We start from the raw sequence: 49,082 nt of genomic DNA, 5'->3' as shown, positions 1-49,082 counted from the left end.
TAGACCCGTTGATAAATAGAGAGCTGACTCAGCTCTTTCTGGGCATTTATCATCGGCCGCTGGTAAGGGGCAAAGCGGCTGATAGCGGCCGGGTCGCCCGCCTCCCGCGCGGCCCGCCAGTCGGTGTGATCCAGGGCATAGTCCAGATGCGTCAGTAACTGTTGCTGTAACGGGCGCTGGCCGTTAAACGCCTGGCTCCAGCGCGCCTGCATATAATGTTCGACCAGCGATTTATGGCGGCCGCTGCCGTCTTCCAGCATCCGCATGATACGCAGGACGGCCAGTTTTTCTTCGCTGCCTTTCGGCGCCCGGTTCAGGTCATCCAGCAGGCCGTTCATTAAGGCCGGCAGAAAGCGCTGAGACAACAGTTGCAGGTAGGTGTTTTCCACATACGGGCCGACCGCCGCGCCCTGATAAAGCCCCATATCCGCCAGCAGCCCTTTCTGATGGTAATCCCCGTAGGCCAGGGTGGCTTCGCGGATAGGATTGAGCAGGGGAAGCTGTAAATTGCCGAGACGGTCTTCGCCTTTGGGGGGCGGCACCGACAGGAAGGTTTTGGCCTGCGCCAGGACCTCGTCGCCGGCCCGGTAGTTCTTCTGATAGGCGGCGTGCCAGCCGGTCCACAGGGCCAGCGCCACCCCGGCGCCCACGGTGGAGAAGGTCAGCAGTGTGTGGCGGTGGCGGCTTAACCACAGGCGGTTTTCCGCCGCCAGATTCGGTTCGGCCAGCAGGACCTCTTCAAACAGCGCGTGGGTGAAGTAGGGCACGGTGTCCGCCACCGGCCAGGTGGGAAAAGCCTGCGGCCCCAGGTGATACTGCGCCGCGGCAGACTGGGTAAACAGGTCATCCATCTGGCCGATTTGTTGGGACGAGGTGAGGTAAACCCCCCGCAGGCCGGGCTGTGCCGGGCCGCCGTTGGCGAGGAGCCCCTCCAGCAGCGGCACCAGATAGCTGTGCAGCCCCTGTATCTGGCGGGTGAAGCTGAACAGCGGGCTGCGCTGACTGCTGTCGACTTTGTTGAGCATCATGTCCGGCATGGCCGCGTTGAGCTGCTGCATCCACTGGTGCCAGAACTGTGCCAGCTCCGCGCGCCAGCGCTGCTCGTCCTGCGCGTTCAGGCTAAAGGTGACGCCCAGGATCTGGGCGCGCTGCGGCCTGTCCAGTGACTGAAAGGCGGCACTGAAACCGTGCAGCTGATCGAGTTTGGTCAGCACCAGATAGCAGGGCAGATGATGATGCAGGGTTAACCGCAGATCTTGCAGGCGCAGGTGCAGCGCGGCAATCTCCCGTTCCCGCTGGGCTTTGCTGGCGGTCAGTAAGCGGTGAATGTCCACGGTCAGAATAATGCCGTTAAGGGGCTGGCGCTGACGGTTTTCGGTGAGCCAGGCGAGCAGGGCCTGCCACAGGCGGGCGGGCAGCTGGGGTTGGCCGGTGTCCGGCGGCGATAGCTGGTCGATAAGGAAGCCGTCCGGGTCAATGAGGACGGCTTTCTCCCCCAGCCAGCAGCGCAGATGCAGCGGCAGCGCGTCTTCCCCGCTCAGGGTGTCCGGGGCCGCAATGTCAGTCAGCCGGCAGCCGGCCTGAATCAGGGAGGTTTTGCCGCTGCCGGTGTTGCCCATCACCAGGTACCAGGGGCGCTGGTAGAGATAATCCCGGGTCCCCAGATGGCGTTGCAGCCGGGCTTGCCAGTGCTGGAGATACCTGTCCTGACGGGTGATGTCGGCCCGCGCCGGATCGACGGTGTTCAGTTCCACATCCAGTTTAAGCTTTTCAAGCTGGCGCAGGCGGCGCCAGATTTTTATCCCGACAACGCTCAGGGCCAGCAGGAGGATGATGACCGTCGCCAGCCAGCGGGCAGACAGGGTTTCCAGCGGGTGAGTCTGCTTAAACTGCCAGTCGGGTCCCCACCACCACAGCCAGAGGAGGGCCAGACAGGGCAGGAGGGCCAGTATCAGCGAGGCGGTGGCTTTCAGGGGCGGCAGACGCGGCATCGCCGGTTTTTTGATATTGTTGAGCAGTAGAGAAAGCCAGTTCATGGTTTAACGCTCCTGTTTGCGGTCGTCGCCTTGGCGGGGGCGGTCATCGGGGCTTTTTCGGCCAGCGCCGCCAGCAGGCCGGGTTCCCAGTCGGCGAGTGACAGGTGCTGTCCGGCCTGGCGCAGCTGGCGGTAATGTTGTTGTGCCAGCGCGCTCATGCCCGCCTGCTCCAGTAACTGTGCCGTCAGTAACTGACCGTAGAACTGATCCCGGGGTTCGGTCAGGTGTTGCTGATATTGTTCCGCCGCTTTTAGGGCGGCTTCCAGGCCGTGTTGCTGAAAACAGTGCCAGATGGCGTCCTGTTCCTGCGTGGTGCCGTGGCTGACGGTGGCGGTTGCCGGAGGATGCAGCCAGTTCAGCGTGGCGTCTGAGATAAAGGGGCTCATATCAGAGAAAGACAGGTTTTGCAGGACCGGCAGGCGGTCAAGAAAGGCCCGGAGTTCATCGCCGATAGCGTCAGCGACGGCGTGGTAACCCAGTTTCCCGGCGGCCTGCGCCGCGAGAGCGTGCCCGTCCAGCCAGTAAGGGGCCAGGGTCAGGCTCTGTTCTATCTGTTGCAGCAGGGCGTTATCCGCCGCCGGGAGTTTCGCCAGATAATCGGCGGTACGGTCTGCCGACGTCGGCGCCAGTGGTGTTTTGCCGGCGCTATCCGCCATCGGTGCCGTGGTCAGTGCGTGCCAGATGGCATAACGACGCAGACGGTAACCCACCGGGGCATCAGGCTGGCGTTCGCATAGCAGGTCGGCCACGGTCAGGAGCGTCTGTTTCCAGGCTTTTTCACCGGTACTGTCTACAGTGACATCCGGTATAGGGGGGGATGTCCGTGCTGACGTGTTTGCCGATTGTGCCGTTGTTTCTGCCGGTTCAGCCGGCGCGGCGACCGGTTTGGGCTGAGGTTTACGGGCGTAGCAGGGGCGTAACCGGTCGATCTCTTTAGCCAGTGCCGGTTCGTCGGTATGCCAGCATTGTGCCAGATGCGCCAGTGCGCCCTGTGCCTCTTCGCGCTGCGTCTCATCCGCCTGTTCGCAGAAGCCGGGTTGCGCAGCGTCAAAACGTTTAATCACCTGTTGGGCCAGGCGGCGCTTGAGCTGAGGTTTTTGTGGCCAGGCTGCCTGCCAGTAATGCGGGATGTAATCGGCCAACAGCTCCATTGCCAGGATGAGTTCAGCGGGGTGACTGCCGTGTTGCAGTGTCCGCAGTAAATGAACCATCAGTCTGAAATCTTTGCTTTTTTCGCTGAACAGTTGCAGCGCCTGACGCTGGATCTCTTCAATATTAAGGCTGGAATGGGTTAGCGATCCCAGCTTAACCATCTCCCCGTCGATATATTCCCAGGCGGGTTCGTTTTCATCCAGCGCCCGGCTGATGAGTTCATCCGGCAGGGGGGTCAGCAGGAGGCCCTGCCAGTCAAATTGTTTCCTGATATCCATTGAGATCACCAGCGACAGGCGGAGCGTAAAGGTTTCACCGCCTGTTCCAGTTGAGAAATGTTAAATGTCATTCGGTTTCCGTTGCCGGTTTTGATGGTCAGGGTTTTTCCTGTCATCAGTCGTTTGAGTTCTTCAATGCCCGGGAGTCCACGGCTGGATTCCAGCAGGTAGCCGTTTTCGCGTAAGAACCAGTCAGCACTGAATTGGGTGATTTCTGTCGAAATCATCACAGTGCCGCTATCTTGTGGTTTAGCCAGGGCAATTTGTATTCGGGTAATGCTATCGATACAACTCAGCATCAGTACTGGCCGTGGTGGTGGAACACCCATTGCGGGTGTGGTCAGTATGACGCGAGTCGGTATACTGTCAGATTGGGTGGTGATAAAGCCGGTTGAATGGTCAGTGCGTTTCATCTCCTGTTCCATTGCCTGTCGCCAAACAGGGCCAGTTTTTTCTAACGGGATAACGGCAATATTATCGACTTTATCCAATAGACGGTCGTAGCAATCGAGTCTAACCAACGGCGACGGTTCTGCCCGGCATTGCAGTAAAGCGGGTAGTGAAGGCGCTGTTGGGGTTTCCTGAGTTGGCTGAATATCAGGTTTGCCCGTCAGAGAGGCGATTAATGAACTGACAAGTAACAAGAAACTCATAATTTACACCTGTATTTTGCCAGTTTGTAAGTCAGTGTACGGGGTGCAATACCCAAGCTTGCGGCAATCTGTTTGGTGTTATTGCCGTAAATATGTTGGCGTTGTATCAGTACTGCGCATTCGAACTCTTCGAGTGCCTGAGATAAGTCGTCGATTTTGCTGTAATCGTGGGAGACGCTGGCTGATGTTTTGTTTTCTGCTGTGGTACTTAACGAAGCCAGCAATTCATCAAGCTGTTTTTCTTTCTGGCGTTGTGTCTGAAAAACCTGGCGGATCTGGCGTAATTGTTCACGCAGTTGTTCCAGTTCCTGTAATTTTTTCAATCGGTGTTGCATGACGAGGCAGTAGATGTAAAACATGTTGCTATCGTCAGCAAAACGACGAACATCTTTGGCGAAAACAGCAATCACGCCACACGCTTGCCCGTTGCAATTAAACAACGGGATAGCATGTAGGCCGCAGCGATGAGGGAGTTCTTCGACGAAAATGCGAAAGTTTCGATTGTCTATTCGTACTCCCTGATTGAGTGATTCCCAGGTCGTAGGGGTACCTTTGTACAGGATTTGTATCAGTGGATGGTTAATATCACCGATATTGACATCCAGTTGTAGCGCGCTTATTTGGTTTGGCGCCGGCAGCCGGTAGCATTCCAGACGGTTTTCATTCACGTTAAGCAGAGAGACCAGCAAGGCGTCAAAACGCTGGCGTTGGTGATTCACTTGAAGAAAGTGGTGAACCAGTTGCTCGATAGAGTCATTTTCCAATAACGCTAATGCGCTTTTCAGCCGTTGTTTCATGGTATCTCCTCAACCACCGCGTTGAATTGATGGTCGTTAACAGTGAGCTGGATAGCGCTGATCGGCTTTCCGGCCGCCATTTTTTGCAACAACAGCAGAGATAATGGCGGCAGCAAAGCGCCATCAATGATCGATTCCAGCATGCGCGCGCCATTTTCAGCCCGGGTTGCCCGTTGCAGTATCTCTTCAGCCACCTCATCACTCAGGGTGACTTCGGCATTGAAGCGTTGACGCAATAAGTTATCGAGGCGCGCCAGTTTGACCTGAATAATGGTTTTCAGGGTGTCGTGTCCTAACGGTAGATAAGGCACCACTTCCATTCGTGCCAGTAAGGCGGGTTTGAAGAAAGCCGCCAGTTCAGGATAAAGCCGGTCATTCATCTCTGCCGGTTTATCGGCATTGTCGACGATAGTTTGATAGCCCAAGTTGGACGTTAAAAAGAAGACCACATTTTTACAGTCAATCACTCGGCCTTCCCCATCGGCTAACTCACCTTTATCGAATGCCTGATAGAACAGGTTCAATACATCAGGATGCGCTTTTTCCACTTCATCGAGCAGGACGACGGAATAAGGTTTCTGGCGAATAGCTTCGGTGAGTACGCCGCCTTCCCCATAGCCAACATAGCCTGGAGGCGAACCCATCAGGCGGGAAACCGTGTGTTTTTCCTGAAACTCCGACATATTGATAGTGGTCAGATATTGACGTCCGCCAAACATCAATTCGGCAATCTGTAAAACGGTTTCAGTTTTACCGACGCCACTGGGCCCTACCAGCAAGAAGGCGCCCAATGGACGACCGGGACGGCGTAGGTCCGCCCTGGCAGTCAACAAATGTTGATGCAGGCATTTAATCGCGAGATCTTGTCCTTTGATGCTTTGTCCCAGATGCATTGGCAGTTCAGTCACCACGGAAAGTTCACTCTGTGACAGGCGATTAAGGGGGACGCCAGTCCATTCAGCGATAACCGCCGCAATCTGGGTCTTATCCACATGAGGCGAAACGCGCGTTTGTTGTTGTTGTAATTGTTCCAACTGTTCATTGCGTTCAGCCAATTGTGCAATCAACTCGTCAGTTGTTACCTCGGCGGCGGCTTCGCTCTCTTCTGCCTTATCGGTTAATAGTTGACGGCGTAGTTCAATAATTTGCTGAACTAATAGCTGTTGTTGCTGCCAACTGGCTTCCAATTCAGCCAATTTCTCCGTGGCTTCCTGCTGTTGTTGCCGCAGTTCATCCAGTCTATCCGTATGCTGGTTGAGTCCCATGCGCTGTTCCCTTGCCAGCACGTCTGATTCCATTTGTTGCTGATGCAGTTGGTTTTTCAGGGCAGAAATTTGGCGCGGCGGTGAAGTCAAGTTGATGGCAACGCGGGCGCAGGCGGTATCCAGCACATCAATGGCTTTGTCTGGCAACTGGCGTCCAGAGAGGTAACGGTCGCTTAATACCGCAGAGGCTTTTAGCGCTTCATCATCGATTAATACGCCATGAGATTGTTCATAGATTGCCCGCAGGCCACGCATAATAATGATGGCTTCTTCCGCAGTCGGTTCGGCCACTTTAACTAATTGAAAACGGCGGGAGAGGGCAGCCTCCTTTTCGAAATATTTTTTGTATTCGCCCCACGTGGTCGCAGCAATTGTTTTCAATTCGCCCCGTGCCAGAGCGGGCTTTAGCAGGTTGGAGATATCCAGTCCGCCTTGCTGATTACCGGCGCCAATCAGGGTATGAGCTTCATCGATGAACAGAATAATCGGTACGGATGACTGATTTATTTCATTCATAATGCCTTTGAAACGTTTTTCAAATTCCCCTTTTACCGCCGCACCCGCTTGTAGCGCTCCCAGATCCAGCGTCATCAATTCACTGTTACGCAGTTTTTCCGGCACTTGGTTGTCGATAATGCGCAAAGCCAACCCTTCGATGAGCGCACTTTTACCGACGCCTGCTTCACCCACCACAATCGGGTTGTTTTTACGGCGCCGGCAGAGAATATCGATCATTAGGTCGATTTCTCTGTCACGGCATAGAACAGGATCGAGTTTTCCCTGACGAGCTTGTTCTGTCATATTTTGAGTAAAACGGGCAAGCAAGCTATCACTGCCGGCGGCAGCCTTGCCTTGTCCGTTTTTATCGTTTTCCACAACCGGTTGTTCGGCAGAACCCGCGGTCCATTGGGTAAAATTCTGGCGTAACAATTCGCGGTTTATGCCCGATAAAAGACGTGAGGATTGTGGTGTCAGGTAACGTAACGGGCTGAACAGCAAGGTCATCAGCATGACACCACTGCGCAATTCCTGATGCTGCATCTCAGTTGATGCTAACAGCCAGCTATCCTGTAACCACTCCACCAGCATTGGAGAAAAGCTAGGATAGGCCTGAACCATTGCTTGATGGTGAGGGATCATCTGATCAAGTTGCTCTTTCAACAAATCGCTGTCTACTTCGGCTTGATTGAAGATCGCTCTGACATCACTAAGGGGCGTGTTGATCATTTGCAGTAGTAGCTGAGAAACCGTGATCTCAGGTTGCTGTTGGCTGACACACTGCGCCGCCGCCGCTTCCAGAGCGTGCCGAGTCATCGGATTTAAGCGATTAACTAATGTAGGTAGATCAATCTGAATCATCGGTTCTTTCCTAGCTCAGTAAGTTATTTAGCTGTTGTAAGATGTTCTGGGTTTGGTTGTGCAGACGGATAGCATAGAAGCCATAAACGATAGCGAGCAGCGTAATACCGCTCCAGAACAGATGTTTAATGGTCAGACGTTTACCCAAGCGATAGCGATCATTACGCTCATTGGCGTTACTGTGGAGAATGATGGAAGGAGCTTCGCCCCGCAACGCGTGCAGTTGTTGGTGTAATCGACGGAATAAACGTTCAAAGTCATCACTTTTCTGCGAAGCAACTTTATAGCGACCACGGTAACCGAGGCAGAAACAGAGATAGATAAACTCCAGCAGATGTTGATAGCGCTGCGGTTCACCCATCAAACGATCTAACAATTGAAAGACTTTTTCACCACCCCAAGTTTCGTTGTGGAATCGAACCAGTAGTGATTGTTGTAACCACTCATTCTTGCTATTCCAACCATGACCCAATGCGGTTTCATCAATGAAGGTACAGAGCGTATAGCGAAAAGAGATAATGGCGCCCGGCTCATAACCTTTGGTTTGTAGAAGTTGTTCAATTGCCTGAATATCAGTAACGACCTGCTGATAAAGCTGGTCCGGCAGTGGTTGCTCACCCATGTCTTTTAGACGCATGACCATGCCGAGCAGCGGTGTAGCGGCATCGATCATCGGGTTTAGGCTTTCTCCGCGTAGCGGTAACTGATACTGAAGATGCACAGTATTATCAGTGACTTCCTGCGTCGGAATAGGATTGTCATTTATGGTTTCAGTTTTCATTAATCAATCCCGTTACTGACTGCCCAGAGTTGCATATCTAATCCAGGGAATTCTCCTGAAACGTGGAAAGCGATGGAGTTGCCCTTCAAAATCTCTTGCCATGCCGGACCTTGTTGATCAAAACAGAAATAGGTGTAGCCGACGTGATAAGGCAATTGACGTGGAGCGGCGGAAAGCGCCTCTATAGCGACCCCGGGTAACTGGACGCTGACCATTTCGCGGATTTTTTCCTGCGATGCAACTTTGATCTGCTGAACGAACTGTCGGCGTAACTGCTCCTGTGGAATCTGCGCGCGAACGGCCAAGATGAGAGCTGCTTTGTGTAATAGATCGGGATCATGGATAGTTGCTACCCGGAAACCATTCCCCTGAATCTGTAGCGGTAGGGCGATTGCTCGTGGCATCAGAACGACATTCATTTCCCGGCGCATGTGACGCATGAGGTTCAGGAATGTGTCAGTCAGATTGCTATGATCATAATTTAGTACATTGCCGACCAAACGGGATTTATCCGTAAATGTTTTCAATTCAGCCCAAGTTTGGAGAACTTGGGTGAAGAAGTCCTGAGGGTGAAGAAGAGCTTGCTTAGAATAATGGGTAAACCAGGGATGAACTCGGTTAAGTAACTGGAGCATCATAAATTCAGACACATCAGCAACGCCTTGCTGACCAGGTGAACCAATCTGCTTCGCAAGAGTTTGAGCTCGTTCCGTTAGTGTATTTTCTATTTCACCCATATAGCGTTGCAGTTTTTCGGACACTTTGACAGCAGTACAAGTTGGGATGAAATCCTCATCAAGAGCGAGGGCTGCACCTTTAACCCCCTCTTTTATCCGGCATAGTGGCAGCAGGGAAAAAGCACTGAGGTCTTCTGATCCCTGTTTCAAAATCGGTGTCAGTTGTGCCAGAGTGACGGGGCTGACATCACCATCATCCGTATGCAAGTCACGGATATTATTTATATGTGCACGGTAACGTACAGCCCCAGCATGCCTGGATTCAGGATGGGAGATTTCATTAAAGGTATCGTTAGTTATGGGGAGTGCCAGGTAGATATTTTTGCTGCCAGGCCCGTTAATATCGATCACATTAAGCGGTTGGGGAGTGGCATCCTGATGGGGAATCGAGAATATAGTGCCATCCGGCATAATACCGCTGGCTTCGGTAATACTGATACGCCCAAGAGCAAGAAGATCTTTGTCGATAGTCAGGGAACTGAAACCGTAATAGTGTTCGATAAAGGTTGTCAGGCGGCTATGAGCCAGATAGTCATTATGTTTTTGTTGTTGCTGAAAGTGTTGTGGCTTGATGAATAATCCTTCGCGCCAAATCACCCGATTTTTACCTGACATAATTATTGCTCCTCTTTTCTAAGTTCAACTTCGTTCGCTCTGATATGCACCAGAATGTGGTATTGCTGTCCTGTGTCTTTCACACGGATGACCTTTTTCCATTCGGATTGATTAATATCGGCATAGCGAACGATAACGCCGATGTAACGGCTATTTTTTTCCAGCGGGATGACTGGCAGTGGTTTGTACTGCCCCGGCAATAAGGTGTAATCCTGATGGTCGATGTAATTTTTCCCCAGCGCTTTATCCAGTTTGTCACTCGCCAGTTGGTCATAATCAGCGGCAAGTAGACGGGAATCTTCACTGAGATAGAGCAGATGCATTTCAACCGGAGTGGCTTCTCCATTTTTATTGGGGTTGATATCAGGTTCTGCCAGCAAAGTTATCGCGACGGTGGAAGGTAAGTTCGCAGGTTGACCGACAGGAGTTGATGGGTCCCAGACTACCTGTCCGACTTTCTTCGTTGCTTGCCATGCACTGCTACAGCCGCTTAATATCAGCGCTGCCAGCAATATAAACCATACGGTATAGCTACCGGACCATGAGGTATTACCGCCGGAGCGCTTCATTACTGGCTATCCTCTAAACCTTGACGCAGAGCACGGTCATAAGCTTGCTCATAGACTTCACCGAACAGTTTTTCGAATCCCTGTTGGCGGCTGGAAGCCAGTTCGCGGTAGTAGCTGGTGTACATTTCCCATGCCCAGGTTGCATTTTTTTCCTGTATCTCATTGCTGCGGCGGTACTGGGCAAAACGGCTCAGTAGGTGTTCCGGTGAGAAAGCATCTAGCATGGTGTTCAAGGCGGCAGTGATCGCAATCCGGTTAGCCTGATAGTGCAATTGCAGGTTATGTAAGCTTTCAGCGACAGCGGAAGGGGCAGAGAGATGTACTGGGCTTTTTTGATCCGCAAACATCACCTGCATAGTGGTGTTGTAGTCCATGTTCAGCCGTAGCGGATTATCTTCGATAGGGCGCAATTGCTTATCGCGCAGCCCATGCTGTGTACGTTGCAGTACCAGTAGACCTTCAATTGCCGCTTTCATGGTCTTACCCATTTCTTCCAGAAAGTCGTTAGCCTGTTGGCTGTTATGCAAAGGCAATTGTGTGTTCAACCCTCGCATCAGTGGGGTGATAGCCACATGTTGCTGTTCCATGTCCTGGTACTCTTCACTTAAAGGTGAAGAGATATTCGGTAAATCAACAAAATCCCGATCCATAGCATTGCCTCTGTTATCTGAGAGGGGAGAGAAGAATAATGGAGCTTGGTAATGGCCCTGTTGTAGGCTTTGGGTTATGTCGTCATTCTCTAAGGTCTGGTCCAGTGTGGTTAGATTTTCACTATCGAGAACCTTAAGCGGATCGTGACTGAAATCGTGCTTAATCGTGGGTGCCAAAGAATCATGATCGGTGAACGCGGTATCCTGGACAGGTTTTTTTTCCATCATCGCGTCCAGTGGATTGCTATAGCTAGAGACCAGTGATTCCGGTGATACTGTCATGGGATCAATGCGATCTGCGTCGGAAAAACTGATATAACTTTTGATCACCAGTTTACCAATGGTAATTTCATCCGCTTGTTGCAGTCGGATGACGCTAACACCAGAGGTCAATGGTGATTGATTCACAGATAGAGGGCCAGCGATCATTTGTAGACAGAATGCGCCATCTCGCCACTGAATAGTAAATTGTGAAGGATCGATATTGCCTTGCAGATCCTGAATGGACCAAAGATGGCTCTTACTGCTGCCGACAGTGCCACCTTGAGTGGAGAATAGGCAACTGGCGGATTTACCGCTTTCCAGTTGATCACTATTGAGTACTCGTAATGAAAGGGTTGGCTGTTGTTTTTCCATCGTCTTTATCCACTCACTGAAATCGTGATAAAAGGTTTCTTTTCCGGCTCGCCGAGAAAGCTGGTCCACCCCAGGTTATTGTTTAATTTCGTGCCAAGCACCATGCCGCCTGCTTGGTTTTCAGCCAAGCCAAGACGCAGATCCCAAGCCAATTGATCACGCAGGACAAAACAGATAAACATCACCAGTGGTAGGAAATTTTTGCCGTCGGGAAGAAATGACAGGAAATGTTCACGGGATAGATCGTTGATGCATAACATAAACTTACTATTGTAGTTTTTTACCCATGATCCGATGGTGAAGTTTTCACCTAATACGGACATTTCCGTATTTTTCTCACCATCTATTGTCAGCGTTTCACCCAAACGGTTTTGTTGTGATGAGGGAATGGCGACTTTCCGTAATTGCCAGCCATGAACAGTAACATCTGGCAAATCAAAGCAATGTGAAACCAGGCTGCATATCACTTCTGGTGATCGGCCCGGGTTAGCTAACAGACCTGCATAGGCTAGCATTTTGCTATGGTTGATTTTTAAATGAGTACGGTTCACACGACTGCCAAGTCCTACTAGAGAGAACATACGCTGAGAAAAATCATCCTGCCCATTCTTGTCGAAACAGATGTAATAGCGATATTTCCGCCAGATCTGATGGAGCATAACGATTGAACGGTGATTGAAAACATTCAAAAAGTCTGTCAGTCGGTTTTCATCCTGGGCGTCTTCCCATGCCAGCGAATCAAGGTAGTAACCAGGTATGGGAGACTGGCTACCATGTAGCCCAAGGAAAGAGACTTCTACATGAAAACGACCTTGTTTGGTACGTTTTACAGAAACAATATCTCTAGTTGGAAAAGCCAGGCTGGCACTGGATGTAAAACAGATTGCTTCACGGTCAGGACGATTAGTTTGCCCAGTTTTTTCCCACGCTACCGCCAATTGGTTGAGTAATTCGACCAATTGATAAAAATCGTATTTTGATACATCCAACGAGCGTTTTGCTGACGAGTTGTTATCTGTTACATCAACGCATGTTGACCTATTTGTACCGGCCATTGATAGCATTCCTGATTATCTAGATTGATCACCTTCAACATGTGGAAGGAGTTAATGCTGGCATATAACGCAAGGAAGCGTGACAGTATGGTGCCGAACATATAGAGCTCTCCTTCAGAACAGAAAGCCTGTTGCCGGATATACAATGTTGATTCCGAACCACGTACCGGGAGACCTTTAAATAGTCGATCTATTTGCCTCGTTTCGATCCGTTCAATTGCATCTAGCCGTTTTTGTGATGATCGTGAGGATTGTCGGTTATATCGGCTGGGGAGATCGTAAGTACTCAGTACCTCCTTTAATGCATCTTTGTTCAATAGTGTCATATAGTTCAGTGACATATTGGAAATAAGCTCCCAGTGATACTTGCCGCTCAGCAGTGGATAGAGTGGAACGGATGGGCGGGTTATGTTATGAAATGGCGCAAATGAAGGGCTTCCCGCTGAGGTGTAATTAATATCACCTACCCGGAGTTGCAGGGGTAATTCGCGGTTAGTACAAGTTAGTCGGATAGAGATACTTTCACTACGCTCCAATTCCAGCAGCAATGACGCATCGCCACGTACGAAAGAGATATAGTGTTCAAGCCCGTTACGAAAGGGCGATTCTTTAACCTTAATACGGAAATAGCGCGTATTGAGTTCGCTTTCATGTTCGATCTGATGATGAAAGCTTTCAAATGGCACATAGATCCGCTCCACCCCTCGGCTGCGGTCAAATGTACCGTCATTATTGGTCAGATAGCTTTCCACTTTATCCACGGAGAAAATATCATAGCGATTAGGATGGCTATAGCTGGTTCTTAATGGATATTCGTCCTGACTACCATCCAATTGAATAACTTCACTATCCATTGGAAAGAGATTGATTGCCGGAACGCAATGCAACCGAAAAGTATCTTGGCGAATTTTGATTTCTGGTGGCAGTGCTTCTGAGAAATAGAGATCCAGCGTGAAATCTTGGGCTTTAAGATCCGCCGGTAATTTAGGGATGCCAGTAACATCGAAAAATAGAAAACCTTCGGAAAAACAGAAGTACTCTTGTAAGACGCGATAACCCATGTAAGCATTTTTCGGGTACGGCAATAGGGCGTCTTCCCGATTAAAACCCACTGGAACGAAGTCGAAATTCGGTAATGAAATGGTGGTATCGCCGACGACAAGTTTTGCGTCTTTAAGGTAGTAACTGAGCCAGAAATAGAGTTGTGTGCTGCTGTAATCATCGCCGCTTAGATAAAAACGCAGCTTATCAAGTTGCAGTTCTGGTAAGGTAAGCTCTGTTTTTGAGGTGAAATTTAGACTGATGACACCCTGCTCATTACTATTATTGACTGAAATGCCCCGGACAGACATCGGAAGCAGCCAAACATCACGGCATAAAGTGAAAGTACAGCGATGATTGTCTTGGCCTGTTTTTTGAGTCTTGGTATTGCTTAAGTAATTATCTTCATCCTCATCATTTTCGCTATCATCCGCCAGCGGACGGCTTTTGATTTGAGTTCCACGCGGGATCTGCGTCGCTTGTTTGATGGCATTATCATCAGGTGTATATTGGATAATGGTCATGCTAGGCGTTGGCCGCAGGTAATTGGGCCATAGCATATGCAACAATCCATGAGTGAGTTCAGGGAATTCATCATTAATTTTTGCCCGTAAGTTACCCGCGAGAAAGGCAAATCCTTCTAGCAGACGCTCAACATCCGGGTCAGAGCCTTGTTCAGACAAAAATGAGGCGAGGTGAGGATGTTCAATTGCAGCTTGTCGCCCCAATTGTCTGAGGTAATCCAGTTCCTCTCTAAAATATTTTTCAAGTGACATTTTATTGAGTCCTCTCTAGGCAATAACGCCGGTTGTTATCCAGTTGAATGTTAAATTCAACAACGTCATGAATATCATCCAGGGATACCTGGGCGCTGATGTGAAAACATAACAACAGCGGATCACTATCATCGTGGATTGCATTGACAGTGACTGACGATATTCTCGGTTCATAATTTCTGATGCAGTGCTCTATTGCCTGCTCAATACTCTGTTTAAAGTCAGTTGCCGTGGTTGTGGCGTCATTGAGATCAATGACGCCAAGATCAGTCGCACTCTGACAAGCACCCGGATGGGTATTGAGCACATGATTCAGGTGCCGTTTTATAGAGTTGAGCAGTTCACGCATTCTTGATTGGCGGGAAGAACCGGAGTTCTTCCCCTGAATACGCTCGAACAAGCTGGCAGAGCCTTCTCTATTCCAACTGTACAGCGCGGCCATCACTCATTACTCCTTATCCAAACGCCCTACTAGTGACAACTCAAAGCTGGCTCCCATATATTTAAAATGAGGGCGAACCTGCATTGCCACTTGATACCAGCCTGGATCTCCTTCCACATCCAAAACCTGAATTTGGGCAGAACGCAGAGGACGACGGCTACGGACATCCGTTGGTGGATTTTCCTGATCGGCAATGTACTGTTTCAGCCAAGTGTTCAGTTCACGCTCCAAATCCTGACGCTCTTTCCAGGAACCAATCTGCTCGCGCTGTAACACTTTGATGTAGTGTGCAAGGCGGTTGATGATGAACATATAGGGCAGTTGAGTACCCAGTTTGTAATTGGTTTCAGCCATTTTCCCTTCGCGAGTATTCGGGAAAACTTTTGGCTTCTGGACTGAGTTGGCAGAGAAAAATGCCGCATTATCACTACCCTTACGCATTGTCAGGGTGATAAAGCCCTCTTCCGCCAATTCAAACTCACGACGATCAGTAACCAAAACTTCTGTCGGGATCTTGGCCTGAATCTGCCCCATTGCTTCGAACAGGTGAACCGGTAGATCGCTGACAGTACCCCCGCTTTGTGGGCCGATAATATTCGGGCACCAGCGATATTTGGCGAAACTGTCAGTCAAACAGGTTGCCAGAAGATAAGCGGTATTACCCCACAGGAAATGCTCATGATCTTTGCTGACATCTTCCTGATAGTTAAAGTTTTTAATTGGGTTTTCGACGGTTGAATAAGGTAAACGCAACAAGAAACGTGGTGTAGTCAGACCAAGATAACGTGAATCCTCCGATTCGCGCAGCGCACGCCATTTGGTGTGTGCAGGACCTTCGAAGACAGATTTCAGATCTTTAATCGCTGGCAACTCGGTAAAACTACTGATACCAAAGAAATCAGGCGCAACGGAAGAGAGGAATGGCGCGTGAGCCATTGCGCCAACCGCACTGACATATTGCATCAGTTTGATATCGGGTGAGCTATTGCTGAACGCATAGTTACCGATGACCGCCGCAACCGGTTCACCACCAAACTGACCATAACCTGTCGAGTAAACATGTTTGTATAAACCTGATTGGATGATTTCTGGTGAAAATTCGAAATCTTCCAGTAACTCTTCTTTGGTCGCATGGATAATGTTGATTTTGATGTTTTCACGGAAATCGGTGCGATCAACCAGCAATTTCAGTGAACGCCATGATGATTCCAGCTCTTGGAATTCTTTGGCATGCATAATTTCATCAACTTGAGCGCTGAGTGTCTTATCAAGCTCAACAATCATTCTATCAACGACAAGTTTGTTGACAGGTTCTTCGTTAGCACCGGTATCCAAAATGCTGCTGATAAAAGCGGCAACACCCTGTTTCGCGATATGGTAGCCATCATTTTCCGGCGTCATTCTTGCTTGAGACATGATCTCGTCAAGCAAAGAAGTCGTGGACTCTGGGGTTAATGTTGTACTGCTCTCTTCATGCAAGGACATGTTAAAAACTCCTTTTCAGTCAATTACTTTTGATTGACGATTTCAAGTTCTTTTAGAAGTTGTTCGCGGACTTTTTCATCACCCAATAATTCCTGTAGGCGGGTGCGAAATGCCGGAATATTTCCTAGTGGCCCTTTTAGTGCGACGAGCGCCTCACGCAGTTCTAAAAGTTTATTTAATTCAGGCACTTTCTTCGCCACGTTATCGGGTGAAAAATCATTGAGTGATTTTATTTCCAGGTTAACTGGCAGGTCATCTCCGTTATTATCATTAAGACGATTGGGGACACTAAAAGTGAGATTGATGTTGGCCTCATTCATCACGGCATTAAAGTTATTCTTGTTCACAGAAACAGCTTGCCGTTCTTCAATTGGCGTATCTTCTTTTGTTCCTTTGAGGTCACCAACGATAAGTAGGTTAAGGGGTAATTCAATTTCGGCGACTTGATCACCGGTATTCGGAACGTATTTGATATTAATCCTTTCTTTCGGCGCTACGCTACCTGAACTATTTTTACTCATATTTAAATCCTTTGGGTAATACAATTAGTCAATTAGGAATTATCTGATAACAATATTGATGAGAGAATTGCCCTTGATACCTACCTATATGTGACGGAGAACATAAAATTTCCCCTGACTAAAAAACGGGAGATTCACTGCATTGAGTTGGATAGTAAGCTGACTTTTATGAGCATATAGATAAATACGGAATTCAGAATATTCTTACTCATCGAGCAATAGCATCAATATAGATGTGCTCTGCAAAGCAGAGTTTCGCATTTTGTTTTTTTATTGTAAAGCTAAAATATATGTAGATATACCTCTCTATTTGGCCTTTTGATGATTTTATTTTATTTAGCAATAAGTTACATCCTGATTCTTTCTTAACTAAGCCCTTGTTTTAAGTACTCCATAATAGGTATAGAACAGCATGCGTTTTTTATATTTATGACATTTTGTGATTTTTTGTTTCATTATGTAACAAAGTATTTCTAAGTGTATTTTTGTTTACATTTTGTAAGTTAATTTAATAATGGAAATATTATTCCCATTATTAACCAAGTGGAAAAGTTTAATTTTTTGATCCAGTTATCAATTTTTAATTGAACAAAATATAATTTAGACATAAATCATAAAAATACTTTAATTTCATATAGATATGAAATTATAGCTAACAATCAAACTGGCATTTATAGTTGATTACACTTAAAATAAAGACAATAATAGAATCATTACTTTAAAATGGCATTAATTATAATATTTTTATTTGTTGGTGATGGTTCAATGATTTTGCAATTTATATTTTATTTTGAAACGAGCGGGTTGGTATTTATTATCCGTTACAGCGTTCAATACATTCGCCAGTGATTTTTCCCAACATGAAATAATCACTGTTGAAATTAATATGATCGCTACCTTAATGTTGACACAATCTCTATAAAGGATATTTCTATGCCAACTCCATGTTATATTTCCATCAATGGAAAAACACAGGGCAATATTACTGCGGGTTCATTCACTGCTGAATCAGTAGGCAATATTTACGTTCAGGGCCACGAAGATGAAATGCTGGTTCAAGCATTTGATCATGTCGTCACCGTACCCACTGATCCTCAATCAGGTCAGCCTTCAGGTCAGCGTGCTCATAAACCATTCCGTTTTACAGTTGCATTAAATAAATCTGTTCCATTGCTTTATAACGCGTTGGCTTCGGGTGAAATGCTGACGAGTGTAGTATTGAAATGGTATCGCACTTCTGTTGAAGGGAAACAAGAGCATTTCTTCACGACGCAGTTGGAAGATGCCACTATTATCGACATTGATTGCCAAATGCCTCATTGTCAGGACCCAACAAAATCTGAATTTACTCAGCTGGTTCGTGTTTCTCTGTCTTATCGTAAGATTAATTGGGAGCATACAACCGCAGGTACTTCCGGCGCAGATGATTGGCGTGCACCTATTGTTGCCTGATAGGTAATATAATCATTCAGCCAATGAAATATCTCTTCATTGGCTGAAAAGCTTAATTTTTCTTTATTTTAAGTTGAAGATTTTTAATAACTGTCTTCAACTTCTTTCAGCTTTTTTGATTTTTTTTCTTTCTCTCCCTTTCATTTTTTACACGTACTATTTAACGATATTACTTAATGCTCTCGATAACATTTGGTCATTTTTTCTGGCTTTTCTTTTGATTATTTTTCCATATAGTGAGTGTTAACATTTTTCAATCTCTGTTCCTGATTGGTGATTTCGTGAACATCAACATAAGATCTTGTATATTTAATTGTTCGTTTAATGTCTTGTTTTTTTAATTACACAATTCTTGTTGTTTGTAATTACGTAAATACTACTTATGATTTTCAGTGAAAATGCAGATAACATTACTCATTAAATATCACATTAGGTCCGGGCAGAATTTTTCACTTATCCTAAATTTTAATTAATATGATTAAAGGGATCGCTATACCCTATGGATTTCAAGGTGCATCGCGACGGCAAGGGAGTGAATCCCCGGGAGCATAGGTAACTATGTGACCGGGGTGAGCGAGTGCAGCCAACAAAGAGGCAACTTGAAGGATAACGGGTATAGGAGTAAAGGTGAGGAGTCTGACATTTTTGTCGCTAATAGGGCTATAATAGGGCCTTATCATCTGTCCCATCTACTGGGATGGGTTTTTAGTTGTCAGGTATTCTATCTGGCAATCAACCTATTCTCTGCTCTGGGGTCTGAAATTAATGCTAAGTTATCGTCACAGTTTTCATGCTGGTAATCATGCTGATGTACTGAAACACACTGTACAAAGCTTGATCATTGAATCTCTTAAAGAAAAAGAGAAACCTTTTCTCTATCTGGATACGCATGCCGGTGCGGGCCGCTATCAACTCAGTAGTGAACATGCTGAACGTACCAGTGAATATCTGGAAGGGATTGCCCGCGTCTGGCAGCGTGAAGATTTACCGCAGGAGTTGAACGCTTATATGAGTGCAGTAGCTGCACTGAATCAGAGTGGCAACTTACGTTACTACCCAGGATCGCCTTTAATCGCCCGCCATTTGTTACGACAGAATGATAAGTTCAATCTGACAGAACTGCATCCGAGTGACTTTCCTCTAATACGTAATGAATTCTCCCGTGATAACCGCGCCAGGGTTGTGCGTGAAGATGGTTATCAGCAATTAAAATCACAATTGCCACCACTGAGTCGCCGCGGATTCATTCTTATTGATCCACCTTATGAACTGAAATCGGATTACCAAGCGGTCGTACAGGCTATTCAGGAAGGCTATAAACGTTTTGCAACCGGTGTTTATGCATTGTGGTATCCAGTGGTGTTACGCCAGCAAATCAAACGACTGGTTAAAGAGCTGGAAGCAACTGGCATTCGCCGTATTCTACAAATTGAGTTGGCTGTCCGGCCTGATAGCGATCAGCGAGGTATGACCGCCTCTGGCATGATAGTGATTAACCCACCTTGGAAACTGGAACAGCAGATGAAATCGGTGTTGCCGTGGTTACATCAGGTTCTGGTGCCGGAAGGAATGGGTCACACCTTGGTTAAATGGGTGGTGCCAGAATAGCTTTTAACAATGGCAGCGAGAGCTAAAACCATCACGACTGCTTGATATTTTTTGCCATAATAGGCTTTGGGTATTAACTCCCTTGAATTGATTAGATGGAAACAATCCGGATGAGCAAACATTACGACTATATAGCGATTGGTGGTGGCAGTGGTGGCATAGCGTCAATTAACCGTGCGGCTATGTACGGGCAGAAATGTGCCCTAATTGAAGCTAAGGCATTGGGTGGAACGTGTGTCAATGTGGGCTGTGTTCCGAAGAAAGTGATGTGGCATGCAGCGCAAGTTGCTGAATCTATCCACCAATATGGGCCAGATTATGGCTTTGATACGACAATCAACAGCTTTAACTGGAAGACACTCATTGCCAGTCGCACTGCTTATATCGATCGTATCCACCAGTCTTATGGACGTGGCTTGGGCAACAATAAAGTTGATGTGATCCAAGGGTTTGCCCATTTTGTTGATGCACATACGGTTGAAGTGAATGGTGAAAAAATCACCGCAGATCATATTCTGATTGCGACAGGTGGTCGCCCTGTGCGGCCTGATATACCAGGGTCAGAATATGGTATTGATTCTGATGGTTTTTTTGCATTGGAAGAGATGCCAAAGCGGGTTGCGGTTGTTGGCGCAGGCTATATCGCCGTAGAAATTGCTGGTGTATTGCATGCTCTTGGTAGTGAAACTCATCTATTTGTGCGTCAACATGCACCGTTGCGTTCTTTTGATCCGATGATTGTTGAAACACTCTTGGAAGTTATCAATACCGAAGGACCTACTTTGCATACAGAATCGGTGCCAAAATCAGTAAGTAAAAATACGGATGGTAGCTTGACCTTGCAACTGCAAAATGGCAAAGAACAAACCGTTGATACCCTAATCTGGGCTATTGGCCGTGAGCCCGCAACGGATAATCTGAATTTGTCTGTAGCTGGTGTTGAGTTGAATGAAAAAGGCTACATCAAAGTTGATGAATACCAGAACACGAATGTGAAAGGTATTTATGCAGTAGGTGATAACACCGGTGCTGTGGAATTAACCCCTGTAGCGGTTGCAGCAGGTCGTCGTTTGTCTGAGCGCTTGTTTAACAATAAACCAGAAGAACATCTGGATTACACCAATATTCCAACTGTCGTATTCAGCCATCCGCCTATTGGTACTGTGGGGCTGACTGAACCTCAGGCGAAAGCGCAATTTGGTGAAGAGCAGGTGAAAACTTATCAATCTTCTTTTACTGCAATGTATACCGCTGTCACGCAACATCGCCAGCCGTGCCGGATGAAATTGGTATGTGTCGGGCCGGAAGAGAAGATTGTTGGCATTCATGGTATCGGTTTCGGAATGGATGAAATGCTGCAAGGTTTCGCTGTTGCATTGAAGATGGGGGCAACGAAGAAAGACTTTGATAACACGGTTGCAATCCATCCCACTGCGGCGGAAGAGTTTGTAACGATGCGGTGATATTGTTGAGTCCTATCGATAACATTTTTCTAAAGGCCGATTTCATTCGGCCTTTCTCTTATTAATCTCTCTTATCAGAGGTAGGTGTAAGGATTTGTGCACAAACGAATGAAACACACGGAAGCGTATATTGTTTGTGTGGATTTAACATTATACCTGTTCATTACAGGATGATTGACGTGGTTGGCTAAATGCTACAATCATCTTGTCATTCAATGTCTAATTCTTTAGCAAAAACTGTCGTAACCCCTTGATAGGGTGGGAATCAGTCACATTCAGTGAGCTTTTTTGAGGATTCAAATAAGGACTTAAATGTGGAAAAAACTCAGCAGCAAAGCCGAAGAGCTTTTCTCAGCCAAACGGGTAAATTCACTACCGCTTGTGCGGCGATTTCCTTGACCGGGGGGATAGTGCAGGCTATACCATCAACCACTGCCGCTAATACATCATTGATGCAGACTACCCTTATTGATAGCCATTACTATCTGAGAGATGTGCTATTGGAGGATGGGTTTGAATATAATGGCGATATTGTGATTGGCACACGTACCGCATTATATACATTGGAAATCAAAGATGGTCGGATCGCTGCAATCCATGCTGCGAGTGTGCTACTAAATACGCATTTGCCATGCTATCAAGCGCAGGGACAGCTGTTGTTGCCTACTTTCCGTGATATGCACATCCATCTAGATAAGACTTTCTACGGTGGTCCGTGGCAGGCACCGTTACCCCGCCAGGGTAAAACCATTATGGATATGATCGCTCAGGAACAAACTCTGATCCCCAAACTACTGCCTACTTCACAGCAACGAGCGGAGGGTTTGATCGCTCTGTTGCAATCCAAGGGCAGTACGGTAGCCCGTAGCCATTGTAATATTGATCCGGTTAGTGGTTTGAAGAGCCTGGAGCATTTGCAGTATGCGTTAGATAATCACCGTGATGATTTCAGTTGTGAAATTGTTGCTTTTCCTCAGCACGGTTTGCTGCACTCCAAAGTGGAGGGACTGATGCGTGAGGCGATGCAAATGGGGGTACAGTATGTTGGTGGGTTGGACCCTACTAGCGTGGACGCTGCGATGGAAAAATCACTGGATACTATGTTCCAGATTGCACTCGATAATAACGCTGGTGTGGATATTCATCTGCATGAGATAAGCCCAGCGGGTGTTGTTGCTATCAACTATATGATTGATACGGTGGAGAAGATATCCGCTTTGCGTGGTAAGGTCACTATCAGCCACGCCTTCGCCCTGACCGCATTGGATGAGGGGAAACTAGCAGAAACCGCTTCCCGTTTGGCGGAGCAGCAAATCACGATAGCTTCCACAGTGCCTATTGGTAGCTTGATGATGCCGTTGCCGCAACTCATGGCTAAAGGGGTATTTATTATGACGGGTACTGATAGTGTGATTGATCACTGGTCGCCGTTTGGCACGGGTGATATGTTGGAAAAGGCGAATTTGTACGCGCAGTTGTACCGTGGCTCAGATGAATTTCATCTTTCCCGCGCTATGGCTATTGCTACTGGCGGTGTGTTACCGCTTAATGACCAGGGGCAGCGTATTTGGCCGCGGGTAGGTGATAAGGCGGAATTTGTCTTGGTGGCAGCGAGTTGTTCTGCTGAGGCCGTGGCACGTTTGCCTGCCCGTCAGGCGACGTTCCATCAGGGGCGTTTGGTGGCTGGTGTTGTAATCAGGTCTTGATCCAAAAGAAGTACAATCGGTTAATTATTCCCTTATCAATAGTTGTTTTTGGTCTTCTGCCTGTGTTTCGGGAGTTTTCACATGACTGGGCGCAGGCGGAAGTGACTTAACGTTCCATATTCAGCCATTCGACAATAAAATCAGCTACCTGTTCAGGTTGATTGATATTCAATTGTGGCAAAATAGTCTCCAATTTTTCATCACTGGCAACAGCAATCACATGTTGATCAAGAAGATCGCTTAATCGGTGGTTAAGAGTGTTGCGGTATAGAACGATCTTGTTGATTGGCTCATCTTTAAAACCTTCCACTAGAATCAAATCCAGTAAATTTAGATCAAAACGGCTGGCAAGATAGTTCAAATCTACTTTCATCAAATCTGGCGTTTCTGTCATTAACGCCCAGCGTTGTTGGTTGGCAACCAGAGTTTGTTCTGCACCGGCTTTGCGCAGTTCATAACTGTCTTTGCCCGGTTTATCCACATCCATATCGTGATGAGTGTGTTTTATCAGACCAACCCGGATTTGCCGTTGACGTAATAGTGGAATCACTTGTTTGAGAAGTGTGGTTTTTCCTGTTCCGCTATAGGCTGTAATACCTAGTAGCGGAAGCGGTTTGGTACTCATTTTTTGATCTCCTGTATATGCTCCCAATGTTGGCAATCTTCCGGTGTATTCAGATTAGTAAAGACGATGGGATTATCATCAAATTGAACGGCGATCGCTCTGATCTTATGCATAAACAGTATTAATTTGCGATCACCGTTAGCCAAATAATTTTCTAATTGAGAAGTCAGACTGCGGTGTAGTAAAGCGATGGTAGGGTGAGCCCGGTTGCCATCATTTACATAGGCTGCCAATGCTTGCTGTTTTCCCTGCCATAAGCGAATGACTAAATCAGTAGGGAGATTTGGTACATCACAAGGAACAAATATAACCCAATCGTAACTAGCTGATTTTAGGGCTGTCAGTATGCCTGAAAGGGGGCCAGAGAAGTCTGGTGTTAAATCTGGAACAATTTGATAACCACTTTGTCGGTAAATATCCAGATTGCGGTTCGCGTTGATAATTAATTCATCTACTTGTGGAAATAGCTTATCCGCAATATGTTGGTACAGTGGTTTTTTATTTAAAAAAATTAACCCTTTATCATTGCCGCCCATACGGGTGGCGCGACCTCCAGCAAGGATTGCGCCGCTTATTTTTGGTTGCATAATGTTCAAGTTATCAACTGAGGTAGTTATTACCACTAATAATAACTGCTTTTCAGCTTGATTATTTGGGTTTAACTGAGCATTTTTAAAATAAGCTCACCAGATAACGTGCTGATAAAAGGGTCATCTTTACGCTTATTGACAGAGCAATCCTTTCTCTATGTGGTCATCCCTGTTAATTTGTATATAACCCTATGGATTTCAAGATGCATCGCGACGGCAAAGGAGCGAATCCCCGGGAGCATAGGTAACTATGTGACCGGGGTGAGTGAGTGCAGCCAACAAAGAGGCAACTTGAAAGATGACGGGTATAGCCGTTATTACAGATTAATCAAGAGAATAGAATGTGCTAACAAACCAGTCTGCTTTTAATTTCCGGGAATTAACACCGGATTTGATTATGGATGCATTGGTGCAGACCGGGCTGTATGTCGATTCCGGGCTGACAGAGTTAAACAGTTATGAGAACCGTGTTTATCAGTTTATAGATGAAGATCGTAAACGTTATGTTGTGAAGTTTTACCGGCCACTACGTTGGGATCAGCAGCAGATTCAGGAAGAGCATGATTTTGCTTTGGCGATACAACAAGCTGATTTACCTGTTGCGGCACCTTTGGTATTTAATAAGCAAACTTTACTGACTTTTAAAGATTTCTTTTTTGCTGTTTTTCCAAGCATTGGAGGGCGTCAGTATGAATCCGATAATCTCTTTCAATTAGAAGATGTAGGGCGTTTGCTAGGGAGAATTCATCAGATTGGCCGCCGGCAGAAATTCACTTCTCGCCCAACTATCGGGTTAAATGAGTATCTGCATCAACCACGACAGGATTTGGCTGCATGTGAATTGGTTCCTGCGGGGCAGAGAAGGCAATTTTTGGCGGTATTGGATGATTTGATAAATGTCGTAGTATCAAATTGGCGCGATGATTGGCAAATATTGAGGCTTCATGGTGACTGCCATCCGGGTAATATCTTGTGGCGTGACGAAGCTTGGTTTGTTGACCTTGATGATGCGCGTAACGGCCCAGCAATTCAGGATTTATGGATGTTGCTTCATGGCTCTCGTCAGGAACAGCTATTGCAGTTAGATACACTGTTGGAAGCCTATAGTGAATTTGCAGATTTTGATCCGAAGGAATTGCCATTGATAGAACCATTGCGTGCTATGCGGATGATCTATTATTTGGCATGGGTTACCCGACGTTGGCAGGATCCTGCTTTCCCCAAAGCATTTCCTTGGATGACAGATACCGATTTTTGGTTAAAACAGACGTCACTTTTTTCTGAGCAGATTAAGTTGCTACAGGGCTCACCTTTGCAGCTTAACCCGATGTATTAATGTTTATCATGGAGATAGTTATGAAGAAGTTGTGGTTAGCTTTAGTCGGAATGGTGATGGCATTTAGCGCATCTGCCGCCAATTTTACCGAAGGAAAACAGTATGTTGAATTGAAATCTCCGGTGGCGGATCAACCACCGGTGCTAGAATTCTTCTCTTTCTATTGCCCCCATTGTTATCAGTTTGAAGAGATTTTTAAAGTTCCTCAGACGGTGAAGCAGCATTTACCGGAAGGGACAAAACTTGTTCGTTATCATGTGGATTTTTTAGGGCCACTGGGTAAAGAATTGACTACTGCTTGGGCTGCGGCAATGGCAATGGGTGTTGAAGACAAAGTGACCCCGGTACTGTTTGAGGGTATTCAGAAAACACTGGCTATTAAGACTCCGAATGATATTCGCAATGCTTTTATCAAAGCCGGGGTGACGGCTGAGGATTATGATGCTGCCATGAGTAGTTTTGTGGTGAAATCCTTAGTTGTTAAGCAGCAAAAAGCCGCTCAAGATTTGCAACTGCGAGGTGTACCGGCAATGTTTGTTAACGGCAAGTATATGGTGAAAAATGACGGCATTGATGCCACTTCTGCTGATAACTATGCGAAATCCTATTCAGACGTTGTTAACTTCTTGTTAAACCAGAAGTAATACTTTGACATCTGAGAGGGTATCTCCTCCACCTTCGCACTTCGCACTTCGCACTTCGTGACTCGGGAGGGGGGGATTCCCCTTAGTGGGCGACAGTCTGATTGCTCAGGTGCCAATTTTCTGCTTTTGCCAGTTTTCGTCACAAAATACAGGCGGAAAATATTCAGTGAAGTGATTTGGAGTTACTCATTAGGTAACATTCGGCTAATGATAGCTTGGAATGTATTCCCCTCCCTATTATCAATCAATTCAATATCTGGGTATGCTTTGATTGCACGTTTAATACCACTTCCCAAGCCTCTGTATGGCAATACCTTAGAAGCAAATGAAGCCAAGATTGGGTTGCGAATATTTGAGTTCCCCATCTTGATGTTCTCAATGGTTAAATTATTGGATAAATGGCCGAGGCTAATAATTTCAATTCGATCTGCAAAAACCAGCACTTTAACGGGGGCTGACACAAAGTAATCGCGATGAATAAGCGCATTGGAAATCAGTTCTTCTAAAACAATCCTCGGGATTTCAGGCTCGCCAAGTGAGTTAAAGCTTTGCTTATTTTGAATATGTCGGATATTTGCCAATACAAACCCCAGCACCTTTTGGAACACATCCGACAGCTTGCCATTGATATCTTGACTATCAATATAGTGCTCATCTTCAATATCCACGCCGGGGAAGGCAACAGCCTTTACGATAAAAACAGGAAGGCGAATCTGAGGCCGCGATGCAAACAACAAAGTACCACAAATATTCAACTGACCATTTTTAGCCAAATTCATATTCTCTAAAAGCTGAGAGCGAGATACACCTTGTTCCTCAACCCTCTCGCCGTATTCCCCCTCAAAAAAAGAATCAAAGAACTCCTGATCGATGTCGGCTACTGACGTACCACTTACCGGTGTCTCATCTGCATGAATCAGTGCCGCCTCTTGAAACATTCGCTGCAACTCTTCGCGAGCGGTCACCCTTCGCTTATCAGAACCATTTTTCACCCAAACATAGCCCTGAGTATCCATATAAGGTTTACTGATGCCTTGCTCTATATGTACTGCAATGACCAAGCCATCGGGGAGTTGAATGTTTTCCGTAACAGGATTTATTGGGGGGCGAACATTATTTGTAGCAGCATTCGCTATGACTTGATTAATTCGACCGATATCTTCTCTCGTCAATCCAGATCGAGACCCATCGCCATTGTTAACACCAATGAGAATTAAGCCTCCAGTACCATTGGAAAACGCTACCATTTCGGCACCCAACGAAGATGCATTGTTGACGTCTGCTTTAAATTGATGACGGCTATCTTCATCACGTGCAATTATTGCTAAGAGCTCTTGGGTTTCCATGCTTCATATACCTGTTTACGTTTCTCGAAGGCTTCTGCACCGCCTTCCATAATACCGACTATACGCTGCTGAACATCCGCGCAGTCAATGCTGCCACTGACAATATCAATATGATCATCCTGATATTCACAGGCGATGACCTGCTCAGCATCGCCTAACACTGGAATGTTGGCGTTATGAGTGGCAAAGACGAACTGCGTTTTTGGCTTTAACTCACGAATGAGCTTGATAACATCGTCATAGATAGTCTGGTTATCCAAGTCGTCTTCTGGCTGATCGATGATCACAACATCATTTTCTTGTTGGCTTAGAACAAACAGTATTAATGCAGATGCGCGCTGCCCTAATGAATGATGAGCCAGAGCCTTACCATGGTATTCAATGGTGAAAATATTTGGCACCTGCCAAGTCAGCAAAGCGTCTAGATTATCTTCAAAATACTGCCAGAAGGTATCGAATGAACCACCAACCAGCAATTTCAACTTATCCTTTTTTCTCCATGCCGCACCAAAATCGCTGAACTCGTCCACCACTGTTTGCAATGTAGCTTCTCGAATACGGCTACCGCGGTACAAATCTTGAATATGCTTGAGCATGGCCGCTTTGTTATCTTTAAATTTCGGCACAATTTTTAACGGCGAATCCACTCGATTGATTTTATTCAGCACTTGCTCAATAGCGCAGTATTCTTCAAACCAAAGGCTATTCAGTTGAACCAATTCCCGTTCAACTCCTTGATTCAATTCCGCATATTGCTGCTCACTCTTGGCCAATACAGCCAGCATTTGCTCAGCCTGATCGAGCAGACTTTTAAGCTGCTTAAACTCTTGCGGACTGATTGCTTGTGCACCCGCTTGTTGAAATTTACTGGCTAACTTGCGCTCGATTTCTGCAAATTCTTCTTTCAGCGCTTGTTTTTGTTGTTGAAAGCTCGCCAACTTTTGCTGCAATTGCTGAACTGTCGCTTGGTCACTTCCAACCACTTGCTTAATTCCATCAAAGCCAGTGAACAACTGTTGATAGACCGCAAAAAAGTCATCAAAAAAAGGCTGATTCTGTGCTGACTTATACAGAATTTGGTTTTTCAGTTCATCTTCAAAACTGGCAATAAAGCTGTTTAGCTCAGTCAGATAATGCTGTGCCCCTTGGATCACCTTCTGCGCTTTGCGCTCATCCCGATCAAAATCAATCTGCTTTTGCAGTTTGGCTTCTACGCCGTGTTGTTGGTAAAACCTTAACTTAAATTCGACATCCTGCTTTTTTTGCAGCCACTCTTGTTTCTGCAAGGCATCACGGGTTAAACGTTTAATTTGATCAATAGCATCCACTACGCGCTGACGGCCTTGCTCTATCTTTTGGCGAACAGGAATTAAAGCTTCCCCAACCAGCTTTTCAATGAGGTCTTTTTCAAACCCAGCGCCAGTGCTCGACAGGTCTTTTTGACCAAAGTAAATGGGTTGATGTAGGACGGTTTCTCGAATCGACACACCCGGCTGTAATTGCCCGTTAACATATACATCAGGACGTTCACCTAATATACGACGTATTTGGTAAAGCTGGCCTCGCCGGTCAATCGCGTCGATAGTGATCTTTCCGCCACTGCATAGCAGATGCTTTACTAAACCTTCTTTGTATTCAACATCAGAGGACTTATCGCCAAACGGGATATTCAGGGCATAGCGAATGCCTTCCAATACGGAAGATTTGCCACTGCCACGAATACCAATCAGAGTATTCAGTTCCGGTGATAGACAGATTTCAGTGCCACCCAAGGTGCCCACACCTTCAAAACTGATTTTACGAATAAACGAATGGCGATAGATAGGTGGCTCAGCTTGTACACGGGATCTCTTATCCCGCAAGGCAAATTTTACAGCCTCAAAGCTGAACGCGCCGAGTTTGAGATAACTGCTTTCCTTTCTGGCCGACATATCGGCAAGGTTCTTGGCGTCGCAACCTTCCACTTCGGCAGGATATAAGTCACCCAGTGCTTGCTGGATCTTAGAGCGCTCATCTCGGGTGCGAACCTTTTGGAATGCCAAAGCTCTGCATCGAACAGAAGCATTGTCGAAAAGTTCTTTTATCCGGCCTGGCGTTAAACTACCCCATAAACCGTTGGGTGCTTCCACATGAGCAAAAACTAAAAAGTAGTCTTTGTGATAACCATCCAAAGTTTTAATGGTTTCGAGAATATCGTGATTCGAACACTCATTTTCCTGCTTAAAATTAGCTTGCTTGGCAAAGGTCACATTGAGAAAGTCCTGGATATAATTTTTTTGCTCCTTGTTACTTATCCACTCATCGGAAAACACCACTAGGGTATGTACACCCGCTTTCCCATCTTTTACCGAGAGTTCAATACCGGGCAGTAAACCAATGCCGGATTTTTGGGCCTTTTTGCGCAGACTCTTAAATTCAGGCATATCGAATTTGTTATGGTTGGTAATCACACCAAGGCCAATACCGGCATCTTTTAGCGAATGTACGTATTGATTTACGTAGTCGTTATCTGCACCCGTGTATTTGAACTCTTTATCCGCACAGGTATGGAGGTGAAAATCCGTCTTGAGCCACCGGCTGCCATATTCAAAAGTATCGTCACCCATTAATACCCCCTTCCAAAAATATTTTGTTAAAGAAGATTCGTGTCAAGACCAGCAGCTTTAAGATGAGGGGTCAAATTACGCATTTTACTAAACTCCGCGCCGAAGCTTGGGTGAAGACTTACACCTTCACAAAGCTCCCTCGCTGTAATGTGTTTTAATTCGTCGGCATGCTTGAGCATTTGCAAATGTAACTCAACCGTAAACTGGTTTCTTGGCGCTTTGTCAAAAGCAAGCTTTATGCGTCTGTAAATCTCGTTTTCATTCATATTTAACACTACTAATGTGCTTATATAAAGGACATAAAAAAGCAAGAATTGACATTGAAATCGAATAACTTCTGGTAAGACAAAAGTAAGTTACATCACAAACGGCCTACCCACCAACTATTACACAAATGAGCATAGAAACTGAAATCATAAGATACCGTCTTTCCAACCTCAGGTTGAGTTATCAAAACCAGGCCGATTGTAGTGGAATGATCATTCCGGGCGTCAGCAGAAACGAAAACGAGAAAGCACACTGGCCATTCTGGCGGGCTTATCACTGTTGCTAAACACATTACAACTATCGGCGGGAATACCCCTTCTCTTGGAGGAAAAGATGACACTGAAATAGAATGACATAAGCATGTGCCGGAGTGAGAACCTTTGGCACAATGCGTGTCAGAAAGACTTTTTTGTAAGACAAACTCGGGTTATATCCACAACTCTGTGATCTATAAGGAAATATGACAGTTTAATGACTAAGATTATAAGTCATTGATTTTTTACCTGAGGTTGATAAGTTTTTTTTATCAACTATCGATACCTAAATAAAACTTGTAATATCTATGCACAAAGTTATCCACAGAATTTATAGCAGGATGTGAATATCTGAATCGGGTTTCAGTAAAGAAAATTCACATAAAATTCGTTTCCTACTTCTTGCTGTGGCATCCTATTTCCTTATACACCCGTAACAGATACAGATAATAAAGAATATTTATGGCTCAGATAGCAGACAATCCCCTGATTTTGGTTGATGGCTCCTCATACCTTTATCGTGCTTATCATGCTTTCCCTCCGCTGACAAATAGCGCAGGAGAGCCGACCGGAGCAATGTATGGTGTATTGAATATGCTACGCAGCTTGATAATGCAGTACAAACCAAGCCATGTCGCGGTGATATTTGATGCTAAAGGCAAAACTTTTCGTGATGAGTTGTTCGCTGAGTATAAGTCTCATCGTCCTCCTATGCCGGATGATCTGCGTACTCAAATAGAACCGCTACATCAGATGGTCGAAGCTATGGGATTACCATTGCTGGTGGTGCCAGGAGTAGAAGCTGATGATGTTATCGGGACTTTGGCGTTACAGGCAGAAAAAGAGGGGCGTGCAGTACTTATCAGCACTGGCGATAAAGATATGGCGCAACTGGTCACTCCAAATATCACGCTTATCAATACCATGAATAACACCATTTTGGGGCCGGAAGACGTCGTTGAAAAGTATGGTGTGCCGCCAGATCTGATTATCGATTTTCTGGCATTGATGGGAGACTCTTCTGACAATATTCCTGGCGTACCTGGGGTGGGAGAAAAAACCGCACTGGGATTACTGCAAGGGATTGGTGGCATGGATGATATCTTTGCCAATTTGGATAAAATTGCCGGGCTCAGTTTCCGTGGGGCGAAAACGCTGGCGGATAAGATGGTGCAGCATAAAGATGTCGCTTATCTCTCCTATAAACTGGCAACTATCAAAACAGATGTTGAGTTGGATAAAACCTGTGTTGCTTTGTCAGTCAAAGAGCCTGATACGGAGAAACTGCATCAGTTGTTTTCTCGTTATGAGTTCAAACGCTGGTTAAGTGATGTGGCAAACGGCGATTGGCTGGCAGAGAAAGGCAAAAAACCGGTATCCACTGGTAATGATGAATCATCTCCGACGGAAGATAAATCTGTTGCGGCCACACTCTCTTCTGATAATTATCAGACTATTCTTGATCAGCAACGCTTTGATGAGTGGATTGAGAAGTTGAAAAAAGCGCCTGTTTTTGCTTTTGATACTGAAACTGACAGCCTTGATACTTTGACTGCTAATCTGGTGGGGGTGTCATTTGCAATTTCTGCCGGCGATGCGGCTTATCTACCGCTAGGCCATGACTATCTGGGGGCGCCTGAACAACTTGACAGAGAAGTTGTGTTGGCTGCATTAAAACCGCTACTTGAAGATAGTAGCCTGCTGAAAATTGGTCAGAATATTAAGTTTGATCGTGGTGTGTTGGCGCGTTACGGCATTGAACTGCAAGGCATTGCTTACGATACCATGCTGGAATCTTACATACTTAATAGTGTTGCAGGTATGGGTCGGCATGATATGGATAGTTTGGCTGAACGTCATCTGAATCATAAGACCACGACTTTTGAAGAGATTGCTGGTAAAGGTAAAAATCAGCTCACTTTTAATCAGGTCCCGGTAGAGCAGGCCGCAATGTACGCCGCAGAAGATGCAGATGTCACTTTATTGCTGCATCAGGTTATGTGGCCGCAATTGGAGAAAGCGCCGACGCTAGAAAAGGTATTTCTGAATACAGAAATGCCATTGGTCATGGTGCTTTCCCGTATGGAACGTACAGGTGTGCTAATTGATGCAAATATTTTGGCTGAGCATTCAAAAGAGATCACCGTCCGTCTGGATGAGTTGGAAAAAGAAGCACATGAATTGGCAGGTGAGGTTTTCAATCTGGCTTCGCCAAAACAGTTACAGACGATATTGTTTGAAAAATTGCAATTGCCGGTGGTAAAGAAAACGCCAAATGGTGCGCCATCCACTAATGAAAAAGTATTGGAAGAGTTGGCAGATACCCATGCATTGCCGAAAGTGATCTTAGAGCATCGTGGGTTGGCAAAATTGAAATCTACTTACACCGATAAATTACCACAGATGGTCCATCCGCTGACCAAACGGGTGCATACTTCTTACCACCAAGCGGTAACGGCAACTGGGCGTCTTTCTTCACGTGATCCTAATTTGCAAAATATTCCTGTCCGTAATGAAGAGGGCCGCCGCATTCGTCAGGCATTTGTGGCACCTGAAAGTTACCGGATTATGGCCGCTGACTATTCTCAGATTGAGTTGCGGATAATGGCCCATTTATCTCAAGATCAAGGGTTGTTGAAAGCTTTTGCTGAGGGGAAAGACATTCACCGGGCAACGGCGGCGGAAGTCTTTGGTTTGCCACTGGAACAGGTAACTAGTGAGCAGCGCCGTAGTGCTAAGGCGATTAACTTTGGTTTGATCTATGGCATGAGTGCATTTGGTCTTTCCCGTCAGTTAGGTATTCCTCGCGGTGAAGCGCAACGCTATATGGATCTCTATTTTGAGCGCTATCCGGGGGTATTGGCGTATATGGAGCGTACTCGTAAACAAGCGGAAGAGCAGGGTTACGTTGAAACGCTGGATGGCCGTCGTCTTTATCTGTCAGATATCAAATCTCGCAATGCCATGCGCCGTAAGGCAGCAGAGCGTGAAGCTATTAATGCGCCAATGCAGGGAACTGCGGCGGATATCATCAAAAAAGCGATGATTGCGGTAGATGACTGGATTATCAATGAAGAACCGAAAGTTCGTATGATTATGCAGGTTCACGATGAGCTGGTATTCGAAGTCCATGAGTCACAACTTGAATATGCAGAACAGAAAATTCGTGAATTGATGGAGAAGAGTATGGTGCTTGATGTTCCACTGAAAGTAGATGTAGGTATCGGTGACAATTGGGATCAGGCGCACTAATATGCCAGTTTGATAAGTGATAGGCTGAGCTAATACAGTTAAGAATATCAGCAACTGCGTTGGGACATTGGTTCTTCCTGATGCCAACGCAGTATGTTAAGTTTTTCCTCTCTTTGACGATCTAACATGTTAAGTGATTATAAGCCATGTGCAATAATGCATTAGTCATATTCACCATGCGCTACAAAATCTCCGCCTCCCCAGCCGACTCTCTTGCCGTTTGCTCGCAAGGCTGAAAAAATAGACGTTTTCTTCCCATTCTAATGGAGAGTTATTATTGTGATTTGTACCTGATGAAGCACTATCTTAGATCCAGATCGCATAAATATGTAATTAAACTACATTTAATGTTGTCAAAATGAGCAAAATTCTGGGCTGAATCGAGATAATTTCTGAAAATAAATTACAAAAAGGCTTTTTCTAATAAATAAAATAGGGTAGAGTTATTGGCGTAGGGTACAGAGGTAAGATGTTCTATCTTTCAGACCTTTTACTTCACGTAATCGGATTTAGCTGAATATTAGCTGCCCCAGTCAATTTCGACTGGGGCATTTTTTTCATCTGCATTTAATTGGTGGGAATGAAAAAGACTGTATTAACTATGGTTTTCAACTAACTATGGTTTTCAACTTGAACGGCTTTCTGGCTGAACCATATATCCAGCTTCTGTTGTAGTTTATCGATACCGATTTTTTTCGGGGCTGAGAAATATTCCACTTGAATATCCCCATTCAGCGCGAGTAAGGTGTCACGAACCTTATTCAGTTGACTTTTACGGGCGCCAGATGCCAGTTTGTCGGCTTTAGTCAATAACACCATAACCGGTACTTGCATTGCGACTGCCCATTGGATCATCTGCTGATCAAGATCTTTCAATGGGTGACGGATATCCATCAGTACGACCAGCCCGATCAGGCATTCACGTTTTTGCAGATATTCACCCAATGCTTTTTGCCATTTGCGTTTCATCTCTTCTGGTACTTCGGCATAGCCATAACCCGGTAAGTCAACCAGGCTAATACCTTCTTCTACTTCGAATAAATTGATGAGTTGAGTTCGGCCAGGCGTTTTACTGGTACGGGCGAGGCTTTTCTGTTTCGTCAGAGCATTCAGAGCGCTAGATTTACCTGCATTTGAGCGACCGGCAAACGCGACTTCAATGCCCATATCTTGAGGCAGATGGCGAATATCAGGTGCGCTCGTGATAAAACGGGTCATATGATAGTTGTGGTTTTTGATGGTCAAAATGATTATCTCCCTGAGAAATGCGCCGAATATATGGCAAAGAAGATTATACCGATAGCCACTGTTGGTTGACAGGATTAAAAATAATGACATATTTCTGATGGGTTGAACCAAGCTTGCTATTTTGTTACTGATGACGCTCGGTTTATGAAATAAAATCTAACCTGTTATTGAAAAGATACATTTTTCTTCAAAGTACCTATCGATTGATAGCGTAAATGTAGGTAAATATTAAGCACGATGTTGAAGAGATTATTAGAATTGATTCAGTTTGTGTTGTTGACCTTAATAATATAGGAACCCAGAATGTTTAAACGTATTTTAGTAGCACTTGTAACTGCATGCTCTCTGAGCGCAATGGCGCCTCTGGCTTTGGCGGTGGGAGAAATCCACGTGAAGCTGACAACAACGGAGGGTAATATTGAACTGGAATTAAATAATCAGAAAGCTCCAATTACAACGAAAAACTTTATTGAATACGTCAATGAGGGTTATTACAACAATACAATCTTCCATCGGGTAATCCCTGGATTTATGGTGCAAGGTGGTGGTTTTACCAAAGATTTGCAGCAAAAAGCGACTAAAGCTGCTATTAAAAATGAGGCAGATAATGGACTGCGTAATTTACGCGGAACTATCTCTATGGCACGTACCGCTGATAAAGACAGCGCCACCAGCCAATTTTTTATTAATGTAGCGGATAATGCTTTCCTTGATCATGGTCAGCGTGACTTTGGTTATGCAGTATTTGGTAAGGTTGTAAAAGGCATGGATGTTGTGGATAAAATTTCTCAAGTCAAAACGGAAAACGTTGGTCCATATCAGAATGTACCGGTTAAACCTGTTGTTATTCTGTCGGCGGAGATTATTCCTTAATTTTTTCCTCTCACTTTGGCTGTGGCAGTTTCTGGTCTTCCGGTTAACTCTCATCAGATTAACAAACTGGCCTGCATTAAATGAAGGCCAGTTTCGCCATTATTCATATATCTTTTGGGTAAATTCTTTATTTACTTCGGTTCGTGGATAATATCTGTCTTTGTAACATTTTTTCTCTTTACTCTCACAGTGTACCCCATTACTTAAAGTGTAAGATGAAAAATCAATATATTGCCCATCACCAAACTCTTTTTTCAGGCGTCCTGCGGCTCTTTTCCCTAAATACCTTTCGGTTAATTTTAGCGATAGCCCTTGTTGATCAGCGCAATATTTTCCTTTTTTATCACAAACCACCCCTTTTTCCGGGAAGAAAATGTTAGCAGTTTTAGTAACAGCCAGCGTGGAGAAGGACAGTGAAAAAAGAGATGCTATAATCAGTTTTGTCTTCATAACAATTACCTTTACTTATTGAATATCAAAATAGAGCATATGTTTTGTAGGGTATGAGAGATAAGTTGATTAAGGAAAAAACAGCCATTGATTTTGTTGTACTATGCTACAAATATTGATGTGCTATGATAGCCGCCCCGTTGTCGCGAGGCCGTTTTACCTGGAGCCAGTTGTGCAGGATAAACAAATTGCAGGAGTGGCAGGGCAACAAATACAGCGATAAAAATGAGTAGGATAGACTCCTATGTTACTAATAATAGATAACTATGATTCTTTTACATATAACTTATATCAATATTTTTGTGAATTGGGTATGGATGTTTTAGTTAAGCGTAATGATGAACTGCAACTTGAAGATATTGAGAGATTGATGCCCACTCATCTGGTGATTTCCCCAGGCCCTTGTACCCCAAATGAAGCTGGCATTTCTCTGGCTGCGATTTCTCATTTTTCGGATAAGTTGCCGATTCTTGGTGTTTGTCTTGGACATCAGGCAATTGGGCAGGCGTTTGGTGCCAGCGTGGTAAAAGCCAGGGAAGTGATGCACGGGAAAACTTCTGCTATTCACCATAATCAGCAAGGTGTGTTCAAAGGGCTTAACCGGCCATTAACCGCGACTCGTTACCATTCATTGGTCATTGCCGCAGAGACATTACCAGCCTCATTTGAAGTCACCGCATGGAGCCAGCATAACGGCAATGTCGATGAAATTATGGGCATTCGTCATCGCACTCTACCGCTGGAAGGGGTGCAGTTCCACCCTGAAAGTATTCTCAGTGAGCAAGGTCACCAGTTGCTGAGCAACTTTCTGAGATATTAACCAGATACCGATAATTTCTTCATTTATCCATCTTTTTCATTTGCCCATCTTTGATTTTTTATGCATATTTAGTGATTATAATTTCACTTTTGAATGGCGTATATAGAAAACGGGTGGGAAAATGAAGGAGCATACCGCAGTAGATAGAAACGCATACGATCAAGTTATGTTGCCAATTTATTCACCAGCGCAGTTTATTCCGGTGAGAGGGCAGGGTAGTCGTGTATGGGATCAGCAAGGGAAAGAGTATATTGATTTTGCGGGAGGGATTGCTGTTGTGGCTTTGGGCCATTGTCATCCTGCGTTAGTGGATGTTTTGAAGCAGCAAGGGGAGAAACTTTGGCATATCAGTAACATTTTTACCAATGAACCGGCTTTGATTCTGGCGCAGAAACTAATTGATGCGACTTTTGCTGAGCGGGTATTTTTTGCCAACTCAGGAGCAGAAGCGAATGAAGCGGCATTTAAACTGGCTCGCCACTATGCTATTACGCGTCACAGTCCCTATAAAACCAAAATTATCGCATTTCATCAGGGTTTTCATGGTCGCACCTTATTTACTGTTTCCGTGGGTGGTCAGCCAAAATATGCTGATGGTTTTGGGCCAAAACCCGCGGATATTATTCATGTGCCTTTTAATGATTTAGATGCAGTGAAGGCCGTCGTAGATGACCATACTTGTGCTGTTGTATTGGAGCCTGTACAGGGAGAAGGGGGAGTCACGCCGGCAGCACCGGCATTTATTCGTGGGTTGCGTGAGCTTTGCGATAAACATCAGGTGCTGTTGGTGTTTGATGAAGTGCAAAGTGGGATGGGACGTACCGGTAAGCTATTTTCTTATATGTATTATGATGTTACGCCGGACATCATTACCACAGCAAAAGCATTGGGAAATGGCTTCCCTATTAGCGCTATGCTGACGACAGAGAATATTGCTTCAGCGATGACGCCGGGAGCTCACGGTACAACTTACGGCGGTAATCCGTTGGCTTGTGCAGTTGCAAATGCGGCTTTTGATATTATTAATACACCAACAGTTCTGGAAGGAGTTGAAAAACGCCATAATTTGATGGTGAATTTTCTGAATGATATCAATCAGAAACATGCGATATTTGGTGAAATCCGAGGAAAGGGTTTGCTGATTGGTGCGGAACTCAAAGCACCGTATCAGGGAAAAGCCAAAGATATTCTACAACTGGCGGCTGAAAATGGCTTAATGTTGTTGAGTGCGGGGGGTGATGTACTGCGTTTCACGCCTTCGTTGATTATTAGTGAGGAAGAGATTGCTCAAGGAATGGCGCGGTTAGAGCAGGCAATTAACCCGTTGGTGTAATTAAATACAAGAGAAATCAGCGCAGGATTATGCGCTGATTAATCAGGCATTAACGTGTACCGTAAACAACAATAGTTTTACCGTGTGCGGAGATCAAGTTTTGATCTTCTAGCATTTTCAGAATGCGACCAACCGTTTCGCGGGAACAGCCAACAATCTGACCAATTTCCTGACGCGTTATTTTGATTTGCATTCCATCCGGGTGGGTCATTGCATCTGGTTGTTTCGCCAGATTCAATAAAGTTTGGGCAATCCGGCCGGTAACATCCAGGAAAGCCAGATTACCGACTTTCTCAGAAGTTGTTTGCAAACGGTTTGCCATTTGGGCAGATAAACGCATCAAAATATCCGGGTTTACCTGAATCAGTTGACGGAATTTTTTATAGGAGATTTCAGCTACTTCACAGGCGCTTTTGGCCCGTACCCAGGCTGTACGCTCTTGCCCCTCTTCAAATAATCCAAGTTCACCAATGAAATCCCCCTGATTTAAATAGGAGAGGATCATCTCTTTGCCTTCTTCATCTTTAATCAAAACCGCAACAGAGCCTTTTACGATGTAGTAAAGCGTCTCTGCTTTTTCGCCTTGATGAATAAGCGTACTTTTAGATGGATATTTATGAATATGGCAGTGTGACAAAAACCATTCAAGAGTGGGGTCTGTTTGTGGTTTGCCGAGAACCATTCGTTTCATCCTCTGTTGTTATCGCTGCCTAAATAACACGAGAATCTAAAAGTTTCTCGTCAGGCTGGCTTATAAAGACACTAGCTTAACATATTAGTTTGTTGAAAAACCGACAGGTAAGGGTTTTATATAGGTTATCTGAAATTTGAACACTAGGGTATTGATCTTAACCTATATATACCTGGCGCACTTCTGTTTTTAACACAGGAAAAGGCTTCTGTCTTGTCTTGTATTGTTTCAGCATAATAAATCGCTCATTAGATTGCTAGCTTAATACTGAAAGAGTAGGCTTGGATGCAAAGAACGACTTAAGAGGTATTTATGCAAGCGCGGGTAAAATGGGTTGAAGGATTGTCTCTTTTGGGGGAGTCATCTTCCGGTCATCAGATCATGATGGATGGTAATGCCGGCGATAAGGCACCGAGTCCAATGGAAATGGTATTAATAGCAGCCGGTGGTTGCAGTACGGTTGATGTCGTTTCTATTTTGCAGAAAGGCAGATATGACATCAGAGATTGTGAAGTAAAATTAACTTCCCGCCGTCGTGAAGAAGCGCCACGCTTGTTCACCCATATTAATCTGCATTTTATTGTTACGGGTAAGGATTTAATAGATAAAGCGGTTGAACGTGCAGTCATGCTTTCCGCGGAAAAATATTGCTCTGTTTCGTTGATGTTGGGGAAATCAGTTGAAATTACCCACAGTTTTGAAATTCAAGAGATAGATTGAGAAATTATTTTTGATTAAAAAATAACAACAGGTAACTAATTATCTCAGTTACCTGTTTTTTTAACTGAATAATATAAGATGCAAATTTTAAGTGCCGGATTTGCTAAATTGACCTCAGGCGCTGATTAACAAATCTTTTCCCCTTCCAGTAATCGCTGTACCAATGGCGTCATAATTAATTCCATTGCTAATCCCATTTTTCCACCGGGGACCACGATGGTATTAATGCTTGAAACGAATGAGCCTTGTAACATTGCTAACAAGTATGGGAAATCAATTTGAGTCAGATCACGGAAGCGGATGACAATAAAACTTTCATCCAGTGATGGAATGGCTTTGGCTGAGAATGGATTGGATGTATCAACGGTAGGGACACGTTGGAAGTTGATATGTGTTCGCGAGAATTGTGGCGTAATGTAGTTAATATAATCATCCATAGAACGCACGACGGAATCCATCACAGCTTCCTGCGAGTGTCCTCGTTCTCCGGTATCGCGGACAAGTTTCTGTATCCATTCAAGGTTGACAATCGGCACGACGCCCACGAGCAGATCAACATGACTGGCAACATTATGTTGTGGTGTGACAACGCCACCGTGCAGACCTTCATAAAACAGTACATCAGTCTGCTTAGGTAAGGATTCCCACGGCGTAAAGGTACCGGGGAGCTGGTTGTAAGGGACGGCATCGTCATAGGTATGAAGATATTTCCGACGGCGTCCTTCACCGGTTTCACCATAATCGATCATGGTTTTTTCCAGCATGCCAAAGTCATTGGCTTCTGGCCCAAAATAACTGATGTGCCTGCCTTGCTCTTTGGCCTTACGGATTGCGGCATCCATTTCAGGGCGGGTGTAACGGTGGAAACTATCTCCTTCTATCTGGGCGGCACTGATGTTAAGTTGCTGGAAAATCTTACGGAAAGCTAAACTGGTGGTTGTTGTTCCGGCACCGCTGGAGCCGGTAATTGCAATAATCGGATGTTTGACAGACATTCAGTAAACTCCATAACGTTAAGAATGGAACATTTCTTTTGGCACAATATTGATGCTCTCATGCAGTTCAGACCACACCAGCATAACATCTCCCCGTTCCAACTGACGGCGAATGTCAGAGACCTTCTGCTCCAGCGATTTTTCATCTTCGCCATAATCAGTGCCTTCCCGCAAGATAAAACTCTCTATCAAATTTAGCAAAGTTTCGGGTTCCAGTTGTTGCCACGGAATAATCATTGTGGTTGCTCCAGATAAGTTGACAGCCAATTTGGGATGCGTTGTTCCAGCCACATTTGTGGTTTCTTCAACGAACCACTGACAAAGCCGACATGTCCACCATATTCTGTCATTTGATATTCAATATTTTTGGGTAACATTTTGAGATCAGGGATAACTTCCGGTGCCATAAAAGGATCGTCTTTAGCATGAATAATCAGCAGTGGCACAGTAATATCAGGCAGACGCGGCAGAGCACTGCACTGGCGGTAGTAGTCCGCTGCATTTTTAAAGCCGTGGATTTTTGCGGTTACAATTTCATCAAATTCTCGAATATGTTTCAATCTTTTTACCTGAGACAGATTAATGGGGAGTGAACCGGGGTAGCGTAACAATTTACGGGTGGCATTACGTTTCAGGCTATTAAGTAAATAGCGTTCATAAACCTGAGAAAATCCTTTTTCTATCCGCAGGGAACAGGCTGCCAGCATCAGAGGAGCAGAAACAATAACGGCAGCATTGATCTGAGCATCTGTTTTTTCTTCTGCCAGATAGCAGGCCAGCATATTACCGCCGATTGAATAACCTACGGCTGATGTGGGTGCATCACCGTAGGTCTGTTTTAACCAGCTTAGAAAATAACGGGCATCGCTTGTTTCGCCAGAATGATAGAGGCGTTTTTGGCGGTTTGGTTCACCACTGCATCCGCGGAAATGCATGACAACACCAAGCCAGCCTTTTTTCTGGCAGACATGAAGCAAACCGTGGGCATAAGGGCTGTGGAAACTGCCTTCCAGACCATGAAATAGGATCAAGCGTGGCTTGTGTGCTGCGATGGCGGGATCTTCACTCCACGCCAGATCAACAAAATCGTTATCCGGTAAACTAAGTCGTTGCCAATAGGGTTGCAGTTCAGGATACCGCCGCACCAGACGCGGGAGTAGTGTCTGCACATGCGGATTACTGGCTCCGGTGAGAGGACGAAAGATATCAGTCATAATAGTTTCGAGTTAAATTGATTAGTTATCTTGTATGGTGAATAACATACTGATATTTTCTATGGAAGGGAAATGCCATTATTCAGGATGAAAGGTAACTCTTCATGACAGCAAGCCTAATTTTTTCATTAACCGCTTTTTTATTTATTTCTTCCATTACACCGGGGCCAAACAACATGTTGCTGACGTCATCAGGCGCTAACTTCGGCTTTATCCGCTCTTTGGGATTGCTCTTTGGCGTTGTTCTGGGCATGCAGACGATTTTATATCTGTCTGCTTTCGGAATAGCGGCGTTGCTGTTGGTCTATCCTGCTATTCACACGGTTATGAAAATTGCAGGTAGCCTCTATTTGCTGTGGTTGGCATGGAAAACAGCAACAGCCAGTTACCGACGTCTGGATACCAAAGATAGTGCTGTTATTAAGCCAGTGCGGTGGTATCAAGGTTGGTTATTGCAGTTTTTGAATCCGAAAGCCTGGCTGATGGGGTTGGGTGCGGTTGGCAGCTACAGTATTGCTGGTGATCATTACCTCTATTCCATCGTCGTGATCAGTATCGTGGTGATGTTTATTAATGTCTTGTGCGGCATGGTGTGGGCGGGCTTTGGTTCATTGATTGGGACGTTACTCCGTAGTCGCAATGCTTGGTTTCTGTTCAATATTACGATGGGTATATTGACGGCAACCTGCGTGCCATTGATTTGGCTTGGGTAATTCATCCATAAATTGCATTTTGGTTATAAAGAATATTTATTCATTCTTTTTGGCTTTGGACATCGGCTTTAAGCGTCTCTATTTTTTTACTCCCGAAGATCAGGGTCAGCATAAAACCACTGATATAAGCCACCACCAGCCCGGTAGCATATACTGCCATTCCGACAAAAATACCGCTGTTCGAGGTCATCAGTGGCAGTGCTACCAATCCAGATGGACCAAAAACCGTATTCAACCCAACAGGTAATCCCAAATAGGCGACCAAACCGATAAAGAAACCGCCGGCGGCACCGCCCAAACAGGCGGTAATAAAGGGCTTGATTCTCGGCAATGTTACCCCATAAATCAAAGGTTCACCGATGCCGAGCAAGCCTGGAATAATCGCGCCTTTTATTTGCGTGCGCAGCAGAGAGTCTTTTTTCGCTTTGACATACAGTGCCAACGCTGCACCAACCTGTCCGCCGCCCGCCATTGCAAGAATTGGGAACAGAGAATTAAAGCCTTGTGCCTCCATGAGTGCGAAATAGACGGGAACAAACCCTTGGTGAATACCAAACATAACAGCGAGTAAAAATAGCCCAGCCAATATCGCCGTGCCAAAAGGATTGCCGTTAAGGTGAAGGAATAACAATGACATGCCGCTAAACAGATAACTCCCCAGCGGCATGATAAAGATAAAAGCAATGGCCCCCATGATTAGCAGAGTAATAGCCGAAGTGAGGATCATATCGAGATTATCCGGGATAATCTTACGAACTTGCCGTTCTACCCCTGCTCCCAAAATAGCGGCGATAAGAACGCCGATAATATTGCCGCGCGGATCGATGCTATAACCAAAGAAAGTAGCAATACCGGAATAAAAACCGCTGGTGGCATCCGGGTTATAACTGAGTACAAACAGCGAAGCAATAATGGCACCATTTATTCCCGAGCCGCCAAATGCTTTTTGCGCGTTATAACCGATCAGAATACTCAGAAAGCTGAACATGCCTTTACTGAAAACTTTCATATAGCCGATGATTTCAACCAAAATGGTATTAGGGTGTTCAACGCCTTGAATGGCTACCTGTTCAAGTAAAGTAGCAAAGCCGAGAAGCAGACCTACGGCAATAAAACCGGGGATCAATGGGGTAAAAATGGTAGCGAATTTGGTCAGGAATTTGTGTACTGCACTGACTTGTTTCTCTTTAAGTTGCTTTTTATTAGCAGAAGCAATATTGGTTAAATTAGTGTCGTTTGGTTTCGATTGTGCTGTATGGGTAGAAGAATTTAGCAATTCATTCATTATTTCAGCCGCTGCTTGGGCTTTTCCCGGCCCAAGCACAATCTGAAACTGATCGTCGCTTTCAATAATACCTAACACATTGGGGAGCTGTTTTAACGCCACTTTATCCACCTGCGTATTATCGCGTAGTGTTAGTCGCAGACGGGTCATACAGTTGCCACATTGCGCTACATTATTTGCATTGCCGATGGCTTTAAGGATCTGGGCAATGACTGTGTGGTTAATTTTAGCCATCTTCTTACTCCTTCTCAGCAGGGGAAGTCGTTACCGAACGGCTGAGATCGTCGGTCGAATAAAACCGTGATGTTTTTCCAGTAAAGCCTTTGCTTGTTGAGCATTGACGCCCGCCAGAATCATCACAATGGCGGTTTTACAATGTCCATCACATTCAGCCAGTGCCTGCTCTGCTTGTTCACGGTTACATTCTGCGGCGGCCATAACAATATTTTTCTGCCTTTCAACCAGTTTGGCATTCGTCGCTTCTACGTCCACCATCAGGTTGCCGTAAACTTTACCTGTACGGATCATGGCGCCGGTGGTCAACATATTCAGAATTAGCTTTTGTGCTGTACCGGCTTTCATACGTGATGAACCTGTGACAATTTCCGGCCCAACTATCGGTGTAATGGCGATATCGGCTGCTTGTGTCATCGGGCTTTCCGGGTTGCAACTAATGCAGACAACGGTGGCACCAACGGATTTCGCATACGCCATTGCACCCAAGACATAAGGTGTGCGGCCACTGGCGGCAATGCCAACCAGTACATCTTTTGCATTAAAGTTTAGCGCTTGAAGATCATTTGCGCCTAGTTGTTGGTTATCTTCTGCATTCTCAACCGCATGTAGAATGGCTTGATGCCCACCGGCGATTAATCCAACCACTTGTTCCGGTTTGGTGCCATAAGTGGGCGGACACTCACTGGCATCCAAAATCCCTAATCGGCCCGATGTACCGGCACCGATATAAATTAAACGACCTCCCTGACGAAATGCTTCGACAATTTTGTCTACCGTTTCAGCGATTTTCGGCAAAGTTTGCTCTACAGCCAGTGCGACTTTTTTATCTTCGTCATTAATTAGTTTTAACATTTCAAGGGTTGGCAGAGTATCAATGTTGGCACTGGCTGGATTGCGACTTTCGGTAACTATATTGTTGAGATTGATTTTCATATTGTTTTTTTGATGGAATATTCTGGAATCGATGATAAAAAATCATTTATTCTTAAAATGTGATTACTATCACGGTGTTAATTATTTAAAATGTGTTGAGGATTAGGAATCTTTTATCTTCATAATAGTGATTCAATCAGTTAAAGTCGGCTTATTAGTATATGAGTAAGCAGAGCTAAGTATATACCCGTCATCTTTCAAGCTGCCTCTTTGTTGGCTGCACTTGCTCACCCCGGTCACATAGTTATCTATGCTCCCGGGGATTCGTTCCCTTGCCGTCGCGATGCAACTTGAAATCCATAGGGTATATATGCTTAGCTCGTCTTATTTTTAATAAATTCTATCATCCCATATGCTATAGGCAGATGTACCGGCAGTTATGTGATTCCAGGATATGGATCTATATTTGAGAAAGACTTTTTCGTACGGCATCATTTCATGATCGTTTATTGAATGCGGGTAGACGCAAGAAATGTCAACAACACTCGCTTCTGTTAATTTGACTTCATAGAAAAGCTCTAATTGTCCAGCCATATTTGTTCTGTAAAAGAAGAAAATCGCATTCAGTAGTTCGTTTGAAGATATAGCGGCTGCTAATAGCGGGGATGATTTATCTATTGGCTTGATAAATTGTATAGGGTGATGATCGACATTTTTTTCGCGAGTTATCGTGTGATTCAAATTCAATACCTGTATTTGATCTTCGTGCCCCTGTTGGTATCGGTTTCCTATGGAGTCTAGCGTTGAACAACCGGCAGAAATTAAACCTTGTTTCTTACCATCTAAAGATAAATAAATTATATGTGACATAAGTAATTACCATACAAACTCTTTAATTGAATTACCTAAGACTGTATGTCTAGGCGATGAAAGTACGACCTTAACACCAAAATAGAAAGAGATTAATAGTTCAATATTGAATTTCTTTCTTGAAGGATAGAAACATAAATATAGAAAATGGAGTTTGAAATTCTTTGCTCAATAATGTATTTATTACTTTCACCTTAAACATCAGGCGTTATTTTGTATTATTATACAGTAACTTAACTATAGGCGTTCTGCATTTGTTTAACATTTTGCTATTATGTAGTCGACATGACTATTTTTTATGTAATATAGTGCTATCTTCGAATTCTTAATTGTTAATGGGGTTAGCCATATGAACGATAGAGATAGGCAAGAGTTATTACAACAGCTCACTGACGTATTAGTGAATAGCCCGTTAATTCCAGAAGAAAAATTGGCAATGATGATGATGCAGTGTTTTGAGCTATTGTTGTCAACTCAAGCCTGTGCGATCGACATGAAGATTTCAGATGGTCGTGTTCTTTCACTCAAATTGGAAACTCCAGCGGTTAAACACTAATGTGATAATTTTTGGTTTTAAGAAATGTGAAAAGGGTTTCACGATGACATATAAAAAATACAACCCCTCGCTGGAGGGCTATATGGGAGATTTCCTGAGAGGTCATGTTGGGGCTAACCAATTAAAACCTCAGCATGAATTCTTTGATGCCATTGGTCTCGAAAAGCAGTTAAGAGAGAATACAACCTATATTGCGCTGCTATCGTTAGATGAAGCGAAAGGTGTGCTGGAAGATATTGATTCGCCAAAACCCAAAAGTCCATTTATAAAGAAAATATTTGAGATTACCGATCCCATATCACCCTATGCAGGTAACATACATGATTCTTTTGATCTTTTTAATGTTATAGGAGAGTTTAAAAAATTAGGAATTAAAGCGACAGAATATATGGGTAAAGATGGAAACAGATATATTAAAATATCAGGTTATGCGGGGGTTAGAAAGATCATTACTGCTTCAAGATATAAAGCTTCTAACATGAAGGTGATATCTATGGGGATTGGGCAGCAAGGACTGAATAGTGGCATAGTTAAGGGAATGAAGTTCAGCATATTCTTTTCTGCAGCTTATCGAACGGTTGAGCTTATATTTAAGGATGAATACACGCTGGCTGATTTTCTAGGTAATATTGCTGTGGATCTGGCTAAGGCAGTAATAACAGCCTGTGTTGCTTGGACTTTTGGGTCTGTAATGATAGCTACATCTATTGCTGGTGCCAGTGTAGTTGGTGTGGCTTTTGTTGTATTTATTGTAGGTTTTGTAATGACATATTCACTTGATATTATAGATAAAAGATTTAAAATTAGTGAGAATGTAATTAATTTAATCAGAAAAGAAGTGGAAAGGAAACCAAGATCTCCAGAAGCTAATTTCAACCAATTTCTTCATAACTGGGGGAGTTATGGGAAATAAAAGAAAGGTTATACATATCATCTGCGCTATTTTTATTTTCATTCTAACGTCATTCACTTTCTTTTTGACGGGGGGGAATTTAAATTCTTTAATTAAAATGGATGAAAAAATAATATTCTCAGGTGGTGTTTTTATGATATTTTTTTCTTCTCCTTTGGTTTTTTATTATGTTATTTTTGTTATTTTTGTTAATATAACTGGCCGTTATCCTAAATACCATGATAGTTTTAACAAATATTTTGGGACGATAGCTATTATTTCATTTTTTTTAGGTTTTCCTACATCTTTGTATGTGAATTATAAGTTAAAAAATGATGGCTATTTAGTATGTCCAAGGATATCTTGGACGTCGCCGAATACTTATGTGAAAGATATTAAACTGTGTGATTGATATTGTTGTATTTGACTTCAATCAATTCCTTGAGAACTGGGGGAATTATGGACAGTAAAAAAAAGATTGTACATATTATTGGTGCTCTTGCTATTTTTATTTTGACGTCATTTGGTTTCTTTTTGACAGGAGAAAATTTAATCTCTTTAGTTAAAATGGATGAGAAAATAACATTTTCAAGTAGTGTTATTATTATATTCTTTTTTTCTCCTTTGATTTTTTATTCTTTATTCTTTATTATTTTTGTTAGTATAACTGGTCATTATCCTAAGTATCATGATAGTTTTAATAAATATTTTGGATCGATAGCCATTATTTCACTTTTTTTAAGTTTTCCTACATCTTTGTATGTGAATTATAAATTAAAGAGTGATAACTATTTGGTATGTTCAAGAATATCTTGGATGTCGCCTAATACCTATGTAAAAGATATTAAACTGTGTGATTGATATGAGTAATATGGTTGTGGATAGTAAAAGAAAAATAATTCATATTATCTTGGCGGTTTTTGTATTGTCTCTGGTATCTTTGGGTATGTTTGCTTCTGTTGATAGTCTATTTTCATTGATTACAATGGCTGAGGTAATCTCTTTTTCCAATGGGATAATAATTGCGTTTTTTTTCTTTCCATTGGTTTTTTATTTCTTGATTTGTTCTATTTATTTAAATTTAACAACACGTATCCCAAGGTATCATGATGCTTATGTTAAATATCTGGGTATGATAGCTATTGTTGCACTTGTTTTAAGTTTCCCCATATCTTTCTATGTGCATTATAAGTTAAAGAGTGATGGCTATTTAGTATGTCCAAGAATCTCTTGGATGTCGCCGAATACCTATGTAAAAGATATTAAACTATGTGATTGATATTAGTCTTATTGGGGGAGGGGGCGAAAAATGGAT

Annotated in this window: 48 protein-coding genes; 20 read left to right on the top strand and 28 right to left on the bottom strand. The window is 44.6% G+C overall.

Annotated features, from left to right (window positions below; genetic code table 11):
- From tssM to tssB, 14 genes are all read right to left on the bottom strand, one after another.
- The coding region (tssM, locus tag LGZ98_RS14635; protein ID WP_262978224.1) for a type VI secretion system membrane subunit TssM at positions 1 to 2,036 on the bottom strand (2,036 nt) is incomplete at its 3' end.
- Positions 2,033 to 3,466, bottom strand: coding sequence for a type VI secretion system protein TssA (gene tssA / locus LGZ98_RS14630; RefSeq protein WP_262978223.1), 1,434 nt, complete (start codon positions 3,464 to 3,466; stop codon positions 2,033 to 2,035). The genes tssM and tssA, both read right to left, overlap by 4 nt.
- Before the next feature lie 5 nt (positions 3,467 to 3,471).
- A complete protein-coding gene (vasI, locus tag LGZ98_RS14625; RefSeq protein WP_262978222.1) occupies positions 3,472 to 4,119 on the bottom strand; it encodes a type VI secretion system-associated protein VasI in 648 nt (215 codons plus the stop codon).
- A complete protein-coding gene (locus LGZ98_RS14620) occupies positions 4,116 to 4,916 on the bottom strand; it encodes a helix-turn-helix domain-containing protein (protein ID WP_262978221.1) in 801 nt (266 codons plus the stop codon). Before LGZ98_RS14620 ends, vasI begins: the two co-directional genes overlap by 4 nt.
- Positions 4,913 to 7,540: a type VI secretion system ATPase TssH gene (gene tssH, locus LGZ98_RS14615; protein ID WP_262978220.1), complete on the bottom strand. Its 2,628-nt coding sequence runs from the start codon at positions 7,538 to 7,540 to the stop codon at positions 4,913 to 4,915. The genes LGZ98_RS14620 and tssH overlap by 4 nt, the downstream gene beginning before the upstream one ends.
- A gap of 10 nt (positions 7,541 to 7,550) precedes the next feature.
- Entirely contained in the window at positions 7,551 to 8,321 is a 771-nt protein-coding gene (gene icmH, locus LGZ98_RS14610) for a type IVB secretion system protein IcmH/DotU (RefSeq protein ID WP_113043135.1), read from the bottom strand.
- A complete protein-coding gene (gene tssK, locus LGZ98_RS14605) occupies positions 8,321 to 9,673 on the bottom strand; it encodes a type VI secretion system baseplate subunit TssK (RefSeq protein ID WP_113043134.1) in 1,353 nt (450 codons plus the stop codon). Before tssK ends, icmH begins: the two co-directional genes overlap by 1 nt.
- 2 nt (positions 9,674 to 9,675) lie before the next feature.
- Positions 9,676 to 10,242 carry a type VI secretion system lipoprotein TssJ gene (gene tssJ, locus LGZ98_RS14600; RefSeq protein ID WP_113043133.1) on the bottom strand — a complete coding sequence of 189 codons (567 nt, stop codon included), beginning with the start codon at positions 10,240 to 10,242 and terminating at the stop codon, positions 9,676 to 9,678.
- Positions 10,242 to 11,528, bottom strand: coding sequence for a type VI secretion system-associated FHA domain protein TagH (gene tagH, locus LGZ98_RS14595; protein ID WP_113043132.1), 1,287 nt, complete (start codon positions 11,526 to 11,528; stop codon positions 10,242 to 10,244). Before tagH ends, tssJ begins: the two co-directional genes overlap by 1 nt.
- A gap of 5 nt (positions 11,529 to 11,533) precedes the next feature.
- Entirely contained in the window at positions 11,534 to 12,583 is a 1,050-nt protein-coding gene (tssG, locus tag LGZ98_RS14590) for a type VI secretion system baseplate subunit TssG (RefSeq protein WP_113043131.1), read from the bottom strand.
- Positions 12,547 to 14,400 (bottom strand): type VI secretion system baseplate subunit TssF, encoded by a 1,854-nt coding sequence (tssF, locus tag LGZ98_RS14585; protein WP_113043130.1) that lies wholly within the window; start codon positions 14,398 to 14,400, stop codon positions 12,547 to 12,549. The genes tssG and tssF overlap by 37 nt, the downstream gene beginning before the upstream one ends.
- Before the next feature lies 1 nt (position 14,401).
- Positions 14,402 to 14,842: a type VI secretion system baseplate subunit TssE gene (tssE, locus tag LGZ98_RS14580; RefSeq protein ID WP_113043129.1), complete on the bottom strand. Its 441-nt coding sequence runs from the start codon at positions 14,840 to 14,842 to the stop codon at positions 14,402 to 14,404.
- Between the two features lie 6 nt (positions 14,843 to 14,848).
- Positions 14,849 to 16,327, bottom strand: a complete 1,479-nt coding sequence (gene tssC / locus LGZ98_RS14575) for a type VI secretion system contractile sheath large subunit (protein WP_113043128.1) — start codon at positions 16,325 to 16,327, stop codon at positions 14,849 to 14,851.
- 23 nt (positions 16,328 to 16,350) lie between these two features.
- The gene (gene tssB / locus LGZ98_RS14570; protein ID WP_113043127.1) at positions 16,351 to 16,848 is read right to left on the bottom strand and encodes a type VI secretion system contractile sheath small subunit; all 498 of its coding nucleotides are present in this window, start codon (positions 16,846 to 16,848) and stop codon (positions 16,351 to 16,353) included.
- A gap of 933 nt (positions 16,849 to 17,781) precedes the next feature.
- Between tssB and LGZ98_RS14565 the strand changes: the two genes are divergently transcribed.
- The 5 genes from LGZ98_RS14565 (at position 17,782) to LGZ98_RS14545 (ending at position 23,077) form a co-directional block, all read left to right on the top strand.
- Positions 17,782 to 18,300, top strand: coding sequence for an Hcp family type VI secretion system effector (locus LGZ98_RS14565; protein ID WP_113043126.1), 519 nt, complete (start codon positions 17,782 to 17,784; stop codon positions 18,298 to 18,300).
- 560 nt (positions 18,301 to 18,860) lie between these two features.
- Complete coding sequence (locus tag LGZ98_RS14560; RefSeq protein WP_146748106.1) at positions 18,861 to 19,100, top strand: hypothetical protein; 240 nt, start codon at positions 18,861 to 18,863, stop codon at positions 19,098 to 19,100.
- Complete coding sequence (locus tag LGZ98_RS14555) at positions 19,066 to 19,908, top strand: 23S rRNA (adenine(2030)-N(6))-methyltransferase RlmJ (protein ID WP_113043125.1); 843 nt, start codon at positions 19,066 to 19,068, stop codon at positions 19,906 to 19,908. The genes LGZ98_RS14560 and LGZ98_RS14555 overlap by 35 nt, the downstream gene beginning before the upstream one ends.
- A gap of 110 nt (positions 19,909 to 20,018) precedes the next feature.
- Positions 20,019 to 21,371: a glutathione-disulfide reductase gene (gene gorA / locus LGZ98_RS14550; protein ID WP_113043124.1), complete on the top strand. Its 1,353-nt coding sequence runs from the start codon at positions 20,019 to 20,021 to the stop codon at positions 21,369 to 21,371.
- A 314-nt stretch (positions 21,372 to 21,685) separates the two neighbouring features.
- Positions 21,686 to 23,077 carry an amidohydrolase family protein gene (locus LGZ98_RS14545; protein ID WP_113043123.1) on the top strand — a complete coding sequence of 464 codons (1,392 nt, stop codon included), beginning with the start codon at positions 21,686 to 21,688 and terminating at the stop codon, positions 23,075 to 23,077.
- Between the two features lie 106 nt (positions 23,078 to 23,183).
- On the opposite strand, the gene mobB is transcribed toward LGZ98_RS14545, so the two are convergent.
- Both mobB and mobA read right to left on the bottom strand, forming a co-directional pair.
- Entirely contained in the window at positions 23,184 to 23,702 is a 519-nt protein-coding gene (gene mobB, locus LGZ98_RS14540; protein ID WP_113043122.1) for a molybdopterin-guanine dinucleotide biosynthesis protein MobB, read from the bottom strand.
- Positions 23,699 to 24,289 (bottom strand): molybdenum cofactor guanylyltransferase MobA, encoded by a 591-nt coding sequence (gene mobA / locus LGZ98_RS14535; RefSeq protein WP_191214884.1) that lies wholly within the window; start codon positions 24,287 to 24,289, stop codon positions 23,699 to 23,701. The genes mobB and mobA overlap by 4 nt, the downstream gene beginning before the upstream one ends.
- Positions 24,290 to 24,397: 108 nt before the next feature.
- On the opposite strand from mobA, the gene LGZ98_RS14530 reads away from it, so the two are divergent.
- From LGZ98_RS14530 to dsbA, 3 genes are read left to right on the top strand one after another with little or no spacing between them, the layout of a single operon-like run.
- On the top strand, positions 24,398 to 24,661 hold the full coding sequence (locus LGZ98_RS14530) for a hypothetical protein (RefSeq protein ID WP_228900378.1): 264 nt from the start codon (positions 24,398 to 24,400) through the stop codon (positions 24,659 to 24,661).
- A gap of 28 nt (positions 24,662 to 24,689) precedes the next feature.
- Entirely contained in the window at positions 24,690 to 25,628 is a 939-nt protein-coding gene (locus LGZ98_RS14525; RefSeq protein ID WP_223121452.1) for a serine/threonine protein kinase, read from the top strand.
- Positions 25,629 to 25,648: 20 nt separating this feature from the next.
- Positions 25,649 to 26,272, top strand: coding sequence for a thiol:disulfide interchange protein DsbA (gene dsbA / locus LGZ98_RS14520; RefSeq protein ID WP_113043120.1), 624 nt, complete (start codon positions 25,649 to 25,651; stop codon positions 26,270 to 26,272).
- 182 nt (positions 26,273 to 26,454) lie between these two features.
- Here dsbA and LGZ98_RS14515 read toward each other — a convergent pair whose 3' ends face one another.
- The 3 genes from LGZ98_RS14515 to LGZ98_RS14505 are packed head-to-tail and all read right to left on the bottom strand — an operon-like array spanning position 26,455 to position 30,490.
- Positions 26,455 to 27,618 (bottom strand): RNA/DNA-binding domain-containing protein, encoded by a 1,164-nt coding sequence (locus LGZ98_RS14515; protein ID WP_262978219.1) that lies wholly within the window; start codon positions 27,616 to 27,618, stop codon positions 26,455 to 26,457.
- Positions 27,597 to 30,224, bottom strand: a complete 2,628-nt coding sequence (locus tag LGZ98_RS14510; protein WP_262978218.1) for a TrlF family AAA-like ATPase — start codon at positions 30,222 to 30,224, stop codon at positions 27,597 to 27,599. The genes LGZ98_RS14515 and LGZ98_RS14510 overlap by 22 nt, the downstream gene beginning before the upstream one ends.
- A 26-nt stretch (positions 30,225 to 30,250) precedes the next feature.
- Complete coding sequence (locus tag LGZ98_RS14505) at positions 30,251 to 30,490, bottom strand: HTH-like domain-containing protein (protein WP_113043117.1); 240 nt, start codon at positions 30,488 to 30,490, stop codon at positions 30,251 to 30,253.
- A 717-nt stretch (positions 30,491 to 31,207) separates the two neighbouring features.
- Between LGZ98_RS14505 and polA the strand changes: the two genes are divergently transcribed.
- Both polA and LGZ98_RS24445 read left to right on the top strand, forming a co-directional pair.
- On the top strand, positions 31,208 to 33,997 hold the full coding sequence (gene polA, locus LGZ98_RS14500; RefSeq protein ID WP_262978217.1) for a DNA polymerase I: 2,790 nt from the start codon (positions 31,208 to 31,210) through the stop codon (positions 33,995 to 33,997).
- Between the two features lie 469 nt (positions 33,998 to 34,466).
- Positions 34,467 to 34,514 carry a small protein SpfP gene (locus tag LGZ98_RS24445; protein ID WP_438361642.1) on the top strand — a complete coding sequence of 16 codons (48 nt, stop codon included), beginning with the start codon at positions 34,467 to 34,469 and terminating at the stop codon, positions 34,512 to 34,514.
- A gap of 95 nt (positions 34,515 to 34,609) precedes the next feature.
- Here the strand turns inward: LGZ98_RS24445 and yihA are convergent, their stop codons facing one another.
- Positions 34,610 to 35,242 (bottom strand): ribosome biogenesis GTP-binding protein YihA/YsxC, encoded by a 633-nt coding sequence (gene yihA, locus LGZ98_RS14495; protein WP_112878135.1) that lies wholly within the window; start codon positions 35,240 to 35,242, stop codon positions 34,610 to 34,612.
- Positions 35,243 to 35,548: 306 nt separating this feature from the next.
- Here yihA and ppiA point away from each other — a divergent pair, with 306 nt between their 5' ends.
- Positions 35,549 to 36,118, top strand: a complete 570-nt coding sequence (gene ppiA, locus LGZ98_RS14490) for a peptidylprolyl isomerase A (RefSeq protein ID WP_112895450.1) — start codon at positions 35,549 to 35,551, stop codon at positions 36,116 to 36,118.
- A gap of 99 nt (positions 36,119 to 36,217) precedes the next feature.
- On the opposite strand, the gene LGZ98_RS14485 is transcribed toward ppiA, so the two are convergent.
- On the bottom strand, positions 36,218 to 36,568 hold the full coding sequence (locus LGZ98_RS14485) for a YcgJ family protein (protein WP_112895451.1): 351 nt from the start codon (positions 36,566 to 36,568) through the stop codon (positions 36,218 to 36,220).
- 244 nt (positions 36,569 to 36,812) lie between these two features.
- On the opposite strand from LGZ98_RS14485, the gene LGZ98_RS14480 reads away from it, so the two are divergent.
- Together LGZ98_RS14480 and argD are read left to right on the top strand one after the other, a co-directional pair.
- Complete coding sequence (locus tag LGZ98_RS14480) at positions 36,813 to 37,388, top strand: aminodeoxychorismate synthase component II (protein ID WP_113043115.1); 576 nt, start codon at positions 36,813 to 36,815, stop codon at positions 37,386 to 37,388.
- Between the two features lie 121 nt (positions 37,389 to 37,509).
- Positions 37,510 to 38,721 (top strand): bifunctional acetylornithine/succinyldiaminopimelate transaminase, encoded by a 1,212-nt coding sequence (gene argD / locus LGZ98_RS14475; protein ID WP_113043114.1) that lies wholly within the window; start codon positions 37,510 to 37,512, stop codon positions 38,719 to 38,721.
- Between the two features lie 49 nt (positions 38,722 to 38,770).
- Here argD and crp read toward each other — a convergent pair whose 3' ends face one another.
- Complete coding sequence (gene crp, locus LGZ98_RS14470; RefSeq protein WP_010848517.1) at positions 38,771 to 39,403, bottom strand: cAMP-activated global transcriptional regulator CRP; 633 nt, start codon at positions 39,401 to 39,403, stop codon at positions 38,771 to 38,773.
- Positions 39,404 to 39,724: 321 nt separating this feature from the next.
- Here crp and LGZ98_RS14465 point away from each other — a divergent pair, with 321 nt between their 5' ends.
- Positions 39,725 to 40,132 carry an OsmC family protein gene (locus LGZ98_RS14465; protein ID WP_228900368.1) on the top strand — a complete coding sequence of 136 codons (408 nt, stop codon included), beginning with the start codon at positions 39,725 to 39,727 and terminating at the stop codon, positions 40,130 to 40,132.
- 125 nt (positions 40,133 to 40,257) lie between these two features.
- Here LGZ98_RS14465 and LGZ98_RS14460 read toward each other — a convergent pair whose 3' ends face one another.
- From LGZ98_RS14460 to LGZ98_RS14450, 3 genes are read right to left on the bottom strand one after another with little or no spacing between them, the layout of a single operon-like run.
- The gene (locus LGZ98_RS14460) at positions 40,258 to 41,127 is read right to left on the bottom strand and encodes a phosphoribulokinase (protein WP_058588694.1); all 870 of its coding nucleotides are present in this window, start codon (positions 41,125 to 41,127) and stop codon (positions 40,258 to 40,260) included.
- Between the two features lie 18 nt (positions 41,128 to 41,145).
- Positions 41,146 to 41,364, bottom strand: coding sequence for a YheU family protein (locus tag LGZ98_RS14455; protein ID WP_113043112.1), 219 nt, complete (start codon positions 41,362 to 41,364; stop codon positions 41,146 to 41,148).
- Positions 41,361 to 42,341 (bottom strand): hydrolase, encoded by a 981-nt coding sequence (locus LGZ98_RS14450; RefSeq protein ID WP_228900366.1) that lies wholly within the window; start codon positions 42,339 to 42,341, stop codon positions 41,361 to 41,363. Before LGZ98_RS14450 ends, LGZ98_RS14455 begins: the two co-directional genes overlap by 4 nt.
- 104 nt (positions 42,342 to 42,445) lie before the next feature.
- Between LGZ98_RS14450 and LGZ98_RS14445 the strand changes: the two genes are divergently transcribed.
- Positions 42,446 to 43,054 (top strand): LysE family translocator, encoded by a 609-nt coding sequence (locus LGZ98_RS14445; RefSeq protein ID WP_262978216.1) that lies wholly within the window; start codon positions 42,446 to 42,448, stop codon positions 43,052 to 43,054.
- A 40-nt stretch (positions 43,055 to 43,094) separates the two neighbouring features.
- Here LGZ98_RS14445 and murP read toward each other — a convergent pair whose 3' ends face one another.
- The 3 genes from murP to LGZ98_RS14430 form a co-directional block, all read right to left on the bottom strand.
- Entirely contained in the window at positions 43,095 to 44,573 is a 1,479-nt protein-coding gene (gene murP / locus LGZ98_RS14440; protein ID WP_262978215.1) for a PTS N-acetylmuramic acid transporter subunit IIBC, read from the bottom strand.
- 30 nt (positions 44,574 to 44,603) lie between these two features.
- Positions 44,604 to 45,509 (bottom strand): N-acetylmuramic acid 6-phosphate etherase, encoded by a 906-nt coding sequence (gene murQ, locus LGZ98_RS14435; protein ID WP_262978214.1) that lies wholly within the window; start codon positions 45,507 to 45,509, stop codon positions 44,604 to 44,606.
- A 330-nt stretch (positions 45,510 to 45,839) separates the two neighbouring features.
- The gene (locus tag LGZ98_RS14430; RefSeq protein ID WP_113043107.1) at positions 45,840 to 46,319 is read right to left on the bottom strand and encodes an Hcp family type VI secretion system effector; all 480 of its coding nucleotides are present in this window, start codon (positions 46,317 to 46,319) and stop codon (positions 45,840 to 45,842) included.
- A gap of 349 nt (positions 46,320 to 46,668) precedes the next feature.
- On the opposite strand from LGZ98_RS14430, the gene LGZ98_RS14425 reads away from it, so the two are divergent.
- The 5 genes from LGZ98_RS14425 to LGZ98_RS14405 are packed head-to-tail and all read left to right on the top strand — an operon-like array spanning position 46,669 to position 49,046.
- On the top strand, positions 46,669 to 46,875 hold the full coding sequence (locus LGZ98_RS14425; protein WP_113043106.1) for a hypothetical protein: 207 nt from the start codon (positions 46,669 to 46,671) through the stop codon (positions 46,873 to 46,875).
- Between the two features lie 43 nt (positions 46,876 to 46,918).
- The gene (locus LGZ98_RS14420) at positions 46,919 to 47,788 is read left to right on the top strand and encodes a hypothetical protein (protein ID WP_262978213.1); all 870 of its coding nucleotides are present in this window, start codon (positions 46,919 to 46,921) and stop codon (positions 47,786 to 47,788) included.
- Positions 47,778 to 48,179, top strand: coding sequence for a DUF1240 domain-containing protein (locus tag LGZ98_RS14415; protein WP_113043104.1), 402 nt, complete (start codon positions 47,778 to 47,780; stop codon positions 48,177 to 48,179). The genes LGZ98_RS14420 and LGZ98_RS14415 overlap by 11 nt, the downstream gene beginning before the upstream one ends.
- 47 nt (positions 48,180 to 48,226) lie before the next feature.
- On the top strand, positions 48,227 to 48,628 hold the full coding sequence (locus LGZ98_RS14410) for a DUF1240 domain-containing protein (RefSeq protein ID WP_113043103.1): 402 nt from the start codon (positions 48,227 to 48,229) through the stop codon (positions 48,626 to 48,628).
- A 1-nt stretch (position 48,629) separates the two neighbouring features.
- Positions 48,630 to 49,046, top strand: a complete 417-nt coding sequence (locus LGZ98_RS14405) for a DUF1240 domain-containing protein (RefSeq protein WP_229015609.1) — start codon at positions 48,630 to 48,632, stop codon at positions 49,044 to 49,046.
- The last annotated feature ends 36 nt before the right edge of the window (positions 49,047 to 49,082 follow it).

The sequence above is a fragment of the Photorhabdus kayaii genome, from assembly GCF_025384895.1.
GTDB classification, from domain to species: domain Bacteria; phylum Pseudomonadota; class Gammaproteobacteria; order Enterobacterales; family Enterobacteriaceae; genus Photorhabdus; species Photorhabdus kayaii.
The sequence above is the reverse complement of the archived record's forward strand: the minus strand, read 5'-3'. Positions and strand labels throughout refer to the sequence as shown.

What these genes read in the sequence shown, in the direction of transcription:
- tssA (WP_262978223.1), bottom strand. Translation starts at nt 3,466, where the DNA reads ATGGATATCAGGAAACAATTTGACTGGCAGGGCCTCCTGCTGACCCCC.
- vasI (WP_262978222.1), bottom strand. Translation starts at nt 4,119, where the DNA reads ATGAGTTTCTTGTTACTTGTCAGTTCATTAATCGCCTCTCTGACGGGC.
- LGZ98_RS14620 (WP_262978221.1), bottom strand. Translation starts at nt 4,916, where the DNA reads ATGAAACAACGGCTGAAAAGCGCATTAGCGTTATTGGAAAATGACTCT.
- tssH (WP_262978220.1), bottom strand. Translation starts at nt 7,540, where the DNA reads ATGATTCAGATTGATCTACCTACATTAGTTAATCGCTTAAATCCGATG.
- icmH (WP_113043135.1), bottom strand. Translation starts at nt 8,321, where the DNA reads ATGAAAACTGAAACCATAAATGACAATCCTATTCCGACGCAGGAAGTC.
- tssK (WP_113043134.1), bottom strand. Translation starts at nt 9,673, where the DNA reads ATGTCAGGTAAAAATCGGGTGATTTGGCGCGAAGGATTATTCATCAAG.
- tssJ (WP_113043133.1), bottom strand. Translation starts at nt 10,242, where the DNA reads ATGAAGCGCTCCGGCGGTAATACCTCATGGTCCGGTAGCTATACCGTA.
- tagH (WP_113043132.1), bottom strand. Translation starts at nt 11,528, where the DNA reads ATGGAAAAACAACAGCCAACCCTTTCATTACGAGTACTCAATAGTGAT.
- tssG (WP_113043131.1), bottom strand. Translation starts at nt 12,583, where the DNA reads ATGGCCGGTACAAATAGGTCAACATGCGTTGATGTAACAGATAACAAC.
- tssF (WP_113043130.1), bottom strand. Translation starts at nt 14,400, where the DNA reads ATGTCACTTGAAAAATATTTTAGAGAGGAACTGGATTACCTCAGACAA.
- tssE (WP_113043129.1), bottom strand. Translation starts at nt 14,842, where the DNA reads ATGGCCGCGCTGTACAGTTGGAATAGAGAAGGCTCTGCCAGCTTGTTC.
- tssC (WP_113043128.1), bottom strand. Translation starts at nt 16,327, where the DNA reads ATGTCCTTGCATGAAGAGAGCAGTACAACATTAACCCCAGAGTCCACG.
- tssB (WP_113043127.1), bottom strand. Translation starts at nt 16,848, where the DNA reads ATGAGTAAAAATAGTTCAGGTAGCGTAGCGCCGAAAGAAAGGATTAAT.
- LGZ98_RS14565 (WP_113043126.1), top strand. Translation starts at nt 17,782, where the DNA reads ATGCCAACTCCATGTTATATTTCCATCAATGGAAAAACACAGGGCAAT.
- LGZ98_RS14555 (WP_113043125.1), top strand. Translation starts at nt 19,066, where the DNA reads ATGCTAAGTTATCGTCACAGTTTTCATGCTGGTAATCATGCTGATGTA.
- gorA (WP_113043124.1), top strand. Translation starts at nt 20,019, where the DNA reads ATGAGCAAACATTACGACTATATAGCGATTGGTGGTGGCAGTGGTGGC.
- mobB (WP_113043122.1), bottom strand. Translation starts at nt 23,702, where the DNA reads ATGAGTACCAAACCGCTTCCGCTACTAGGTATTACAGCCTATAGCGGA.
- mobA (WP_191214884.1), bottom strand. Translation starts at nt 24,289, where the DNA reads ATGCAACCAAAAATAAGCGGCGCAATCCTTGCTGGAGGTCGCGCCACC.
- LGZ98_RS14525 (WP_223121452.1), top strand. Translation starts at nt 24,690, where the DNA reads ATGGATGCATTGGTGCAGACCGGGCTGTATGTCGATTCCGGGCTGACA.
- dsbA (WP_113043120.1), top strand. Translation starts at nt 25,649, where the DNA reads ATGAAGAAGTTGTGGTTAGCTTTAGTCGGAATGGTGATGGCATTTAGC.
- LGZ98_RS14515 (WP_262978219.1), bottom strand. Translation starts at nt 27,618, where the DNA reads ATGGAAACCCAAGAGCTCTTAGCAATAATTGCACGTGATGAAGATAGC.
- LGZ98_RS14510 (WP_262978218.1), bottom strand. Translation starts at nt 30,224, where the DNA reads ATGGGTGACGATACTTTTGAATATGGCAGCCGGTGGCTCAAGACGGAT.
- LGZ98_RS14505 (WP_113043117.1), bottom strand. Translation starts at nt 30,490, where the DNA reads ATGAATGAAAACGAGATTTACAGACGCATAAAGCTTGCTTTTGACAAA.
- polA (WP_262978217.1), top strand. Translation starts at nt 31,208, where the DNA reads ATGGCTCAGATAGCAGACAATCCCCTGATTTTGGTTGATGGCTCCTCA.
- ppiA (WP_112895450.1), top strand. Translation starts at nt 35,549, where the DNA reads ATGTTTAAACGTATTTTAGTAGCACTTGTAACTGCATGCTCTCTGAGC.
- LGZ98_RS14485 (WP_112895451.1), bottom strand. Translation starts at nt 36,568, where the DNA reads ATGAAGACAAAACTGATTATAGCATCTCTTTTTTCACTGTCCTTCTCC.
- LGZ98_RS14480 (WP_113043115.1), top strand. Translation starts at nt 36,813, where the DNA reads ATGTTACTAATAATAGATAACTATGATTCTTTTACATATAACTTATAT.
- argD (WP_113043114.1), top strand. Translation starts at nt 37,510, where the DNA reads ATGAAGGAGCATACCGCAGTAGATAGAAACGCATACGATCAAGTTATG.
- crp (WP_010848517.1), bottom strand. Translation starts at nt 39,403, where the DNA reads ATGGTTCTCGGCAAACCACAAACAGACCCCACTCTTGAATGGTTTTTG.
- LGZ98_RS14465 (WP_228900368.1), top strand. Translation starts at nt 39,725, where the DNA reads ATGCAAGCGCGGGTAAAATGGGTTGAAGGATTGTCTCTTTTGGGGGAG.
- LGZ98_RS14460 (WP_058588694.1), bottom strand. Translation starts at nt 41,127, where the DNA reads ATGTCTGTCAAACATCCGATTATTGCAATTACCGGCTCCAGCGGTGCC.
- LGZ98_RS14455 (WP_113043112.1), bottom strand. Translation starts at nt 41,364, where the DNA reads ATGATTATTCCGTGGCAACAACTGGAACCCGAAACTTTGCTAAATTTG.
- LGZ98_RS14450 (WP_228900366.1), bottom strand. Translation starts at nt 42,341, where the DNA reads ATGACTGATATCTTTCGTCCTCTCACCGGAGCCAGTAATCCGCATGTG.
- LGZ98_RS14445 (WP_262978216.1), top strand. Translation starts at nt 42,446, where the DNA reads ATGACAGCAAGCCTAATTTTTTCATTAACCGCTTTTTTATTTATTTCT.
- murP (WP_262978215.1), bottom strand. Translation starts at nt 44,573, where the DNA reads ATGGCTAAAATTAACCACACAGTCATTGCCCAGATCCTTAAAGCCATC.
- murQ (WP_262978214.1), bottom strand. Translation starts at nt 45,509, where the DNA reads ATGAAAATCAATCTCAACAATATAGTTACCGAAAGTCGCAATCCAGCC.
- LGZ98_RS14430 (WP_113043107.1), bottom strand. Translation starts at nt 46,319, where the DNA reads ATGTCACATATAATTTATTTATCTTTAGATGGTAAGAAACAAGGTTTA.
- LGZ98_RS14425 (WP_113043106.1), top strand. Translation starts at nt 46,669, where the DNA reads ATGAACGATAGAGATAGGCAAGAGTTATTACAACAGCTCACTGACGTA.
- LGZ98_RS14420 (WP_262978213.1), top strand. Translation starts at nt 46,919, where the DNA reads ATGACATATAAAAAATACAACCCCTCGCTGGAGGGCTATATGGGAGAT.
- LGZ98_RS14415 (WP_113043104.1), top strand. Translation starts at nt 47,778, where the DNA reads ATGGGAAATAAAAGAAAGGTTATACATATCATCTGCGCTATTTTTATT.
- LGZ98_RS14410 (WP_113043103.1), top strand. Translation starts at nt 48,227, where the DNA reads ATGGACAGTAAAAAAAAGATTGTACATATTATTGGTGCTCTTGCTATT.
- LGZ98_RS14405 (WP_229015609.1), top strand. Translation starts at nt 48,630, where the DNA reads ATGAGTAATATGGTTGTGGATAGTAAAAGAAAAATAATTCATATTATC.